We start from the raw sequence: 55110 nt of genomic DNA, 5'->3' as shown, positions 1-55110 counted from the left end.
CCAGGCGCCGGCCAGGCTGCAGAAGCCGCGCCAGGCCACAGAAGGCGGCTGCACGCCGCCCAGGGTTCGCATCGTTTCCTCGTCGGCGCAGAACGCCAGGTAGGCTTCGTAATCCTCGCGCAGCAGGGGGCGCAGGACCAGCCGCTCGGTTTCCAGGCGCAGGTCGAAGATGCTCATGCCGGCTCCATGTCGTGGGAAGGGCGACCATGATGGTCGATCCCTGACCCGACGGGATGAATTCCGGCCCGAAAAACGAAACGGGCCGGCATGGCGCCGGCCCGTTGCCTACTGCATGTTGCGCCTGGGCTTACTGGCGCGTGGCTGCGGCAGTGGCACCCGCGGCTGCGGTCTGCGTGACCAGCTGGCCATCGACCACCGGCAGGCGATCGCTGGCCGGCTTGTTGTCCATGCGCACGGTCTTCTCGGCGCCGTCATAGCGATAGGTCACGTTGTAGCCCTTGACCACATCGGTGTTGCCCATGGCAATGCGGTTACCCGGCTTGCTGGCCATGCGCATGGTACCGGTGGTGCCGTCCTCGTTGCGGTAGGTCACGTTGTAACCGGTAACGCGGCTCGACTCGGAGGTGGCAGTCTCGGTGTGGCACTGGCGCTCGGTGCGGTTGACCACGCGGCCACCCACGTGGCGCTTGTCGATCTGGTTGCCGATGAAGCCACCGGCCACCGCGCCGGCCGCGGTTGCGGCCTTCTTGCCGTTGCCGCCGCCGACCTGGTTGCCGAGCAGGCCACCAACCACCGCGCCGACCACGGTACCGCCGACGTTGCCGTCACGCTCCGGCAGGCGCTCCTGCACGGTCACGTCCTGGCAGACTTCGTGCGGGGTCTGGGTGGTGGAGGTCTCGCGCACCGGATCAGTACCGATCACGGTGGCATAGGCCTTCTGCTTCTCGGTGATCGGGTCGACCTTCAGCACGTCGGCGTACTCCAGGCCGCGCGGCGCCGACGGGTCTAGCTTGTCACCACGCGCACCGTCGTCAATGGCATTGCCATCGGCCAGGCGCGATTCGGCATTGGGGGTTCCGGCGCTGATGGAATCGGGCGACGTGTCGCCACTCTTCATGAAGGCGGCGGTGGCGATGCCACCGACCAGCAGCGCGCCCGCTGCGACCAGGACAGTTGTAGTTGTGCTTTTCATGACCTGCTCCTTGCGGACCATCCGCAACGTTCTCGGGCCAGATTGCAGCATGGGCTGCCTGAACGGAATCTCCACATTTCCTGCTCATTGCTGTAACCCATTCAGCATCGGGAAATGCTGGGCCCGTGGTAGCGTTTGCACGTTCCCCACGAGGATTCCCGCCATGGCCAACGCGATGCTGCTGCCGGTACTGCAATGGGCGCGCCGGCTGCGCTACCCCACCCTGTTCAAGCTCACGGCCGGCCTGTTCGTGCTGACCTTGTTCATTCCCGACCCGATCCCGTTCGTCGACGAGCTGGTACTGGGCTTCGGCACGCTGCTGCTGGCCAACTGGAAAAGCCGCAACGCCACCCCGCCGCCGCCGCTGGAACAGCGTTGAGTCTGCTGGTCGACAGCCACTGCCATCTGGACGCCAGCGCCTTCGACGATGACCGCGCTGCGGTGATCGATCGTGCGCAGGCCGCGGGCGTGCGCCAGCAGGTCGTGCCCGCGGTGACCGCCGCCAGCTGGCCAACGCTGCGCGAGGTCTGCCGGCAGGCGCCGGGGCTGTACCCGGCCTACGGCCTGCACCCGATGTTCCTGGCCGAGCACCAGCCCGGGCACCTGCCGCTGCTGCGCGAGTGGATCGAACGCGAACGCCCCTGCGCGATCGGCGAATGCGGCCTGGATTTCTTCGTTGAGGGGCTGGATGCCGAGGCGCAGCAGGCCTATTTCATTGGCCAGCTGGAGCTGGCCCGCGAGTTCGATCTTCCGGTGATCGTGCATGCGCGGCGCGCGGTGGACGCGGTGATCGCCGCGATCCGCCGCATCGGTGGCCTGCGCGGCGTGGTGCACAGCTTTTCCGGCAGCCCGGAACAGGCCGCGCAGCTGCACACGCAGGGTTTCCTGCTGGGCCTGGGCGGCCCGCTGACCTACGATCGCGCGCAGCGCCTGCAGCGACTAGTCCGTCAGATGCCGCTGGAGCAGCTGCTGCTGGAGACCGATGCGCCGGACCAGCCTGATGCCGGCATCCGCGGCCAGCGCAACGAACCGGCACGGCTGGCCGTCATCGCCCGCCATGTGGCGGCGTTGCGTGGAATGGAACTGGATGCGGTGGCACAGGCCACCACCGGAAATGCGCAGCGGTTGTTCGCGCTGCCGGCGATTTAACGGTGCCGGCCGCTGGCCGGCATCCGCACTGATTCAATCATTCGGGCTCTGCCGGCCAGCGGCCGGCACTACCGTCACGCGTCGGCATGGGCCTCGACCACTTCGGCCTTCACCTTCTTCGGTTCCAGCAGCATTTCCAGCGCCTTGCCGACCGCGGCGAAGGCGAACGCGCCGGTGATGTGCGTCGCGGCGCCCAGGCCTGCGCCGCAGTCCAGCTTCAGTGCCGCATCGGCGCCCAGGTTCGGGCGGATGCCGCACACGCTGCCATCGGCCTGCGGGTACTTCACGTTTTCCAATGAATACACCGCCGGCACGCCGAAGTAGCGCTTTGCATTCTTCGGGAAATTGAATTCGCTGCGCAGCTTCTTGCGGATCAGCGCCAGCATCGCATCGTGCTCGGTGCGCGAAACATCACGGATGCGCACCAGGGTCGGATCGGTGCGGCCGCCGGCAGCGCCCACCGTCAGCAGCGGCAGCTTGCGGCGGCGGCACCAGGCGATGGTTTCGACCTTGACCCGGAAGCTGTCGCAGGCGTCGATCACCAGATCGAAACCGCGATCCAGCAGTTCGGCCATGTTAAAGACGGTCAGGAAGGCCTGCACGGCATCGGCTTCGATGTCCGGATTGATCGCGCGGCAGCGCTCGGCCATCGCCTCGGCCTTGTTGCGGCCATAGTTGCCTTCCATCGCCGGCAGCTGCCGGTTGGTGTTGGACACGCAGATGTCATCGGCGTCGATCAGGGTCAGGTGGCCGACCGCCGAACGGGCCAGCGCCTCCACCACCCATGAGCCGACACCGCCCATGCCCACCACCGCCACGCGGCTGCCCTGCAGGCGCTCGAGCGCACCCACGCCATACAGCCGTTCGATGCCGGCGAAGCGTTGTTTGACCTGTTCGTTCATCGGGCTATTTTAACGTGCAGGTGCCGGCGCCTGCAGCGCGCCGGCATCGAACCCACCGTTGCACGCCCGGAGAGCCCGCCATGAACGCCAGCCCGCCCCGTCGCCTGAGCACCGCCCATCGCTACCTATTCGTACTGTGCCTGGGCCTGCTGATCGGCCTGATCGCAACGGTGATGGTCGGACGCGCCCTGCAGGCCCGCCGCGACCCGTTCCCGGACAGCCTCATGCAGGTGATGCAGCGGCAATCGCAGCTGCTGCAGCAGGCCCAGCAGCAGAACCGCTGCAGCCTGGCCGACAGCGTGCCGCGGCTGCAGGCCATTCGCCTGCTGTCCAACGACCTGGACCTGGCTTTTCCTGGGCTGAAGGACAGTGCGCAGTTCCAGCAGCACGCCAGCCGGCTGCGCGGCAACCTCAACGCCGCGCTGGCTGCGCCCCCCAGCGACTGCACTGCCCTGGCCCAGGTGGTGGATACGCTGCAGGCCGACTGCCGCGCCTGCCATCAGGATTTCCGCTGAGCGCATTCATCCTGCAGCCGGGCAATGCACGCGCGGTTGGCGCCTTGTTCACGTTCGAAAGGGGACGATTCGTCCACCCTGCTGCATGACGCAGTACCACCCAACGCACCCGCCTTCACGGCCAGGAGACGCCCCATGAAGATCCAGCTCATCGCCGCCAGCGCCATCGCTACCCTCGCCCTGGCTGGCTGTGCCACCTCGCCCGGTTACGGCGGTGGTGGTTACAACAATGGCTACAACAATGGCGGCTATGGCAACAACGGCGGCTACAACCAGGGCCGCTGCGCCGACTGCGGCATCGTCACCCGCATCAACACCGTGCAGTCCGGCCGCACCGCGCCCAGCGCCACCGGCGCGATCCTCGGCGGCATCGTCGGTGCCGTGGCCGGCCACGAAATCTCCGACCACACCGGTGGCAGCCGCGGCAACAAGAACATCGCGGCTGCCGCAGGCGCGGTGGGTGGCGCACTGGCCGGCAACCAGATCCAGAAGAACGTCACCAGCGACACCTATGACATCAGCGTGCGCATGGACGATGGCCGCACCATCGTGGTCAACCAGCGTGACCTCGGCGGCATCCGCGAGAACACCTACGTGCGCGTGGTCAACGGCAAGGTCATCCTGCGCTGACCTGCCCCGGGCCGATGGCAAGGAAAAAGGCCCGCTTGCGCGGGCCTTTTTCATGTGACGTTGTACAGCGCGATCAGGTCGGCTGCACGGCGTCGGCCTGCAGGCCCTTCTGGCCCTGCACGACGGTGAAGGTGACCTTCTGGCCTTCCTTCAGGCTCTTGAAGCCCTGGGTCTGGATGGCGCGGAAGTGCACGAACACGTCTTCGCCGTTTTCACGGCTGATGAAGCCGAAGCCCTTTGCATCGTTGAACCACTTGACGGTACCGGTCTCGCGATCAGACATCTCACTAACTCCCTGGTGACTCTCTCTTGTTGTTGGAAACGCCTGTTGGGCGGCTGACAAGCAAGGGGGAAGCGAGGTGCATCGATGCAGCGGATCGGGAAGATCTTGCTTCATCAGGCCACGATCCACGGTGACCTTGCCAAGCTCAGCGACTGCAACTTAACCCGCCCAAAACGAAAAAGCAACTGGCAAAATCTTTCACTGTCAACCCCAAATCGACCACCATACGGGACAGCATGGGACTCTCATTCATCTTATATCTGCTAGCGGTCATTTTTGTCCTTGTCGGCATCGCCGGAATCATCCTTCCAGCCCTTCCCGGCATCCCGCTGGTGTTCATCGGACTGCTGCTGGCGGCCTGGGCTGATGGCTTCGTCCATGTCGGCTGGCCGACCCTGGTGATACTGGGCGTGCTGACCCTGCTCTCGCTGCTGGTGGACGTGCTGGCCACCGTGGTCGGTGCGCAGCGGGTCGGGGCCAGCCGAAAGGCGCTCTGGGGCACTTTCGTCGGCAGCATCGTCGGCCTGTTCTTCATGCCCATCGGCCTGTTCGCCGGGCCGCTGGTCGGTGCCCTGCTTGGCGAGTACTGGCACACCCGCGAGCTGGGACGCTCGACCAGGGTCGGCCTCGCCACCTGGCTCGGCATCCTGCTCGGTCTGGCGCTGAAGCTGGCGGTGGTGATCGCCATGCTGGGCCTGTTCGCCTTCGCCTGGTTCCTGTGACGGCGCTGCCTTCACGCCCTGCGCACGCGGTGGCCGTGCATAAACCGTGGGGGCTGGCCGCGATCCGGTGCAGCCGCCACACTGTGCGATCCCCGTATTCACCGAAGGGCCTGTTGGAATGACCCTCCCCCCGCTGCTTCCCCGTCTTGCGCCGCTGGCGCTGGCCCTGGCCAGTGCACCGCTGGCGGCGCAGGAGTTCGTGCCCAGCACCGACACCTCGCCCGCTGCCTGCGCGGCCATCACCACCGATGCGGCCCGCCTGGCCTGCTACGACCGCCTGTTCGCGCACACCCCGCAGGCCACCGCGGCTGCCGATGCTGCCGCAGAGGCCGCCGCGCAGGCGCGCCGTGAAGAGCGGCAGACCGCGCGGGTGAGCCAGGGCGAGGAGAAACTGCGCGAACGCGTGAGCGACCTGTTCCGCCCGGCGGCAGCGGACAGTGCGCTGGCCAACGCCGGCCGCGGCTCGCTGCTGGACAGCCGCTGGGAGCTGGCCGAAGACTCCAAGCTCGGCCCGTTCCAGCTGCGGGCCTACAAGCCGGTGTACCTGCTGCCCGCGTTCTGGACCAGCGACCGCAACACCACGCCGCATTCGCCGAACCCGGCCAACACGGTCACCACGCCGCAGGTGCTGGACAGTGCCGAACTGAAGTTCCAGATCAGCTTCAAGACCAAGGTCGCCGAGAACCTGTTCGGCGACAACGGCGACATCTGGGCCGGCTATACCCAGAGCTCGCGCTGGCAGGCCTACAACGGCGAGGATTCGCGCCCGTTCCGCGAAACCAACTACGAACCCGAAGTGATGATGGTGTTCCGCAACGGCTATTCGATCGGTGGCTGGCGCGGGCGCATGACCGGCATCGCCCTGAACCACCAGTCCAACGGCCGCGCCGATCCGCTGTCACGCAGCTGGAACCGGGTGATGCTGAACATCGGCCTGGACCGCGAGAACTGGGCACTGGTGCTGCGCCCGTGGTACCGCATTCCCGAGACCCGCAGCGACGACAACAACCCGGACATCGAGGACTACATGGGCCGCGGCGACGCGACCCTGATCTGGAACCGCAACGGCCACGAGGTCGCGCTGATGGCGCGCCATTCGCTGCGCACCGGCAGCCGCTCGCATGGCGCGCTACAGCTGGATTACGGCTTCCCGATCAGCAACCTGTTGCGCGGTCATGTGCAGATCTTCGATGGCTACGGCGAAAGCCTGATCGACTACAACCACAAGGCCACCTATGTCGGCGTGGGCGTGTCGCTGCTGGAGTGGTTCTGATGGACGTGACGATCTGGCACAACCCGGCCTGCAGTAATTCACGCGGCGCATTGAAGCTGATCCGCGATGCCGGCTTCGACCCGGTGGTGGTCGAGTACCTGGGCAATCCGCCCGATGTGGCCGCGCTGCGCCAGGTGCTGGCCGCGTCGGGATTGACTGCACGCGAGTTGGTGCGCAGCAAGGAAGCAGCGTTCGCCGAGCTCGGCCTGGAACAAGCCGACGATGCCACCCTGCTCGCTGCAATGGCCGAGCACCCGCGGTTGATCAACCGGCCAGTCGTGCGCACGCCCAAGGGCACGCGGCTGTGCCGCCCACCGGAAACGGTGCTGCAGATCCTGTAACCGAAAAAAGGGGACGGAGGGGATTATGTCGTTTGTGCATTAGCGACTTAATCCCCTCCGTCCCCTTTTTGGGTTACAGCCAGTCGGTGATGCCTTCGCGGCGGTAGACCTCGGCGAATGCAGGGCTCGCTTTCATCGTAGACGCGTGCGCTTTGAGCGCCGGCCAGGTGTCGCTGGGCTTCGGCATGTTGCGCGACCAGCGCATCAGCATCACCAGCATGTAGTCGACCACGCAAGGCGTTGCCCCCAACAGATAGGGACCGTGCCCCTGCAGGTGCGTGGCCACCTGCTGCCAGGCCGCTTCCAGGCGCAGCCGTGCCATCTCGCGGCTGGCCTGCACATGGGCCTCGCCGGCCACTTCGTGCGGATAGAACCAGGCCCGATAGGCCGGCTGCAGCGTATTGGCGCACCAGAACATCCAGCGGTAGGCGTCGCCGCGCTGGGGCGTACCCACCGCAGGCAGCAGGCCGGCGTCCGGATGGCGGTCAGCCAGGTACAGCGCGATCGCCGCCGCCTCGGTCAGTACCAGGCCATCAATCATCAGCGTCGGCACCACACCGGCCGGATTCAGCGCCAGGTAGTCCGCCGCCTTGTGCTCGCGCGCGTCGAAATCCAGCAGCACCAGTTCGTGCTCGATGCCCAGCTCGATCAACAGCCAGTGCACGACCAGCGCGGCGGTACTGGTCGAACCATACAGCGTGGTGCCCATGCGGCGGATCCTGTGCGGTTGGATCGGCCGATTATGCGCCCCTGCGCGGGCCGTTGCTCAGCCGCAGCTGCTCATGCAGGTATCCCGCTGTTCACCACAGGACATCATCGGCGCGCGCATCGTACAGTCGTGCGCCTTCAGCTCGCAGGCACGGCGCAGTTCAGGGTTGGCGACGTCCTTGCAGCGCTTGTCCGGCGCGGGTACCACCTGCTGTTCGCAGCTGAACGCACTGTTGCCGGTCCTGTCCTGCGCCATGCAACTGCGATAGCTGGCCTGGCACTGCATGCGGCACTGCGCGGAGGCGGAGAAATCCGCACCTTCATAGGATGGCGCTGTGCTGCAGCCGGCCAGGACCAGCAGGAACACAGCCGCTACGGATCGATGCAGGCGCATGGGCACATCCAGTGCAGAGGCAGGCCGACCCTGGCAGACCACGGTTGCTCGTGCAGGCATCGATGCGCGCCCCGCTCAGTACACGGGAACACCGGTGTCGGTGCGGACTTCATTCACGGTGCCGCCACAGGAGAGCAGGCACTGGGCGTACGGAGCATTGCATGAAGGAAGTGCCGGGGAACCGCAGTAGTTGCCGGCACCGTTGCCCCCTTCGCAGTTGTGCCGCTGCTTGTCGTCGGCGATACCACTGCAACGGCTGATGACCCGGCTCTTCTCGCTTTCGCAGCTCCGCTGGTCCGACTCGGCACGGGCGCGGTTGTGGAAGTCGCACGTTGTCTTCTGGCTCTCGCAGACCGACGCGCAGATCCTCCCCGCTTCGTGGGTTGGCGGCTCGACGAAGTAACGCGGGCCACAGGCACTGCACGCCAGCGCAGCGACCAGCAACACCAAAACACGCGACCACTGCAGCACGATGGACTCCCTTCCAATGCATCAGACAGCACGTTAACAGAGCAGGCCATCCACGGGCAGGCTGCATGCAACAACGGCGCCACAAGGGCGCCGTTGTCCGGACTGGAACGGGAGGCTTACTCCACCACCACCGGAATCTTGCCGATGCGGGCCTGCCACTCGCGCGGGCCGGTCTTGTGCACCGACTCGCCGGTGGAATCGACGGCAACGGTCACCGGCATGTCCTGCACGGTGAATTCGTAGATCGCTTCCATGCCCAGGTCGGCGAAGCCGACCACCTTGGCCGCCTTGATCGCCTTGGACACCAGGTAGGCCGAACCACCGACGGCCATCAGGTAGGCCGACTTGTTGTCACGGATCGCTTCGATCGCCGCCGGGCCGCGCTCGGCCTTGCCGACCATGCCCAGCAGGCCGGTCTGTTCCAGCACCTGGCGGGTGAACTTGTCCATGCGGGTGGCGGTGGTCGGGCCGGCCGGGCCCACCACTTCGTCGCGCACCGGATCGACAGGGCCGACGTAGTAGATGAAGCGGCCCTTCAGGTCGACCGGCAGCTGCTCGCCCTTGTTGAGCATGTCGACCATGCGCTTGTGCGCGGCGTCGCGGCCGGTCAGCAGCTTGCCGTTGAGCAGCAGGGTCTGGCCCGGCTTCCAGCTGGCCACGTCTTCCGGCGTGATCGTGTCCAGGTCCACGCGGGTGCCCTTGGACGCGTCATAGGTCAGCTTCGGCCAGTCTTCCAGCGACGGCGGGTCCAGCATCACCGGGCCGCTGCCGTCCAGGGTGAAGTGCGCATGGCGGGTGGCCGCGCAGTTCGGGATCATCGCCACCGGCAGGTTGGCCGCGTGGGTCGGGTAATCGTTGATCTTGATGTCGAGCACGGTGGTCAGTCCGCCCAGGCCCTGTGCGCCGATGCCCAGCGCGTTGACCTTCTCGTACAGCTCCAGGCGCAGCTCTTCGACGCGGTTGGACGCACCCCGGGCCTGCAGCTCGGTGATGTCGATCGGTTCCATCAACGCTTCCTTGGCCAGCAGCATCGCCTTTTCAGCGGTGCCACCGATGCCGATGCCCAGCATGCCCGGCGGGCACCAGCCGGCGCCCATGGTCGGCACGGTCTTCAGCACCCAGTCGACGATGGAATCGGACGGGTTGAGCATGGCGAACTTGGTCTTGGCTTCCGAACCACCGCCCTTGGCGGCGACGATCACGTCGACCGTGTTGCCCGGCACCACCTTGACGTTGACCACGCCCGGGGTGTTGTCCTTGGTGTTGACACGCTTGCCGGCCGGATCGGCCAGCACCGAGGCGCGCAGCTTGTTGTCCGGGTGCATGTAGGCGCGGCGCACGCCTTCATTGGCCATGTCTTCCACGCCCATGGTGGCGTCGTCCCAGCGCACGTCCATGCCGATTTCCAGGAACACGGTGACGATGCCGGTGTCCTGGCAGATCGGACGGTGGCCTTCGGCGCACATCCGCGAATTGATCAGGATCTGGGCCATCGCCTCCTTCGCGGCCGGCGACTCCTCGCGCTCGTAGGCGGCGGCAAGGTTCTTGATGTAGTCGACCGGGTGGTAGTACGAGATGTACTGCAGCGCGTCGGCGATGGACTGGATGAGGTCTTCCTGCTTGATCGATGTCACGACTTGCTCGCTTGCTGGAGGCTGGCGGGGGTAATCCGCCCATTTTACCCCCTCTGCCACCGGGGGTGCCGTTGTACATTCGTGTCACGTCCCTGCCCGCCGCGGCGTCCTTGCCCATATGAACGCCGAAACCACCTTCCAGACCCACCGTCCGCGCCTGATGGCCCTGGCCTACCGCCTGCTCGGCAGCCGCGCCGACGCCGAGGACGTGGTCCAGGACGCCTGGCTGCGCTGGTCGGGCGCCGACCCGGCCAGCGTCCGCGACGCCGAGGCCTGGCTGGTCACCGCCACCACCCGGCTCGGCCTGGATCGGCTGCGCGCGGCCAAGCGCGAGCGCGTGCACTACGTCGGGCCGTGGCTGGCTGAACCGCTGGCGGTCACGCTGGAGCCGGACCCGGCGCCTGGCCCGGCCCAGCTGCATGCGTTTGCCGATGATGTTTCGGTGGCCTTCCTGACCCTGCTTGAGCAGCTCGGCCCCGAAGAGCGCGCTGCGTTCCTGCTGAAGGAGGCCTTTGATCACGATTACCGCGAGATCGCCGACCTGATCGGCCACAGCGAGGCCAACTGCCGGCAGCTGGTGCACCGCGCGCGGCAACGCCTGCAGGCCGGGCGACCGCGCTTCAATGCCGACCCCAGCCAGCACCGGCAGCTGCTGGCGCGCTTCATGGACGCCTCCCAGCGCGGCGACAGCGAGGCGATCCAGGCCCTGCTGCACGCCAACGCACTGCTGGTTTCCGACGGCGGCGGCGTGGTCACCGCAGCGGTGCGCCCGCTGCTGGGCGCCGAACGCATCGGCCGCCTGTTCTGGGCCATCGCCCGCCGCGGCGCGGCACATCCGGCACGGCTGGGCTACGTCAACGGCGAACCGGCGATCCTGCGCTTCATCGGTGACCGCCTGCATTCAGTCACCACCATCGAAGTGGTCGACGGCCGCATCGCCCAGGTGTACAGCGTGCTGAATCCGGAAAAGCTGCCACGGGTTGTCACGCACGGGGACGCCGCGGCGTCCTGGTAGTGAAAGGCGGCCATCGTGGCCGCCGTGGAGCCCACGATGTCCGACCATGCCTCTCCCCGCGTTCCCTACACCCGCCTGGCCGCCGAGGCCTTCAAGGGCCTGCTGGCCACCAGCAAGGCGGTGCATGACAGCTCGATCGATCCGACCCTGATGGAACTGCTGTTCCTGCGCGTGTCGCAGCTCAACGGCTGCGGCTACTGCATGGACATGCACGGCACCGCGCTGCGCAAGGGCGGCATCGAGCCGCGCAAGCTGGACACCCTGCCGGCATGGCACGAAAGCCGCTTCTTCGATGCCCGCGAGCGTGCCGCGCTGGGCTGGGCTGAGGCGCTGACCCGGTTGACCGATGGGGCGCCATCGCAGGCGGCGTTCGATGCGCTGGCACCGCACTTCGATGAGAAGGGCATCAGCGACCTGAGCATGGGGATTGCGGTGATCAATGCCTGGAACCGGCTGGGCGCGGGTCTGCTGCCGCCGCTGCCCTAACGGGCGGTTCCGGCCGGGCGGGTCAGGTTCCTGCAGCTGAGGGTAGGTGTCGACCTTGGTCGACACGGTAAATCCACATCATGCGTGGATGCGGAAGGGTCAGAGCCCTTTGCGCCGCAAAGGGATCTGACCCCGGCGCGGCCACACGGCTGCACTGACCCCATCTGCACGTATCAGGCGCGCACAATACGCGCATGCCTGCCACTCCCACCGCTGGCGCCGCCGCCGCGAAGAAACCCAGCCTGCGCCAGCGCTTCAAGGCGATGCGCAACCTGCCGCCGTTCCTGCGCATGGTCTGGCAGACCAGCCCCGCGCTCACCCTGGCCAGCCTCGGCCTGCGCCTGATCCGTGCGCTGCTGCCGGTGGCGATGCTGTACGTCGGCAAGCTGATCATCGACAGCGCCCTGCACCTGAGCCAGCACGATGCCGGCTTCCCACCGCTGGGCGAGGCGCTGGCCAGCGGCATGCTCAACCCACTGCTGGGCCTGCTGGCACTGGAATTCGGCCTGGCCATCGCCTCGGACCTGCTCGGCCGCCTGGTCAGCTATGCCGATGCCCTGCTGTCGGAACTGTTCGCCAACGTCACCAGCATCCGGCTGATGGAACATGCGGCGACATTGGACCTGGAGGACTTCGAGGACCCGGACCTGCAGGACAAACTGGACCGCGCGCGGCGCCAGACCATGGGCCGGATGAACCTGATGAGCCAGCTGTTCGGCCAGGTGCAGGATGCGATCACCGTGGCCAGCCTGGCCATCGGCCTGCTGGTCTACGCGCCGTGGCTGATCCTGCTGCTCGCGCTGGCACTGGTGCCGGCCTTCATCGGCGAATCGCACTTCAACGCGGCCGGCTACAGCTTGAACTTCCAATGGACGCCCGAGCGCCGCCAGCTCGACTACCTGCGCCAGCTCGGTGCCAGTGTGGAAACGGCCAAGGAAGTGAAGATCTACAACCTGCACCGCTTCCTGGTGGAACGCTACCGGCGCCTGTCGGTGGCGCTGTTCCAGGCCAACCGGGCGCTGGCCCGGCGCCGCGCGTTCTGGGGCACGCTGCTGGCCGCACTGGGCACGCTGGGCTACTACACCGCCTACGCCTACATCGCCTGGCGCACGGTGCGCGGCGACTTCTCGATCGGCGACCTGACCTTCCTCGCCGGCAGCTTCCTGCGCCTGCGCCAGCTGCTGGAAGGCCTGCTGATCGGGTTCTCGCAGGTGGCCAGCCAGGCGCTGTACCTGGATGACCTGTTCTCGTTCTTCCAGATCCAGCCGGAAATCCACTCGCGCGAGGGCGCCGTACGCGTGCCGCAGCCGATCCGTCAGGGCTTCGTGTTCGAGAACGTCGGTTTCCGCTATCCCGATGCCGAGCAGTGGGCGGTGCGCCACCTGGATTTCCAGCTTCACGCCGATGAAGTGCTGGCCCTGGTCGGCGAGAACGGTGCCGGCAAGACCACGCTGGTGAAGCTGCTGGCGCGGCTGTACGAACCGGACGAGGGCCGCATCCTGCTCGATGGCCGCGACCTGCGCGACTACGACCTGGACGACCTGCGCGCCAATCTCGGGGTGATCTTCCAGGACTTCGTGCGCTACAACCTCAGCGCCGGCGAGAACATTGGCGTCGGCCAGGTCGAGGCCATGGATGACCAGGCACGCATCGCCGACGCCGCGCGCCGCGGCATGGCCGAGGAAGTGATCGAGGAACTGCCCGGCGGCTACGACCAGCTGATCGGCCGCCGCTTCAAGCAGGGTGTGGACCTGTCCGGTGGCCAATGGCAGAAGATCGCCATTGCCCGCGCGTGGATGCGCAATGCGCAGGTGATGATCCTGGACGAGCCAACGGCAGCGCTGGACGCACGCAGCGAGTTCGAAGTGTTCCAGCGGTTCAGGGAATTGGCGGATAATCGCACTGCCGTACTGATTTCCCACCGTTTCTCCTCGGTACGCATGGCCGATCGCATCCTGGTGCTGGCCGACGGCCGGATCGAGGCCAGCGGCACCCATGAGCAGCTGATGGCACAGGGCGGCCGCTATGCCGAGCTGTTCGAGCTGCAGGCGGCCGGCTACCGCTGAGAACGCCTCTCGTTCCGCCTAATGAGAACCTGTCTCATTTGAGATAGAATCACCCCCGACGACTTTCGATAGATACGCCCATGTCCTCCGCTTTTGGCGCCGAAACGGTGCTTGAGGTCCGTCACTGGACCGATGCCTACTTCAGCTTCACCCTCACCCGCGACAGCGGATTCCGCTTCGAGAACGGCCAGTTCGTGATGATCGGCCTGGAAACCGAGGCGCGGCCGCTGCTGCGCGCGTACTCCATCGCCAGCGCCAACTGGGAAGAGCACCTGGAGTTCTTCAGCATCAAGGTGCAGGACGGCCCGCTGACCTCGCGCCTGCAGCACATCAAGCCGGGCGACAAGGTGCTGGTCGGCAAGAAGCCCACCGGCACCCTGCTGATCAGCGACCTGCACCCCGGCAAGAACCTGTACCTGCTGGGCACCGGCACCGGCATGGCGCCGTGGCTGTCGGTGATCAAGGACCCGGAGACCTACGAGCGCTTCGAGAAGGTGATCCTGTGCCATGGCGTGCGCTACGAAAAGGATCTGGCCTACCGCGATTATTTCGAGAAGGAACTGCGTGAGCACGAGTTCCTGGGCGAGATGATCGGCGACAAGCTGCTGTACTACCCGGCCGTCACCCGCGAGCCGTTCGCCAACCAGGGCCGCCTGACCTCGCTGATGGAAAGCGGTGAGATGCAGCGCACCCTCGGCCTGCCGGAACTGAGCCCGGAGAACGACCGCGCGATGATCTGCGGCAGCCCGCAGATGCTGGCCGACCTGCGCAGCGTGCTGGACGCCCGTGGCTTCCAGGTCTCGCCGCGTATCGGCCAACCGGGCCACTACGTGTTCGAACGCGCCTTCGTCGAGAAATAAGGCAGCAACGGGATTGCCGGCCAGCGGCCGGCACTACCACCACCCCTCACAGCAGTGCTTCGATTGCGCTGCGCAGCTGCTCCGGCGTGGTGGTCGGAGCATGCCGCGACACCACCCTTCCCTTGCGATCGACCAGGAACTTGCTGAAGTTCCATTTGATGCGGGCAATGCCCAGCAGGCCGCGCTTCTCGCGTGACAGCCATGCCCACAGGGGATCGGCGCCGCTGCCGTTGACCTCGATCTTCTCCGACAAGGGGAAGCTGACCGGATAGTCCAGCGAACAGAACTGGCGGATCTGCGCGGCATCACCCGGCTCCTGCGCGCCGAACTGGTTGCACGGAAAGCCGATCACCACCAGGCCGCGCTCGCGGTAGTCCTGCCACAGCTGCTCCAGCCCGGTGTACTGCGGGGTGAAACCGCAACGGCTGGCGACGTTGACCAGCAGCAGCGGACGGCCCTGGAACTGCGCCAGCGCCTGCGGCTGGCCATCGAGGTCACGGAAGCTGAAATCGTAGGTGGTGGTCATGACGGCGGGCCGTGGCGGTGATTGCATGGTACCCGCGCGCGGCCCCGGCAACATGCCTTTTGACACAAGTGCGGGCGCCGCTGGCCGGGTTACCCTCGGGCCCTTGTTTGCCTTACCGGAGTTCCTACCTTGACCACTCGCCTTGCCCTTGCCGTGGCCATGTCCCTCGGCCTTGCCCTGCCCGCCTTCTCGGCCGGCGCCGCCACCCCGGCTGCCAGCACCAATGCCCAGCAGGCCAACCCGTTCTTCGCCGATAGCCCGCTGCCGCTGCACTTCCCGCAGTTCGACAGGATCAAGGACAGCGACTTCGCCCCGGCCTTCGACGCCGGCATGGCGCAGCAGCTGAAGGAAGTGGAGGCGATCGCCAACAACAAGGCCAAGCCGACCTTCGACAACACCATCATCGCCCTGGAAAAGAGCGGTGACATCCTCGACCGCGCGACCACCGTGTTCTTCAGCCTGGTCGGTGCCGACACCAACGACACCCGCAAGAAGCTGCAGGCCGACTACTCGGCCAAGTTCGCCGCGCACAGCGATGCGATCGCGCTGAACGGCAAGCTGTTCGCGCGCATCCAGGCGCTGTATGACACCCGCAGCCAGCTGGGCCTGGACGCCGAAGGCGTGCGCCTGGTCGAGAAGTACTACGACAACTACGTGCGCGCCGGCGCCAAGCTGTCCGAGGCCGACAAGGCCACGCTGAAGGAGATGAACGCCGAGCTGGCCAACCTGGGCACCAAGTTCAGCCAGAACGTGCAGTCGGAAGTGAACGCTTCGGCGATCACCGTCGACGACGTCAAGGAGCTGGCCGGCCTGTCCAAGGAGCAGATCGCTGCCGCCGCCGAAGCCGCCAAGGCCCGTGGCCTGGAAGGCAAGTACGTGATCACCCTGCTCAACACCACCGGCCAGCCGCCGCTGACCAACCTGGCCAATCGCGCCCTGCGCCAGAAGATCTACGAAGCCTCGGTCAGCCGTGGCAGCCGCGGTGGCGAGTTCGACAACACCGCACTGGTCTCGCGCATCATGCAGCTGCGTGCCGACAAGGCCAAGCTGATGGGCTTTGCGAACTTCGCCGCCTACAACCTGACCAACCAGACCGCCAAGACCCCCGAAGCGGTCAACGCGATGCTGGGCAAGCTGGCCCCGGCTGCCGTGGCCAACGCCAAGCGCGAAGCGGCCGACCTGCAGGCGATGATCGACCAGGAACAGAAGGCCGCCGGCAAGAAGACCTTCCAGCTGGAACCGTGGGACTGGGCCTTCTACAGCGAGAAGGTGCGCCAGGCCAAGTACAACTTCGACGAATCGCAGCTGAAGCCGTACTTCGAAATGAAGAACGTGCTGGAAAACGGCGTGTTCTATGCTGCCGGCCAGGAGTTCGGCCTGACCTTCAAGCAGCGTACCGACCTGCCGGTCTACCACGATGACGTCACCGTCTACGACGTGTTCGACGCCGACGGCAGCCAGCTGGCGATCTTCATTTTCGATCCGTATGCGCGCGCCTCCAAGCGTGGCGGTGCGTGGATGAACTCGTATGTCTCGCAGTCCAAGCTGACCGGCTTCAAGCCGGTGGTGGCCAACCACCTGAACATCCCGAAGCCGCCGGCCGGCCAGCCGACCCTGCTGACCTGGGATGAGGTGAACACCACCTTCCACGAGTTCGGCCACGCGCTGCACGGCATGTTCTCCAACGTGAAGTACCCGTACTTCTCGGGCACCTCGGTACCGCGCGACTTCGTCGAGTTCCCCTCGCAGGTCAACGAGATGTGGTCGGACAACCCGGCCATCCTGAAGAACTACGCCAAGCACTACCAGAACGGTTCGGCGATGCCGCAGGCGCTGCTGGACAAGGTGCTGGCTGCGGCCAAGTTCAACCAGGGCTTTGCCACCACCGAGTACCTGGCTGCGGCGATGCTCGACCAGCGCTGGCACCAGATCGGCGCCGACCAGGTGCCGGCCGCCAAGGACGTGATGGCCTTCGAGCGCGCTGCGCTGGAGAAGGACGGCATCTACTACGCGCCGGTTCCGCCGCGCTACAAGACCCCGTACTTCAGCCACATCATGGGTGGCTACTCGGCCGGCTACTACGCCTACATCTGGTCGGAAGTGCTCGATGCCAACACCCAGAAGTGGTTCAAGGACAACGGCGGCCTCAGCCGCAAGAACGGCGACCACTTCCGCGCCACGCTGCTGTCCAAGGGCGGCAGCGTCGACGCGATGCAGCTGTTCCGCGATTTCGCCGGCCACGAGCCGCAGATCGAACCGCTGCTGGAAAAGCGTGGCCTGACCGGCGCCGGCAACTGATCGCCCGCGCGCTAGCGTGAAACGAAAGCCGCCCGGGAGACCGGGCGGTTTTTTCATGCGCCATCCACGCATGGCATGGATCTACGGGAGGGGGCCGATCGTTGGTCGGCACGATCCTTCCGGGCCATGAACCCCGGCATCGTCCATACACGCCTGGCGTGGATCTACTGGCAGTCATCGCGGCGCGACGTACCCGCCCGGCACGCCTTCCGGCGACAGCACCAGCTGCCACAGCTGCGCGTGCCGGCAGCGGAAAGTCGCCATCGACCCGGCCAGGTAGAAACGCCACATGCGCCGGAAGTGCTCGTCATAGCGCGCATCCAGTCGCGGCCAGGCCGCTTCCACGTTGCGCCGCCACGCCTGCAGGGTCAGGTCGTAATCGGTGCCGAAGTTGTGCCAGTCCTCCAGCACGAAGCGACCTTCGAATGCCTTGCTGATCTGCACCGCCGACGGCAGCATCGAGTTCGGGAAGATGTAGCGCGCGATCCATGGATCGGTACGATGCCGCGAGATGTTGGTGCCGATGGTATGCAGCAGCAGCAACCCGCGTGGCGAGAGGCAGCGCCTGGCCACCTCGAAGAAACTGGAATAGTTCTTGTCACCGACGTGCTCGAACATGCCGATCGAGAAGATCGCATCGAACGGCTCGTCCAGTTCGCGGTAGTCCTGCAGGCGGATCTCGATCGGCAGCCCGACGCACCGCTCACGGGCGAACTCGGCCTGCTCTTTCGAGATGGTCACGCCGACGCCGCTGACACCGTAGCGCTCGGCCGCGAACTTCAGTGCCTCCCCCCAACCGCAGCCGATGTCCAGCACGCGCTGGCCCGGACGCAGGCCCAGCTTGCGGCAGACCAGGTCGAGCTTGGCCTCCTGCGCGGCGTCAAGATCATCGGCAGTGCGCCAGTAGCCGCAGCTGTAGACCAGGCGCGTTCCGAGCATGGCCTGGTACAGGTCATTGCCGAGGTCGTAATGGCGACGACCGACCTCGTAGCTGCCCTGCCCGGCCTGCAGGTTGAACAGGCGCGCCTTCAGCGCATCGGCCACTTCGCGCCAGCCATGCACCCGTTCGTCCAGGTGCGCCTGCATCAGATGGACGAGGAAGTCGTCCAGGACGTTGGCATCCCACCAGCCGTCCATGTAGCTCTCGCCGAGGCCGAGCGAGCCGTGCGCCATGACCCGCGCGAAGAAGCGCGGATCATGCACGTGGATGTCCTGTGGCTGGGTGCCGCCGATGCGGACCCCGGCTTCCTGCAGCAGGCCGGCGACCCGCTCCTGCAACCCTGTATCCACGCCACCTCCTCGACTGCGGTCAACCGCGTGCGAACAGCTCCACGTAGTCCTTGGCCACGTGCGGCAACAGCACCGCCGCCGGTACATCGGCGGTCTGCGTGCCGTCCGAGTATGGACCCACCTGGTACGGCGGGAAAACAAAGCGCAGCGCGGTGATCTGCCCCTTGTCGTCGGTCAGCGGCTGGAACTGGCTGAAATTGTCGGCCTGCGGGCCGGTACCGTCGACAATCATGCGCGATGCGTTGCGCAGCGATTCCTGCAGCTGGGCCGGGTCCATGTCCTCGCCGCTGAGGCGGGTGGCCACGCGCTCGCGCAGCTGGTCGGCGACGAAATCGCTGATCGCCTTCCAGCCCTTGGCATCGGCCACCAGCTTTTCGGCGCTGAGCATCTGCTGGTGCTGCGGCAGCCACACGAAGCGGGCCACCAGTGGCTCACCGTGGGCGCCTCCGGTATAGCGACTGCCATCGGCACTGACCACCACCAGCTGCGGGGTTTCCAGCAGCTTCTCGAAGCTCAGCGACAGCTCGTAGGGCATGCTCGGCTTGTCGTTGCCGAGCCCGTCCAGTGCCTGCTGCAGGTCGCTGCGGGCGCTGGTCGCATAGTCCTGCAGCGCGCGTGCCAGGCCCGGATAACGGTCGATGCCGGCCGGGTAGCTGATGCCCACCACTTCGCGCTCGTTGTTCTCGATCACGTCGCGCAGATCCAGCGGCGCTTCCGTGGCGGGTGTCTCGCCCGCGACCGGGGCCTCGGCGGCGGGGGCCGCGTCGGTCGCCGGTGCCGGCTCGCTCTCACGCTGGCAACCGGCCAGCAACAGCACGCCCACCACGCCGGCCAGCACGCTGCCGCGCAATGGCCGGTTGTTTCCAATCTTCATCGGGATCCCCTGTTCATGTTTGTACATCATCGCCTGCCATGGCTGAAGCGTGGCCCGCCGGCATCAGCCGACGAGCAGGTCGTGATATTCCTCGTGCCGCTGCAGGAAGGCCTCGGCATACGAACACGCCGGCACCACCTTGTATTTCTGCTCGCGGGCGAAACGCAGCGCGACGCGGGTCAGCTCACCGGCAATGCCGCGGCCGGCGATCGGCTCGGGCACTTCGGTGTGGGTGATGACCATGCGCCTGCGCTTGATCTGGTAATCGAGCACCGCCAGCTGTCCTCGGACACGGGCGGTGAAGCGGTGGCTGGCCAGGTCGTGTTCGACCTCATAGGCCAGACCGGGGGGCGTGACCGAAGCCATGGAACTGTCTCCTGCGGCGACTGCGTGGATGGTGCGCAGCCGGGCGCCATGATCGCGTGAAGCCTGAACAGGGGCAAGTGCGGTCCATTCACGTCAGTTTTCGACCCTCAAGCTGGAGGGCGGGTGGCCGCTATCGCCTGTGGAGGGGTACGGCCAGGCTGGCACGGCCCTTGCGACCGTAGACCATGCGCATTACCGCGGAGGCCCCGATGCACCCCAGCGATCCCCATTCCGATACCGACCGTGCCCTGCTGGAGGGCCTGCTGCAGCTGGCAGTGGAAGGGCAGACCGAAGACCAGGATTTCCAGCGCATCGGCGAGGAAGTGTTCGCCCGCCTGCTGGACACCTACGGGCAGCAGACCACGGCCTGAACCGGCCGGGGCGGATCGCTGCCGATCCGCCCCCGTTCCCACCCTCAACCGCCGCCGAGGCGGAAGGTCGGGTTGGAGAGTTCACGCAGGAAGTGGTTGAAGATGCTCGGCTGCATGGCCAGCATGAAGATCACGCCAAACGCCGCACCGGCCAGGTGTGCGCTGTGGTTGATGCGATCACCACCGCGCTTGTCCATCCAGATGCTGTAGCCGACGTAGAACGCGGCGTAGATGATGGCCGGCGCCGGGATGAAGAACACCAGGATGATCGACCACGGCTTGATCAGGATGAAGGCGAACAGCACCGCCGACACCGCCCCGGATGCACCGAGGCTGAGGTAGTTCGGGTTCTTCTGGTTCTTCAGGTAGCTGGGCAGGATCGAGACCAGCAACGCGCCGATATAGAACGCCGGATAGGTCAGGTAGCTGCCGGTCAGCTCCACCATCACGCTCTCGATGAATCCCCCGAAGAAGAACAGGGTGATCATGTTGAAGATCAGGTGCGACCAGTCGGCGTGGATGAAGCCATAGGTCACCAGCCGGTCGTACTGGCGATGGCGGTCCACGGCGGGCGGCCACAGGATCAGGCGGTCGGCCAGCTTGCGGTTGTTGAACGCCATCCACGAAAGGATGGCGGTGATGGCGATCAACAGCAGATTGACGGGGGTCATGTCAGGCTCAGGCGCTACGGTAGTTGTCGACCATACGATAGCGTTTCGCGTACCAACCGAAGGCCAACGCCGCGATGAAGGCGAAGCCGGCGAAGAAGAACATCAGGAACGCCGCCTCGCTCAGGCCGGTCCCGGCGATCTGGTGGGTCACCGTGTCGTTGCGCACCGCGGCGTTGGACAGCAGCACCCACAGGTTGCCGATGGTGGTGGTCAGGTTCCAGAAGCTCATCACCACGCCCTTCATCGCCTGCGGCGCCTGGCTGTAGGCGAACTCCAGGCCGGTGGCCGAGACCAGTACCTCACCGAAGGTCAGCAGTGCGTATGGCAGGATCTGCCAGAAGATCGACATGGCATTGCCGCCGTCCATCACCACCTGGATGCCACCGATGACGATCCAGGCAAGGCCGCTGAAGGCGATACCGGCGGTCATGCGGCGCAGCGCGGTCGGCTCGAAGCCGAAGCGGCGCAGCGCCGGGTACAGCACCAGGTTGTTGAAGGGAATCAGGATCATCACCAGCAGCGGGTTCAATGCCTGCATCTGCGAGGCGGTGAACCAGCTCGGCATCTGCATCTGCTGGCCCTGCAGGACCCACGTCGAGGCCTTCTGGTCGAACAGCGAGAAGAACGGCGTGGTCAGCGCGAAGATCACCAGCACGCGCAGCACCGAGCGCACGCCTTCCACGGCTTCGGCCGGATGCTGGCCGCGGGCACGGTCCAGCTGCAGCCAGGTGCCGCCGCCGATGCCGGCCAGGATGGCGACCAGCGCAAGGCACAGGCAGATGACGATGCCCAACGAACCGACCAGCCCGAACGAGGCCACGGCCAGCACCAGGCCGAGCGCGGCGATCACCAGGCCCGGACGGCCCTGCCCGGCAACGCGTGCGGTCAGCGCGGTACGCACCACGTTGGCGAACGAATGCGGGTCCTTCGGCGGCAGCGGCACCAGCACGTAGCGCTTGCGGCCCAGCCAGAACACGAAGGTGGCCACGAACATCAGGATGCCCGGGATGCCGAACGCCCACTGCGGGCCCCAGTTCTTCAGCACCAGCGGGATCAGCAGCGAGGCGAACAGCGAGCCGAAGTTGATGATCCAGTAGAAGGCGTCGAAGACGAGCTTTGCCAGGTGCTTGTTGCTCTGGTCGAATTGGTCACCCATGAACGATGCCACCAGCGGCTTGATGCCGCCGGCACCGAGCGCGATCAGGCCCAGGCCAAGGAAGAAGCCCTCGCGGCTGTTCTCGAACAGCGCCAGGCACAGGTGGCCGGCGCAGTAGACCAGGCTGAACCAGAGGATGGTGTGGTACTTGCCGAAGAACCTGTCGGCCAGCCAGCCACCGAGCAGCGGGAAGAAATACACGCCGATCATGAAGCTGTGCATGATGTCCTTGGCTTCACCGGCACGGCCTTCCGCAGTGATTTCCTGCAGCAGCAGCGAGGTGATCAGGAACTGCACCAGGATGTTGCGCATCCCGTAGAAACTGAACCGTTCGCAGGCCTCATTGCCGATGATGTACGGAATCTGGCGCGGCATCCTTCCCTGGCCGGCGATGGGGGCAACTGCGTCGTGGCTCATCCTGTAAGGCATTCCTGCGAAGCGAAAGGCGCAAGGTTACCGGAACCAGGCCTTGCGAAGCACGCTGCAGGGCTGCATGACAACGGTGCCAATCCATGGCAGGCGCTCCTGGCTGTGCCGGAAGTCACGGCACCTGCACGACAAAAGCGTAAACTTATCGTTATGCGCCCCCTCGCCTACGCCCGACTCCTGCTCAGCTGCCTGCTGCTGTTGCCGGCGTTGCAGGCCCAGGCGCGACCGCAGGCGCCGGCCTCGGCCAGCAGCGAGGGCGAGCCCCGGCAACTGACCGTGGCCGCACTGGAACTGCCCAGCCGCGACGATGCGCAATGGAAGCAGCGCCGCGAGCAGGTCGCGCAGCTGCTGACCGACCTGCAACCGGACGTGATCTCGGTACAGCAGGTGCTGCAGCAGCAGGGCCGCAATCCGGCCTGCTGGCTGGCCAGCCGGCTGCGCTACAGCTGCGACTTCGTCACCGCCGATCCGCCCAGCCAGCCGCTGCGGCATGGCAATGCCATGCTGACCCGGCTGCCGGTCAGCGAGGACGGTGTCACCCTGCTGCATCCACCCGGGACGTTCAGCGCGGCCGGCATGATGCGGCTGAAGCTGGGCCAGGCGCTGGTCAACATCTACGTGGCGCGGCTGCGCCCGGAGCCGGACGAGGCCACCGCGCGCCAGCACCAGACCAACGACCTGATGACCTGGATCGGCGCCACCGCCGAGGGCATGCCCAGCCTGATCGCCGGCGACTTCTCGGCCTCCACCGTGGAACTGGTGCGCAGCACGCCCGGCTTCCAGCCGGCCCGGCGCAATCCTGGCGGCCGCCCGGAACCGCCAGCGGCCAGTGGCGGTGGAGCCACCGGCCATGGCCTGGACGTGCTGTTCCAGGTCAAGCATTTCGGCGGCATCCGCCAGCAGCCGATCCTGCTGCCGGCCGATGGCGACCTGCCCGGCCTGCGCCTGGGCGTGATGGCAACCCTGCGCCTGCAGGGCGATACGGCCACCGCCGAATAGGTAGTGCCGGCCGCTGGCCGGCTCCTCGGGTACCACACGATTGCCGGCCAGCGGCCGGCACTACCGAATGAATCCTGCAACAAAAAAGGCCGGGGTTTCCCCCGGCCTTTTCATTTCAACCCGCGACGCCGATCAGGCGATCGCTTCCTGGTAACGGCGCTCGACTTCGTTCCAGTCGATCACGTTGAAGAACGCGCCGATGTATTCCGGACGGCGGTTCTGGTACTTCAGGTAGTACGCGTGTTCCCACACGTCCAGGCCGAGGATGGGGGTGTTGCCTTCCATCAGCGGGCTGTCCTGGTTGCCGGTGCTCTCGACCACGACCTTCTTGTCCGGGGTGACGCTCAGCCATGCCCAGCCGCTGCCGAAACGGGTCAGCGCAGCCTTGGTGAAGGCATCCTTGAACTTGTCGAAGCCACCCAGGTCCTTGTCGATCGCCTTGGCCACGTCGCCCACCGGGTTGCCACCCGCGTTCGGCGCCATCACGGTCCAGAACAGCGAGTGGTTGGCATGGCCACCCCCGTTGTTGCGCACCGGGCCCTGCAGGTTCTCCGGCAGCGACTTGAGCTTCTTCACCAGCTCTTCGACCGGCAGGTCAGCGTACTCGGTGCCTTCCAGCGCCGCGTTGACGTTGTTGATGTAGGTCTGGTGATGCTTGGTGTGATGGATTTCCATCGTCGCCGCATCGATATGCGGTTCCAGCGCGTCGTAGGCGTAGGACAGCTTGGGCAGGGTGTAGGCCATGATGCATCTCCTGATTGCGAGGGCACCCGACGGTGTCGGGCAGTGCGCGGTGAATGATGGGGACAGACCGCAAGATTACCAAGGGGGATGTAAAGGAAATTGCGTCCTGCCGGTGAGCATGCCGGCAATTGTTACGCAGCGGTGACGCTGCGCGTTCCTCATGCCCCATGCAGCGCGCAGGCGTTACAGTGCGTGCCTTGCCCTCGCCTGCCCGTGCCCATGCGCAACCCCCGGCTGCTGATCACCGCCATCGCCCTGCTACTGCTCGGCCTGGTCGCCAACCACTTCATGCAGCGTGCGCCAGCGCCGCAGTTCGCGCCCGAACTGCAGGGCGCGCCTGCCGCGAAGGCCCCGGCCACGCCGGCAGCCCGCACCGATGGCGGGTTGCCCGCGTTCCTGCCCGCCGAGGCGCGCCAGACCATCGCGCTGATACAGCGCGGTGGTCCGTTCCCGCACCGCCAGGACGGCAGCACCTTCGGCAACCGCGAGCAGCAGCTGCCGCAGCGCGCGCGCGGCTACTACCGCGAGTACACCGTCGACACGCCTGGCGCACGCACCCGTGGCACGCGCCGCATCGTCACCGGTGGCGATCCGCCAGAGGCGTGGTACTACACCGACGACCACTATGAATCGTTCCGCAGCTTCACCGTACCGGCCCAGGGAGCGCAGTGATGAGCCACGATGATTTCGGCCTCGGCCTGCATGACATCAACAATGCCGGCGTCTACGCCATCGACAGCGACGACATCGACGCGCTGGCGGCGGCGATGCGCGATGCCGGCCTGAAGGTGATCCGCATCGATCTGGAAGGCGTGGCCGACAAGCGCACCCTGCTGGCACGACTGGCCGCGCAGCTGGATTTCCCGGCAGGCTTCGGCGGCAATTGGGACGCCCTGTCGGACAACCTGCGCGACCTGCAATGGCTGCCGGCCAACGGCTACGCGCTGTTCCTGGCCGACGTGGACGCCCTGCGTGCGGACGCGCAGAAGGACTTCGACACCCTGCTGGAGGTGATGGACGAAACCAGCCGCGACTGGGTTGGCCGTGACGTGCCGTTCTGGGTGTTCCTGTCGCAGAGCGCGTGAGGTCACTGCCCTGGTGGATGCCGACCTTGGTCGGCATGCGCTGATGCCCTGGTGGAGGCCGACCTTGGTCGGCGCTTCCGTGCCAACCAAGGTTGGCACCTACCAAAGCGCGTCAGCACGACCGTCACATCCCGTGATGGTTCCGGCGAGGAGCCCCCTTGTTGTTCAAGGGGGCGCGCCAACGGCGCGGGGATAAGGAAACATGCGTGGACAATGGGAGCCGCTAGCGGCTCCCATTGTCTTCCTGCAGCTCTTTCTTGAACGGGATGTCCGGCGGCGGACGCGCCACCGCGGGCTGGTCCTGCATGTTCGGGTTGGTCAGGCCACAGCCACCACCAGCCTGCAGGATCGAGATCACGCAGGAGATCTTCGTGCCGGTGCCCGGCAACGGAATCTCCATCGACTTGATGCCCTTGCGCACCCACTCGGCGAGCAGCGATTCCTGCGGCACCCAGTACTTGTCGAACGAGGTAGGCGTGTAGTCGTACGGCGGCCGCTTCAACCAGGTGCCGGACTGGGCGATACGCTCCTTGGTCCAGCCATCGTTGGCACCGCCCGGTGCGCCCCGTTCGGCGTGCCCGTCGCCCTCCTGCCCCGGCACCCGCACGCTGCCATCGGCATTGAACAGACCGCTGCCCTTGCCGGAAGTACTGGCCTGGTGTGCGCCACTGCTCGCACCGTCGCGGTTGCGGCTGGAGGCACCCCAGTCATCGCTCTTGGCAGGCGTGGCCCAATTGCCCGGGTCGGGTGCTGGGCGCGCGCCGGCCTGGGCCGGTGCGGTACTGGATGCCGACGTGCGCGCTGTCGTGCTGCTGGCCTGCGCCGCGCTGCTGCTGGCCGCAGGCGCAGCAGTGACCGCGGGGGCACTGCCACTGGAAGGTGATGGCGCCGCCGCTGGTGCCGAGGCGACTTCGCGTTCGCGCACCTGCACGTCACGGCCCGCCGGCGCATGTACGGTCGGCTCACGGCCGGCCACGGTCGCCATCCGCACCTGCGGATCGACCACGGCCTGCACCTCGCGTTCGCGCACCTGCAGTTCCTGTTGCGGAAGGCGTACCTGCACATCCGCGGTGCGCAGCGGCTGCGGCGCCACCGGGGCGTCGACCGTACTGACTTCGCGCTCCTGTACCTGGATGTCACGCAACTGCGGCGTGCGCACCGCGACGGCCGGTGCATGCAGCGGCGTCGGCGCAGCGGGCGCCTGCAGCGGCTGCACGCTGCGCTCGCGCACCGTGGGTGTGGTGTCGCGCGGCACGATGCTGACTTCGGTGCGCGGCACGCTGACCGGCGGCACCACGAAGTCGGTGCTGGCCTCGGCCACCTCGGTGGCCTGCACTGGAGACGGCGGCGGTGCCGCGACCGGCGCGGGTTCGGCTTCAGCCGGCGGCGCAGGCACGCTGGCGGTCGCTGCCGGCGTAGGCATGGGCGCAGACGCCGACGCTGCGGCGGGCCGCGGTTGCGGTGCGGTGGCGGCTCCCGCCTCGCGGCCGGCCGCCACCTGCCCGGCCGGCGCGGCGGCAGCGGCTTCGGCGCCCGGCTGGTGGCCACCGCCTTCCTGGGTAGCGCGGCCGACGAATTCCACCTGCACGCGCTCGCCTTCAGCGCCCTCTTCCTCCGGCGCCGTGGTGCGGATCACCGCCACCCACAGCAGCAGCACGAAGAACAGCAGATGCAACAGCGCGCTGACCAGAGCCGAGGTCCAGCGCATCCAGCGCTGATCAAGCGGTGCGGCATCCCAGTCCTGCCAGAACAGCCGGCGCAGCGCCTGCCACGGGGACAAACGCGGCGATTGCCCGGGCGGCCCGGGCAACGGACGCGGCAGCAGCACGTCGATGACGTCACGCGCATGCAACGGCCGCGGCAACGGGGCGAGCGAGCGCAGCCACAGCGCCCAGCCATACGGCAGGCGCGTGGTTTTCTCGAGGACGGCCCCGGGCTGCTGGCGCGCCAGCAGCAGGTCGATGAGCTGCTCGGCCCGGGTCAGAGGCACGCGTCAGCGATCAGGCGGCGTTGCCGCGAGGGATGTACGGCGCGTGGCCACTGTCGTGGTCGGTCGCATCACGTACAGCGGTCACGCCCGGCACGCGGCCCATCAGGGTCTTCTCGATGCCCTGCTTGAGGGTCACGTCGGCCATGCCGCAGCCCTGGCAGCCACCACCGAAGCGCAGCAGCACCACGCCGTCGGCCGAGACTTCCTGCACGGCCACCTTGCCGCCATGCGAGGCCAGCTGCGGATTGATTTCGTTCTCGACCACCCAATGCACGCGCTCGACCAGCGAGGCGGCATCGCCGGGCGCTTCGCCCTTGATGCGCGGCGCCTTGATAGTCAGCTGCTGGGCACCGGCGGTGCCGGCGACGATGTCGATCTCGGCGCCATCGAGCCAGCCGACGCTGCTGGCATCGACATAGAGGGTGAAACCATCGCAGTCCACCGCCCACTCGTCACCGAGCAGATCGGTCGGTTCGGCGAATTCCAGCCGGGCATCGGCGCGCGGGGTACCGGGATCGACCGCACTGAGGCGCACGCCCATGCCGGGCACGCCCTCGCGTTCGATCAACTTGCGGAAATGGGTCTGGGCAGTGTCGGAGATCTGGATCATCAGGCTATTCTAGCCAAGTAAGCGTCAGCCGCTCATTCGGTTTATACACCGTCCGGCGCATTGTTCAGTCAACACGAGGTGGAGATTCCCATGGCCGACCTGATTCCACTGGCCCAGGCCCGTTGCGTGCCGCGCAAAGGCAGCGACCACAAGCTTGGCGAAGCCCGCCTGGCCGAACTGCTGCCGCAGGTTCCCGGCTGGGAGCTGAGCGAGGGCGGCCAGGCCCTGTCGCGCACCTTCCGCTTCAAGGATTACTACGCCACCATGGCCTTCGTGAACGCGCTGGCCTGGATCGCCCACCGCGAGGACCACCATCCGGACCTGGGCGTGCACTACGACCGCGCGGTCGTGCGCTTCTCCACCCACGATGTGGGCGGCCTGAGCGAGAACGACTTCATCTGCGCGGCAAAGACTTCGGCCCTGACGGAGCAACTGCCATGAACGTACGCCTGCTGAGCCTGTCCCTGTTCGCTGCGACCGGCCTGGCCGGCTGCGGCCCGTCCGAACCGCCGGCACCGCCACCGCCGCCGCCGACCGAAGTGGCCGCGGTGAAGACGCCGCCGCCGCAGTACCCGCTGGAACTGGCCTGCATGGGCGTGGGCGGCACCAGCACCTTCAAGGTCACCATCGGTACCGACGGCAAGCCGAGCGAGGTCGCCCTGCTGACCGGCGCCGGCAACCCGCAGCTGGACGAGCTGGCCAAGGCCGCCGTGCAAGGCTGGCAGTTCAATGCCGCCACCCGCAACGGCCAGCCGGTGCCGGCCACCATCCAGGTGCCGGTCAGCTTCAACCCACCGCAGCCGAAGCCGGACCAGTGCTTCGCCATCGAAGAACGCCTGCGCCGCGGCGGTTGATCGCGCGCGCCCCGACGAGGCAAGCCGACGCCCGCCTCGCCCTCGCCGCCCCGGCCTTGCCCGGGGCGGTTGTCTGTTGACCAGGATCGCGTCGGTACATGCTGCAGATTCCCCCGGAAAACGTCTGGATCGCGCTCGCGGTCACCCTCGCGGCCGGTCTGGCCACCGCCATCGGCAGCCTGCTGGTGCTGTTCTCGCGCCGGCCCAATCCGCGCCTGCTGGCCTTCGGGCTGGCCTTCGCCGGCGGCGCCATGGTCTACGTGTCGCTGTCGGAGATCCTCAACAAGTCCATTGCATCCTTCGCGCTGGCCTATGGCGAGCGCACCGGCTTCACCTACGGCACCCTGGCGTTCCTGCTGGGCGTGATCGTAATCGTGCTGATCGACCACTTCATCCCCAACCCGCATGACAGCCTGGACAAGCAGGACCCTGCGTTCCGCGAGAACAGCCGCGAGTACCTGAAGCGGGTCGCGCTGCTGACCTCGATCGCCATCACTGCGCACAACTTCCCGGAAGGGCTGGCAACGTTCTTCGCGACCCTGGAGAGCCCGTCGGTGGGCATGCCGCTGGCCTTCGCCATCGCCATCCACAACATCCCCGAGGGCATCGCGATCGCGGTGCCGGTGTACTTCGCCACCCAGAACAAGCTCTATGCGTTCAGCGCCAGCCTGCTGTCGGGCCTCGCCGAGCCGGTGGGCGCGGCGCTGGGCTACTGGCTGCTGTCCGGATCGCTGTCGCACGCCACCTTCGGCTGGGTGTTCGGGCTGATTGCCGGCGTGATGGTGTTCCTGGCACTGGACGAGCTGCTGCCGGCGGCCAAGCGCTATGCCAAGGGCCACGAAACCGTGTACGGGCTGGTGGCGGGCATGGGCACGCTGGCAATCAGCCTGGTGCTGTTCAAGTGGTGAGGAATTCCAGGCCCGCCCCGTAGAGTCGAGCTTGCTCGACTGACATTCCTCGACCGAACAGCAGTCGAGCAAGCTCGACTCTACAAGGGGATACGGCGCGCTGCCTGTCCTGCCTACTTCAGCCGATCCAGCGCCTCGACCAGCTCATCGGCCAGCGGCGCGTTCAGCACGTACGGGCTCTTGCCGTCGTCCAGCGCGAACTCCAGCGAGGCTGCGTGCAGGAACAGGCGCTTCAGCCCGATCTGCTCACGAAGCCGCTTATTGACGACCGGATCGCCGTACTTGTCGTCACCGGCCACCGGATGCCCCAGGTGCTGGGCATGCACGCGGATCTGGTGGGTGCGGCCGGTCTCGATGCGGACCTCGCAGTACGAATGCCCTCCGCGACGCTCCAGCACGCGGAAGTGGCTGATCGATTCCTTGCCGATCGCGTTGACCTGCACATGGCGCTCGCCGCCTTGGCGCAGGCCCACGTGCAGCGGCGCATCGACCGTCATCACGCCGTCGGGCATGCGCCCGGTCAGCAGGGTCAGGTAGCGCTTGCGGATGCCGGCGCCGTGGTCTTCACGCAGCAGCGCCTGCAGCTCGCTCAGCGCCGAGCGCTTCTTGGCCACGATCAGCAGGCCCGATGTGTCGCGATCCAACCGGTGGACCAGCTCCAGGGTCTGCCCCGGGCGCAGCGCACGCAGGGTCTCGATGGCGCCGAAGCTGATGCCGCTGCCGCCGTGGCTGGCCAAGCCGGTGGGCTTGTTCAGGGCCAGCAGGCGGGCGTCCTCGAAGACGATGGCCTGTTCCAGCCGCCGCATGAACGCCTCCGGCGGACCTGCCCTGTCTCCCTCTTCGGTGAGACGAACCGGCGGCACACGCACCTCGTCTCCGGCCTCCAGCTTGCGTTCGGCCTTGGCCCGGCCGCCGTTCACCCGCACCTGTCCGCTGCGCACCAGCTTGTAGACCAGGCTGCGCGGGGCGCCTTTCAGCTGGCCGAGCAGGAAGTTGTCCAGGCGCTGGCCGGCGCGGTCGGCGGGAACGGTGATCATGCGCACGGAAGGCTTGTCGCCAGCGGGCTTGGTGGGGTCTTGGGCGGTCATCAGGCTGTTTATTCTGTTACACTCGGGGGGCGAGATAAGGGATTGATTTCGTTGGAAGTTACTCAGGGCCAGAAGCCCAGCTTCCGACGAATCCGGCACAGTGCGCGACCACCGCCCGCGGGGCGGCCATGTTAGCGGCTCACCGGCCTTCCCGGCCATCGCCGGATGCCTGACACGCAACCGTGCTGAACATGTCCCGCGTGGCGCTCCAGCCTGGCTGACAGCTGCCTGCGGCCCTGCAACACCCAAAAACCCATAAGAGTGAAGCGCTCCCGCGGCCTGCCGTGGTGTCGTAGCGCTGGAAACCCAAGCCGCCCTCCCCGCGCTTGCGCGAATGGGCGGCGAGCCGTGTCCAGAGGCGAAACCCCATGGCGTTCCGCGCGGTAGCCGCTTGCGAGGAACGCAACAATGAAGCGAATGCTGATCAACGCCACGCAGGCTGAAGAGCTGCGTGTTGCCATCGTGGATGGCCAGTCGTTGTATGACATCGACATCGAACAGCCGTCGAAGGAACAGAAGAAGTCCAACATCTACAAGGGCCGGATCTTCCGCATCGAGCCCTCGCTGGAAGCGGCCTTCGTCGAATACGGTGGTGGCCGCCATGGCTTCCTGCCGCTGAAGGAAATCTCCCGCGACTACTTCCAGGCCGGTGTCGACCACAACAAGGCCGGCATCCGCGAGCTGCTGCGGGAAGGCCAGGAAATCGTCGTCCAGGTGGACAAGGAAGAGCGCGGCAACAAGGGCGCCGCCCTGACCACGTTCATCTCGCTGGCCGGTCGCTACATGGTGCTGATGCCGAACTCGCCGAGCGCGGGCGGTGTCTCCCGTCGCATCGAAGGCGAAGACCGGGCCGCACTGAAGGACGCCCTGGACAAGCTGAACATCCCCGACGACATGGGCGTGATCATCCGCACCGCCGGCGTCGGCCGCGATGCCGAAGAGCTGCAGTGGGATCTGGACTACCTGCTCAACGTCTGGCGTGCCATCGCCGAGGCCGCGCTGAGCAAGCCGGCCCCGTTCCTGATCTACCAGGAATCGCGCCTGATCGTGCGCGCCCTGCGTGACTACCTGCGCGCCGACATCGGCGAGATCCTGGTCGACACCGAGGAGATGTACGAGCACGCCCGCGAGTTCATGCAGCAGGTGATGCCGCAGACCCTGCGCAAGCTCAAGCACTACAAGGACGACATCCCGCTGTTCAACCGCTTCCAGATCGAGTCGCAGATCGAAGGCGCCTACGAGCGCAACGTGCGCCTGCCGTCGGGTGGCTCGATCGTGGTCGACCAGACCGAAGCGCTGACCGCGGTCGACGTTAACTCCTCTCGCGCCACCAAGGGCAGCGACATCGAGGACACCGCGTTCCAGACCAACCTGGAAGCGGCCGAGGAAGTGGCCCGCCAGCTGCGCCTGCGCGACCTCGGCGGCCTGGTGGTGATCGATTTCATCGACATGGCCTCCAACAAGCACCAGCGCGAGGTCGAGAACCGCCTGGCCAACGCGCTGAAGTACGACCGCGCCCGCGTGCAGGTCGGCCGCATCTCGCGCTTCGGCCTGCTGGAAATGAGTCGCCAGCGCCTGCGTCCGAGCCTGGGCGAGTCCAGCCAGATCGTCTGCCCGCGTTGCGACGGCCACGGCCGCATGCGCAGCGTCGAGTCGCTGTCGCTGTCGATCATCCGCGTCGCCGAAGAGCATGCGATGAAGGAGAACACCGGGCAGGTGCTGGTCCAGGCCCCGGTGGAGATCGCCAATTACCTGCTGAACGAGAAGCGCAGCGCCCTGCGCGAGATCGAGCAGCGCCACGAAGCGCCGATCGTGATCGTCGCCGACGAGCAGCTGCACACCCCGCACTACACCGTCACCCGCCTGCGCGAGAACGAGCTGGGTGAAGAGAGCAACAAGCCCAGCTACCAGCGTGGCACCCCGCGCAAGCTGCCGGTGCACGCCCTGACCAAGGGCCAGCTGAACATCCCGCCGCCGGCGGTGACCCAGGTCAAGCACACCTCCCCCGCCCCGGTGCGCGAGGAAGTGGAACCAGCGGCAGTTGCTCCGGCCCCGGTCGTGGCCGCGCCGGTGGCGCAGGCTCCGAGCGGTGGCGTGATCGGTTGGCTCAAGCGCGTGTTCGGTGGCGAACCCGCCCCCGCCCCCGCACCGGCACCGGCGGCGCCGGCGGCCCGCCAGCAGCAGGACGGCGGCCGCAAGGACCGCAACAAGGATCGCAACAAGGACCGCAAGGACCGCCGCGACGACAACCGTGGCAATGGCGGCAACGGCAACGCGCAGCAGCAGAAGGACGGCGGTAACCGCAAGGACCGCGGTGAGCAGCGCAAGGACGGCCGCAACGGTAACAACGGCAATGCCCAGCAGCAGCCGCAGCAGGGCAAGCAGAAGGAGCCACAGCAGAAGGATGGCCAGCAGCCGCAGCAGCAGAACAAGCCGCGCAACGAGCAGCAGGGCCAGAACCCGCAGCAGCCGAAGCTGAAGCAGCCGAAGCAGCCGCGCCCGCAGCAGGATGGCGACAAGCCGGCCGAGAAGCCGCAGCGCAACGCCGCCGAGGTCCCGGCCGAAACCGTGACTGCGGCTGCAGCCGTGGCCGCCACGGCGGTCGCCGCCAACGTGGTGACTGCGCAGGAAGCGACTGCACCGGTGGCGCCGGTGGTCCCGGCCGCTTCCGCTCCGGCTGAAGCCGCCGCACCGGTCGACGCCACCAGCAGCACCGGCAACGAGGCCGAAGTGGTTGCCGTGACCGCCGATGAGGCTGCAACCGACGCCAACGGTGACCAGGCCGGCGAAGGCGCGACCCGCCGTCGTCGCGGCCGTCGCGGTGGCCGTCGCCGTCGTCGCGGTGGCGCCGAGAACGCTGCCGGCAGCGACGTCCTGGGCGATGACCAGGACGACGGTGACGACGGCGATGATGCCGATGGCGCCGAGCCGAACGTCGACAGCGCTGCCGGCATTGCGCCGGCCGCCACTGCGCAGCCGGTCCGTTCGCAGCCGGAATTCGATTTCGATGATGAAGTCGAGCCCGCCGCTGCCGACGCCGCAAAGCCGGCTCGCGCCGCTGCTGCCATTGTCGCCGCGCCGGTCGCGGTGGTGAGCAGCGCCGTGGTCGAAGCCGCTGCGCCGGTCGTGGCCGAAGCGAAGGCTCCGGTCGAAGCTACGGTCAAGGCCGAACCGGCACCGTCGCCGGTACAGACCAGCATGCTCGATGCCATCGACGCTGCGACGCCGGTGCAGCCGGCGGCCGTTGCGACCCCGGTGACGGAAGCAACGCAGGCGGTGGTCGAGGCTGCCCCGGTCGTTGAAGCTGCCCCGGCTGTTGAGACGAAGCCGGTCGTGGCCGAGGCTGCGCCGGTGGTGGAATCGAAGCCGGTGGCTGTTGACGCTACCCCGGTGGCGGAAGCCCAGCCGGTGGCCGTTGAGGCTGCTCCGGTGGTGGAGACCGCTCCGGCGGTGGACGCCGCTGTGGCGATTGAAGCCACGCCGGTCGTCGAGACCGCGTCGGTCGCCGAACAGCCGGTCGCCCCGGTGGCGGTCGAGGCCGCTCCGGTGGAAGCCGCTGCCCCGGTCGCCGAGGCAGTGGTGGCACCGTCGATTGACCCGGTTGCCGATGGTCACACCGACGCTGCGGCCCAAGCCGCCGAAGCCAAGGCCCACGAAGAAGACGAAGAAGCCGCCAAGCGCACGCCGCCGGCGCACTGATCGCGTCCTGATCGTGTGAATCGAAACGGCGGGGATCGATGATCCCCGCCGTTTTTGTTTGTGTGATTGGCGCTGGCTTCGCCTTGGTAGAGGCCAACCTTGGTTGGCGCCGTTGATTGAATGTACGCGGACACGCCGGTGCCAACCAATGTTGACACCCACCAGGGCACCACCTGCGCACGGTCACTGCCCTGGTAGAGGCCAACCTGGGTTGGCGCCGTTGATTGAATGCACGCGGACACGCCCGTGCCAACCAAGGTTGGCACCTACCGGGACATCAGCGCGCCGGAGCGAACTGCAACCGGGTCCACACGCCGTAGTGGTCCGAGGCCCAGCGCCCGCTGTCGTCGGGCTGGTCAAACAGCAGCTTCGCCTCGCGCGCCACCATCTCGTCCTGCTGGAAGAAGATGTGGTCGATCCGCGAGGGCGCCTGGTAGTAGTGCCGGTTCAAGGTGCTGACGCCAGCCAGGTCGGTGTTCACGTGCACGCTGCCGTAGCTGTCGCCGTAATGGCTGCGCAGCGCACTCAGGTCGCCGGCATCCACCAGTGCATTGAAATCGCCCGCGATCACCACGGGCGCACCGGCCGACGTCGTGGTGATGTAGCGCAGCAGGTCCTCCACCTGGCTGCGACGGATGCCCTGGCCACGCTCGTCGTTGCGCTCGTTGAGATGCGTGGCGTAGACATTCACTGGCGTTCCATCGACGTCGATGCGCAGATGGGCGACGGTACGGTAATCGTCCAGCGGCTGCAGCAGGTGATCGCCGCGAGCCAGGATCGGACGGCGGGTCAGCAACGCGTTGCCGTAGCGCTTGGGGGCCCCGACCGGATCGGTGGACACGAACACATACCGGTAGCCGAGCTGGCTGGCCAGCCACTGGGCCTGGTTTCGCACGTTGCGGCGCTGGATCACCTCCTGCAGGGCAACCGCATCCGGCTGCAGGCGCTTGAGCTCGGCCAGGATGGTGCGGCGCCGACTCGGCCAGTCTTCGCGGTCGTGATGCAGGTTGAAGGTGACCATGCTCATGCCAGGCGCATTGGTCACCTCAGCCGACGCGGCGGTGGCCGCGGGCTCGATCGCCATCACCACACCCGGCAGCGCCATTGCAATCGCCAGCCCCAGGGCACGCACCGACGTGCGCACCCTTACCTCCTGCTGCTTCATCGTTACTGTCCCTTGCGTTCGGCGCGGCGCACCGCGCTCGGCACGTCGATCTCGACCCGCGCCGGCAGCTGGTGCAAGTGCAGTTCCTTGTTGATCCACTCGACCGCTTCACCGTTGACGGTGGCATCGCCCGGATCACCGCTGTACGGCCAGGGCAGCACCACGCCGCCCACCGGCGGCACCAGGCCCGGCTGCAGCTCCAGCACCAGTTGCTTGTCACTACGCTGCAGGCGGTAGTTCAGCTGGCCCTGCGGCGTGCGCAGGCCCTGCACGGCGATGCCCTCGCCCTGCAGCCACGCGGCGGGCACGCCGGCGGCCAGCACCAGTGCGTCGTCCATGTCGCGGCTGTAGGCGAACATGTCCAGCGCCGAGCGCACGAAGTCCGAGGCGACCCAGGCGTGCGGCAGGTCACCGACGAAGAACGGCTTGCGCGGCGTGCGTGACACCACTTCCGCCCATTGGTTCCAGGCCTGCGGCGCACGGTCATTGAAGAAGAACCCGGTGGCCTGCCAGGCACGGTCGCGCCAGCCCAGGCGCACGAACGCGGCCACGTTGCGCCACTCGTACGGGGTGTAGTCCTTCCACTCCCGCTTGCCATCGCGGCGGGCCACGAATTCCTTCCAGTAGCGCTCGAAGGTTGCTTCCAGTGCCTGCTGCGGCAGGCGGCCCTGCTCACCGCCAGGGGCCAGCGCGATGGTGGTCGAGGTCGCATCGAAATCGCCCAGCTCGGCCGAACCCGGCAGGTAATCGATGTTGTGCTGCTGCATCGCCGACAGCAGCGAGGCCTGCAGGTCATCGCGGAACTGGTCGCGCGATTCGGCGATCTGCATCGCCTCGACCTTGCCCAGCTGGGTCGCCAGCAGCGCAGCGTCCTTGTAACCGCGCAGTGCCCAGAAGTTGTCCCAGTACGAATGCATCGGCTTGGCCGAATAGCCTTCGTGGCTGATCGAGGCCGGCATCATGCCGTAGAAGGCCGGGTTGCGCGCCCGGTTTTCCTCGGTGCGCTCGCTGGCGCGCAGTTGTTCCATGTAGGTATAGGCGCCCTGAACGTGCGGCCACATCAGTTCGACGAAGGTACTGTCGCCGGTATAGCGCCCGTATTCGGCAATGCTGTAGATCAGCTCGCCGTGGCTGTCGTTCTCCGGTACCGGGTCGCTGCCACGCGCGTCGACGCAGCACGGCACCTTGCCGTTCTCGAACTGGTACGGCGCATACCAGTTGATGTAGTCACGCACGGCGTCGCTGCGGCCCATGCGCAGCAGGCCTTCGGAAATCATCGCGCCATCGCGGATCCAGCTGCGCGCGTAGGAACGCGTACCCGGCTGCAGGCGCGGCCCAACGCGCGAGATCAGCATGTGCGCCACCGCGGTACGCAGGGTGTCGACCAGCGCCTGGCCGGCCGCCGGCACCTGCAGCGAGACCACGCCCAGCTTCTGTCGCCACTGCTCGGCCACCTGTGCCTGGGCCTTGGCCACATCCAGCGCCCTGGGCGCCCAGCCGCCGGTCTGCGGCAGTACCACCGCCACTTCGCGGCTCTGGCCGGGCTCCAGCTTGATCGTATACATCAGCGCGCCCGACGCCATGCCGGTGCTGTCCTTCACCGCCGTGGTGGCCGGGTACTTGCCGCTGGCCAGATGCATCGCATCGAGCTTGCCGTCGAACGTGCTGGCGAAGCGCGCGTCCGGCACCTGCAGCGGGTAGATGCGCGGCTCACCATTGATCCGCACCAGCTGTTCGCCGACATCCAGCGCATCGATGCGGCTGAAGCCGCCGACGGTGTTGAGGAACTGGGTCGGCGGGTTGACCTGCCACGGGCGGATCGCCAGTGCCAGGGTGTACTCGTGCGCGACCTTGTCCGGATTGCTCAGCCGGTAGCGGCCGATCAGCTGCGCGCGCTCCGGCGTGCCCTGCACGAAGCTGGTCACCGCCAGACCGACCTTCTCGTGTACCCAGTCGACGTTGGCGATCGGCAGATAGTGGTCCTGCAGCGACTGGGTGATGGCCACTTTCGACCAGTCCAGCAGCTTGCCATCGAGCCGGATGAACGGTTCGATGCTGAAGCTGCCCTTGGCCGGCTCCAGTGCGCCGTCCTCACTGATCAGCGCCTGCTCCTGGCCGCCATCGAGGCCCAGCAGGGTCCAGTACGGCTGTTCACCGACATAGGCGCGCGGCAGTGCACCACGCGGCAGGTCGGCGGCCACCGACGACAGGAACGCATTCGGAGTGGCAGCGAAGGCCAGCGGCTTGAGCGCGATGTCACGGATGCCGTAGCGCCAGTTCGGGCCATCCTGCAGGTCGAAGCGCACGTAGCGTGCGTCGGTATCCGGCAGCGCCAGCCAGTCGCGGCCACCGGCACCGCTGGTCACTTCGCGTACGGTGCGCCAGTCGCGGCCATCCTCCGAGGTACGCACGGTATAGCGGCGCGCTTCCAGATCCGGCAGCCAGTCGATCACCGCACCGCCGATCTCGCGGCTCTTGTGCAGGTCCAGGCTGATGGTCTGCTGCTTGACGCCCCCGCTGATCCAGAACGTATCGCTCTTGCCGTCGATCATGCGGTCCTGCAGCGCGGTGGCGGTATCGGCGATCACCGATGGCACCAGCGCTGAATCATCCTGCGGCGGCAGGCCCTGCAGGGTCAGCTTGTCGAAGCACACCGTGCCCCGGCCGCCGACCTTGCTGTAGATCGTGAACTCGACGGCGGCACTGCGCGCCATCTCCTTCTCGGGCGACGGCCCCCATGCCTTGTCGATCTGCCGGCGGCGGTATTCGACCGGCGTCCACGCCTTGGGGAAGCTGTAGCCGGGACGGTTGACCCACCACACGTTGTCGCCGCTGGCGTCGATCAGCTTGAACTGCAGGTCATTGCCCGGCGAATCACCGCGCAGCTGGAAGCCGAAGCGATAGTTGACCGGGTACTCGATGTTGAGCCCGCGACGGATGCCGACGTAGCCGGAAACCTTGTGGAAATCGTAGTCCAGGCACAGCGCGCGGCCACCACCGGCACCACTGACCGGGCGCAACGAACCACTGACCTGGTCGGACAGCACCAGTTTCCAGGCGCCGATATCGTCAAAATCGTCCAGCACTTTCGGAGCCGGCAGCGCAGGCGGCGCGGCGATCGCCAGGGAGGTCCACAACAGGCCCGATCCAACGGCGATCACTCGCTTCATCCTTTGACGCTCCCCAGCAACAGACCTTGGATGTAGTACCGCTGCAGCACCAGGAACAGCGCCAGCACCGGGACCACGGTGACCACCGCGCCGGCCATCATCATTTCCACGTCCATGATGTGTTCGCGCGAGAGGGTGGCCAGTGCCACCGGCAAAGTGTAGTGCTCCTGGTCGGTCAACACGATCAACGGCCACATGAAATCGTTCCACGCGCCCATGAAAGTGAAGATCGCCAGGGTCACCAGCACCGGCTTGAGCATCGGCAGAACGATCTGGAAGAAGATGCGCAGCTCCCCTGCCCCGTCGATGCGCGCCGCTTCCAGCAGCTCGTCCGGGATCGAACGCGCGTACTGGCGGACCAGGAAGATACCGAACACGCTGGCCAGCGCCGGCACGATCACGCCGCCGAAACTGTTGACCAGGCCCAGCTGCTTCATCAGCAGGAACAGCGGCAGCATCGCCACCTGCGCCGGGATCACCAGCGCGGCCATCAGCACCTGGAACAGACGCTCGCGGCCGACGAAGTTCAGCTTGGCGAAGGCATAGCCGGCCATGGTGTTGAGCAGCAGCGAACCGATGGTGATGCCCAGCGACACCAGCAGGCTGTTGGCGAAGTTGCCGCCCATGCCGGTGCGCGCGAACAGCTCATGGTAGTTGTGCGTGGTGATGCTCGAAGGCAGCAGCGGCGGCGGAAAATGGCTGGCCTCGCCCTGCGGCATGAACGAGACCGACACCATCCACAGCAGCGGCGCCAGGCTGACCAGGGCCAGCACCAGCAACGCACCATTGATCATCCACGGGTACCAGCGCGACTGGCCGATTTCACGACTCATACCAACTGCCTCTTGCGGCCGAAACGCAGCATCACGGTGGTCACCGCCAGGATGATCAGGAACAGCAGGAACGCCACCGCGGAGGCGCGTCCCAGGTTCCACCACTTGAAGCCTTCCTCGAACATGAAATACAGCACGCTGACGGTGCTCTGCAGCGGGTCGCCACGGGTCATCACGTAAGGCTCTGCGAACAGCTGGAAGTAGCCGGACACGGTAATGACCCCGACCACCAGCAGCACCGGGCCGAGCATCGGCAGGGTGATGTGCAGGAACTGCTTCCAGCGCGAGGCGCCGTCGATGCGCGCGGCCTCGTACAGGTCATGCGGGATCGCCTGCAGGCCGGCCAGGAAGATCACCATGTTGTAGCCGAAGTTCTTCCACACCGCGAACAGCATGATGGTCGGCATCGCCCAGTTGGGATCGCCCAGCCAGTCGATCGGGCTGATGCCCAGATGGCCCAGTCCGTAGTTCACCAGCCCGTAGCTGGTATGGAACAGGTAGCGCCAGATCACTGCCACCGCCACCAGGGTGGTCACCACCGGGGCGAACAGCGCGGTGCGGAACAGCGCCTTGAAGCGCGCTGCCGGTGCATTGAGCAGCATCGCCGCGCCCAGCGACACGCCGATCGACAACGGCACGCCGATCAGCACGAAGTAGGTGGTGTTCCACAACGACTTCCAGAACATCGGTGTCTGCAGCAGATCGATGTAGTTGCCCAGGCCGACGAAGCGCAGGTTGCTGCTGTCAGCCAGCGCGTAGAGGTCGAAGTCGGTCACGCTCAGCGCCAGCGCCGAGGCCACCGGCAGGCCGAAGAACACGCCCAGCACGATCAGCGAAGGGCCGGCGAAGATCCAGCCGGCAAGTGAAGTACGTTTCATTGCGCGCTCCCGGCGGCCACGGCACTGCTCGATTGCGGCGACGGCGCACGCTGCTGCAGGCGTTGTTGTTCATGCATCCAGCGGCGCTTGGCCAGCACCTTGTCCACGCGCTGGTCCAGCTCTTCCACCGCCTTGTCCTGCGGCAGGCCACCACGCACCACCTTCTCGGTGACGATGCGCATTTCCTGCACGATGCGCTCCCACTCGAGCACCTTCGGCGTCGGCTTGACCCGCTCCAGCTGGTCACGGAACGCAACCGCCAGCGGATCGTTGGCCAGCGACGGCGCATTCCAGGTACTGCGGCGCGGCGGCAGGTCACCGATGATCGAGTGGAAGCGCGCCTGGATTTCCGGCCGCGACAGGAACTCGATCAGCTTCCACGAGGCTTCCTTCTGCTGCGACTTGCGGAAGATCACCAGGCTGGTGCCACCGGCGATGCCGGCCCCGGGGCCGTCCGGGCCCGGCAATGCGGCGGTGCCCCACTGCCCTTCCAGCTCCTTCGGCTGCAGCTTCTTGAACTCGCGGATGTTCCAGGGTCCGGAGATGTAGAACACGTTGAAGCCCCGGAAGAACTCGTCCCAGACGTTGGAAATCTGCGTCTCGGACATCTTCGGCGCCCAGCCCTGCTCGAACATGTTGGCGTAGAAGGCCAGCGTGCGGCGGAACCCCGGGCTGGCGAAATTGCCGCGGGTGTCATCGTCGCGCAGCAGCGGATCGGGCTGCTGCAGCGCCAGCGACAGCTGCTGCTCGAACTCGTTGATCGGCATCAGCACCGCGTAACGGTTCGGCCCCTGCATCTTCTTGATCGCGGCCATCTGCTTGTCCCACTCCTGCCAGGTGCGCGGCGGATGGTCGTAGCCGGCCTTGGCCAGCAGGTCCTTGCGGTAGTAGATCAGGCGGGTATCGACATACCACGGCACGCCGACCAGCTCGCCATGGATCACGTTGGTATCCCAGATGCCCTGGAAGTAGTCCTTCGGGTCCACCACGGACGAACGCTGCACGAACGGCTGCAGCGGCGTCAGCGCGTCGAGTTCGGCGAACTCGGGCACCCAGGTGTTGCCGAGCTGGCACACGTCCGGCAGGCCGTCGGCGGCGAACGCCGTCAGCAGTTTCTCGTGCGCGGCGGTCCAGGGAATGTTCTGCACATCCACCTTGATACCGGGGTTCTCCGCTTCGAATTCGTGAATCAGCTCGCTGACTACTTCGGCCTCGCGGCCCATCGCCCAGAAGCGCACGGTGGTGGTGCCCGGCTCGGTGCGGGCGCAGCCGGCCACGGCCAGTGCGGCCAGGGCAGGCAGCGCCCAGCGGCGCAGGCGGTCGATCCAGTTCGGCATCGGGTTACTTGCCCTGGCCTGTGGTGCGGTTGGCATTGTTCTTCTGTTCCTGCGCGGCAGCCGCGCGTGATTCGGCGATACCCACCGCGCGTGCCGCCGCGGCCTTTTCGTCCTTCTGCAGTTCAAGCGGCTGGAACGAGCCTTCCGGCGCCAGCCAGCCACCACTGAACCCGGCCCGCTCCAGTCCCTTGCGGATGTACGGGTTCTTCTTCATCACTTCCCAGACGAAATCATTCCGGTAGTTGGCGATCATGGTCAGGATCGGACCCTGGTCGATGGCGATGTAGTCGCTGGCGACCCAGCCACGATCCGGCACCAGGCGACCGGTCTTGATTGGAATGTCGTAGTTGAAGCTGGGATTGAACGAATCCAGGAAACCGTAGCTGGAATAGATGTAGTCGCCATAGCGCTTATGCATCTCCAGCGTGGCCGGGATCACCTGCTCGGGCGCGAACACCACCGACGCGATCGCGGCGGTCGGGGCGATGGTGCCATCATCGAAGTTCTCGCGCAGGCCGGCGCCGCGCGAAGAGTAATGGCGGAACTGGCGCTGCTCGCCGCGGTATTCCTGGGTGGTGTTCTGCGGGCCGTCGCTGGCGGTCAGGCCCCACACGTTCTCGCCATAGTCCTTCCACTGCATCGGGTTGGCGATGGCGTACTCGCGCTGGGCCAGCGCGGCCGAACGGCTGTTGAGGAAATAGGTGCTGCCGCGCTCGCGCATGTACGCGTCCTGGATGTCGCGGAAGTCGATCCAGACGTGGCTGTACTGGTGGCCGAACAGCGGGCCGAAGGACAGGTATTCCTGGCCCTGGTAGACACCCCAGTCGTTGTCGTAGGTCCGCGTCCATACCGTCCAGGCATCCGGGCTGACCGGGTGCGTCGGCGAGCCCAGGGCAAGGATGTAGACCATCATCGCCTCGTTGTAGCCCATCCAGTCGTGGTCGATGAAGCCGCTCTCGGGGAACCAGCCCATCGAGATCAGCGGTGCACGCTGCTGCAGCCACGGCCAGTCGATCTTCCTGTACAGCGTGTCGGCGATCTGGCGGATTTCCTTCTCGCGCGGATCGTCGCCATCGTAGTACGACTGCGCGAACAGCACGCCCATCATCAGCAACGCGGTATCCACCGACGAAAGCTCGACCCAGCTGTCGTAGCGACGGCCTTCCTGCATGTCCAGGAAGTGGTAGTAGAAGCCCTTGTAGCCGGCCTTGCCGGTGCGCTGCGGGCCCATCGGCACGTCGCGGAAGAACTTCAGCGTGGTCAGGGTGCGGTCGATCGCCTGGTTGCGGCTGACCCAGCCGTTCTCGATGCCGATCGGATAGGCGGTCAGCGCGAAGCCGACCGAGGCGATGCTGGCGAACGGCCGCGACGGATAGCGGTCCGGGGTCAGGCCGTTGATCTCGTTGGTGGTGTCCCAGAAGAACTGGAAGGTGCGGCGCTCGATGTCGTCGAACAGCGGCGGCAGCTCCGGCTTCATCGGCCGCGGCGGTGCATCGGCCTCGATCAGGATCACCGGCGGCCGCGGCTTGGCAGGCTCCTGCTGGGCCGGCTGGCAGGCGGCCACGGCCAGGCTCAACGCTGCGGCGGACAACAGATGGCGTGCCTGCATGGCGCGGTTCCTCCGGTGGTCTGATCGATGGGAAAGCATAACGTCCAATGATCTGAAATCGTTTACAAGGTGCAGGCTGAAAAAACCACGAAAAACGTGGTTTGACACCGCGATCATTGCCCACGCCGCTGCCCCCTGGCCGGCAGCGGCGTGGGCAATGGACCGGCACGCGGCCGGCCATTGCCGTTGTTCATCCTGCCGATGCCGCCGGCGGACCGGCGGCATCGGAGTACTGCTGCAGGCTGGACCTCTTAGAAGCGGAAGCCCACTTCAGCCTTCACCTGGCGCGGCGTACCGACGATGTCGCCGGTCTCGTTGTAGCTCGCGGTCAGCTTGCCGTTCTTGTAGTAGTTGTAGTTCGAGAAGTTGTCGAAGTTGAACACGTTGATGATGTCGATACGCGCATACAGCTCGGTATCGCCCGGCATCTTGAACGTCTTGGTGGCCTGCAGGTCGACCGAACGGTAGCCGAAGATCTTGCCACCCAGCAGGAACCGGCCATTGCCACCCGGAACCGCCGCCATCGGGGTCGGCAGGTCGAAGCCGTTGGCCTGCGGCACGCCGTACCAGTCGTTGATCGCGGTCGGGGTGGCCAGGGTCAGCTTGCCACCGAAGGTGATGCCCCAGAAGCCCGCGTACGATCCGGTCACCACCAGGCGGTGGCGCGGCGCACCGTTGGAGCGGATGGTCGGGTAGTCACCGATCACGCCGCGGTCGAACGCGTAGTGCTCGTTGATGTCACGGTTGTGGCGGGCGGTGGTCCAGGTGTAGGCGATCGAGGTGCCCCAACCGCTTTCCTGGGTGAACGGCTTCTGCGCCGACAGCAGGATCTGGGTGGCGCGGGTCTTGATGCCCTGCTGGCCGATGATCAGGCTGCCGAAGCCCGGCACGTTGCAGCTCCAGGCCTGGCCCAGGCCGGCCTGGGTACCGCCGCACAGGCGCGGGTCATCGAAGAAGTTGCCGGTCGGATAGCGGTTGCCCAGGGTGAAGGCGAAGCCGTCGTAGGTCAGCGTGCGCGAGATGGTGGCGTCGGTCAGCCACTCGCCGATCTGGTTGCTCATGCCCAGGCTGAACTGGTCGGCGTAAGGCACCTTCAGGTTGTTGTTCAGCAGGTCCACTTCCAGGCCGGCATTGCTGGTCGAACCGACCAGGCTCTGCAGGTTGCCGATGCCATTGAGCAGGTTCGGGTTCCAGTCATAGCAGGCGGCGTTGCCCTGGAAGCACTGGCCGGTGGCCGGGTTGCGGAAGTAGATGGTCGGCTGCGGCAGCGCCAGCTTGGTGGTTTCCAGCTGCAGGTAGTCGAACAGGTCGCGGTCGTAGGAACGGCCGGCACCACCGTGGATCACGTGCTGCTCGTCGGCATTGATGTCATACGAGAAGCCCAGGCGCGGCTGCCAGGCATCCTTGAACGCCTTGCGGTTGTGGCCGTTGCTGATGTAGTCGTTGATGTTCAGGCCGCTCAGCGCCAGCGTATCGGCGTAGCTCTGGCCAGCCGCAGCACGCGGGTCCTGCGCGAACAGCGCATTGACCACTTCCGGCGGGGTCACGAAGTCCAGGTAGGACGGGTTCTTCTCGTAGTCCCAGCGCAGGCCGAGGTTCAGCTGCAGGTGGTCGTTGACCTGCCAGTCGTCTTGGATGAACAGGCCGATCTGCTTGACCTTCGAGCGCACTTCGCCGGACACGCCGGACACGCCGGTCACCGGCTTCACGAACTGCGCCTTGTACGGAATGCTGTCCGGGAAGGTCGGATTGTCGATGGTGTAGTAGAACTGCGGATTGATCTGCGCCGCATCAGAGGCGTACAGGTCGATCTGCTTGTACTTGGCACCCATCTTGATGGTGTGGTCACCGGCCCACTGGATGCCATCCAGGGTCAGGTTGTCTTCGATCGACCAGCCCTTCTGGCCCTTCACCTGCGACGACATCGCCGACGAGCCGCCGATCGAGACGATCGGGCGCTCTTCGTTGGCGCCGTCCGGAGCAGTGTAGTTGAAGCCGTTGCCCATGCTCAGCGGCTTGGGATTGTTGAACGAATCCTCGTGGGTGACCATCAGCTCGTTGTAGTAACGCTCACCGCTGTGGTTCCAGCGCAACGCGTAACGACGGTCGGTGTTCTTGGTTTCCTTGCCGTGCATCGGCGCGGTCTGGTCCGAGAACTGCTGCTGGGTTTCGTCACGGTCCTGGAAGGTCAGTTCCAGGCGGTCGTTGTCGGTCGGCTCGAAGTCGATCTTGCCGAAGATCAGGTCCTGCTGGAACGGCTGGCTGGCCGGGCCCAGGCCCGCCTGTGCGTCGGCCGGCACGCGGTCGGCCTTGCTGGTCACCGCGCCGTGCGGCGCGATGGTCACCGGCAGGTCGAAGCGCTTGGCTTCATAGGTGACGAAGAAGTGGGCCTTGTCCTGGATGATCGGGCCGCCCAGGGCGAAGCCGTATTCCTTCTCGGCCGAGACCATCTTCGACTTGTTCGGCTGGCGCTCGGCCGGGGTCATCGCACGCATGTCTTCATCGGTGTAGCGGTAGAACGCCTCACCCTTGAACTCGTTGGTGCCCGACTTGGTCGCCGCGGTGACGGCGGCACTGGAGACCTGGCCATACTCGGCCTTGTAGTTGCCGGTGATGACCTTGTACTCGCCGATGGCCAGCTGCGGGAACGGGTTGCCCGCGCTGCCGGACTGGCCGGCGACGCCGCCGCCCTTCACGTAACTCTTCTGGCCCACGCCATCGATGTAGACATTGGTGCCATCGGCATTGGTGGCACCGCCGCGCAGCGAGGTGTTGCCCTTGGCATCACGGGTGAAGATCATGCCCGGGACCGCGTCGGCGAACTCCAGGAAGTTGCGCGAGACCTGCGGGGTGGTCTGGATCTGCTGCAGGCTGACGGTCTTGCCGACTTCGGAGGTGCGCACTTCCTGCAGCAGGGTCGGCGCGACGACATTGACGGTGTCGAGGTTGGTCGCTGCGGTCGAACCCGGGGTGCTGCTGGCCGCACCGGCGAAGTTCAGGGTAGCGGTCGAGGCCACGGTGACGGTGACCTTCTGCGACTGGCCATTGGCGACCACGTCATAGGTACCCGGGTCCAGGCCCATCAGCGAGTAGCTGCCATCGGCACGGATGGTGCCGCGGCGGACGATGCCGGTGGCCACGTTGGTGGCGGTGACTTCGGTGCCTGCCTGGGCGCCGGCCACCTGGCCACGAAGGCTGGCATTGGCCGACTGCGCCATGACGTTCGGAGCGGCGGCCAGCATCAGGCAGCTGACCAGTGCGGTGCTCAGCAGCCGGCGTGCCGGCGTGCGGAAGGTGGTGTGCATCATCAACTCAATCTCCGGGTGGCGGTGACCGCTTGCGCGGTCCCTGCGATCAATCAAAAAAGAAGGAACGCCTCTGGCTTCAACGGCCGGATGGCGGAGTGGTGGAATCGCGAACTATCAAGCGGGGAACCAGGGTCTGCTTGTCCCCTGTCCCGTCCGTGGAGGTGCCGTCCATCAACTGCATCAGGCGCGTCATGGCCCGATCGCCAAGCTCGGCGATGCTGACCTGCATGGTGGTCAGCGACGGGTGGACGAAACGCGCCAGTGGAATGTCATCGAAACCCGCCAGGGCGACATCGGACGGCACATGGACCCCTGCCTGGGTGAACGCATACAGGCAACCCAGGGCCATCATGTCGTTGGCGGCGAACACGGCATCGGGCAGCGCTCCGGCTGCCAGCAACTCCTGACCGGCGCGATGGCCGGAAGCTTCGTCGAAATCACCGGGCAGCTCGATGCCCTCGGCGCCACTGCCGAATGCGGCCAGCGCGTCACGGAAGCCGCGCAGGCGCTCGCGCGCGTCGAAGTTGAGGTCCGGGCCAGAAATGAACGCAATGCGGCGGTGGCCGGCATCCAGCAGGTGGCGGGTCATCGCCATCGCGCCGGCATGGTCGTCGATGCTCAGCACCGGGTGGTCCTGCCCGGGCAGATAGGTGTTGATCAACACCGTCGGCAGCGACTGCGGCAGGTTGTCGGTCAGGAAGCCCGGGCTCTCGGCATAGGGCGACAGCACCAGCAGGCCGTCGACGCGGCCGCGCATGGCACGCAGGGCCGCGCCCTGCTGCTCCTGGTCACCGTGGTAGCTGGACACCAGCAGGTGCTGGCGGCGGTTGCGGGCAACGTTGTCGATGCCGCGCATCAGCTCGGAGAAGAATTCGCCGTACAGGTCCGGAAGCACCACGCCCACCGTATTGGTGCGGCGGCTGCTCAGGCTGCGGGCGGCGGCGTGCGGGGTGTAACGCAGCCGTGCGGCCACCTCCAGCACAAGCTGGCGGACCGGTTCGGCGACATTTTCATGCCCGTTGAGCGCGCGGGAAACCGTGGCCACGGAGACCCGGGCTTCGCGAGCGACGTCTTTGATTGTGATAGCTGCCTTGTTCACGAAGCCGCCCTCCACGGCTTGGACCTACCAGCATTGGCGCGGAATGTAAGCGTTTCCATCTGGGCTTGTAAACAGTCCGTTAGGCGAATGTCCTGAAATGGACATGGAAATCTGTCCATGGCGGGGCCCGGCAGGGACCGGCCAGGACAGTGCGGGACAAGGGCTCAGCCCTGTTCTGACGGGGTCTGTGCGCGGATGGACAAGGCGTGGATATCGGTGTCCATCATCGACCCCAGCGCGGCGTAGACCGCGCGATGCCGGGCCAGCGGGCCCAGTCCGGCGAAGCGTTCACTCACCACATGCACGTTGAAATGGCCGCGCCCGTCGCGCGCGCCGGCATGCCCGGCATGGCGATGGCTGTCGTCCTCGATCTCGAGCACGCTCGGCGCCAGTGCCTGTTGCAGCGCATCACGCATCCGTTCGATCCGTTCCGCGTTCACGGCAGTACCTTGCGGAACGGACGCACCTGCACGCGGGTGTAGACGCCTGCGGCCACGTACGGATCGGCATCGGCCCAGGCCTGGGCCTGTACCAGCGATTCGAACTGCGCGATCACCACCGAACCACTGAAACCGGCCGGGCCGGGGTCTTCGCTGTCCACCGCCGGGCACGGCCCGGCCAGCAGCAGGCGCCCCTCGTCACGCAGCACGTGCAGCCGCGCCAGGTGTTCCGGCCGCGCCTGCAGCCGTTGCGCCAGCACGTCCTGGCCGTCATACCCTTCGATCACATACCACACCGGCATTTCCTCGCTTGCGTTGTCGGGTGCGCAGATTCTAGCCAATGCGCCCGCTGCCCCGGCCCGGCTGGACACTGGCGCGACAAAGGCTTACCCTAGGCTCCATTGCACGTGGCTGGATGCAGCAGCCCGTCGGTTTTTGCGGCCAACGCAGCCCCCGACGACCGTCCCGCTGCTTCAAAACCGGACCATCCGGCCGGGCCACGTAGACGACCTCCCCGTAGTTCTGTCGCTGCCGTTCCCTGCGGCGCGTCCTGCTGTTTGATATGTGTGGAATCGCGCCGATCCCGGCGTGTCTGGTGCCCTGGGGCTCCGTGGCGCAGGCCCGGCGATCCCGGTGCCGCGACTGGTCCGTTGCAATCCTGATGTCCATTAGATGACTTCCGAACTCGCGCTCGACGCGAACCCGCCAACCCGGCCGCCCGCCCCCCAGCAGCAGGAAATGCCGCTGGCCGTGGTGCATGGGCAACCGGTCCTGCAGATTCCGCAGGACCTGTACATTCCGCCGGACGCGCTGGAAGTCATCCTGGATGCCTTCGAAGGCCCGCTGGACCTGCTGCTGTACCTGATCCGCCGGCAGAACCTGGACGTGCTGGACATCCCCGTGGCCGAGATCACCCGGCAGTACGTGGAATACATCACCGTGATGCGCGAGCTGCGCTTCGAGCTTGCTGCCGAGTACCTGGTGATGGCCGCGATCCTGGCCGAGGTGAAGTCGCGCATGCTGCTGCCGCGCCCGGTCAGCGAGGAAGGCGACGAAGCCGACCCGCGCGCCGAACTGGTGCGCCGCCTGCAGGAGTACGAACGTTTCAAGCAGGCCGCCGAGGACATCGACGCCCTGCCCCGCCAGGACCGCGACACCAGCCTGGCACACGCCTTCATGCCCGAACGCGCTACGGTGAAGCTGCCGCCGCCGGTGGACCTGAAGGAAATGCTGCTGGCGCTGCACGACGTGCTCAAGCGCGCCGAGCTGTTCAGCGGCCACGCCATCAAGCGCGAGGCACTGAGCGTGCGGCAACGCATGGGCGAAGTGCTCGGCCGGCTTGAAGATGGCAAGTTCTATCGTTTTGAAGGGCTGTTCACTGCTGAAGAAGGCAAGCTGGGCGTGCTGGTCACGTTCCTGGCGGTGCTGGAACTGGCCAAGGAACAGCTGCTGGACATCGTCCAGGAAGAACCGCTGGCGCCGATCTACGTGAAGTCGCTGGCGGCCGGCAACACCAATGCCCCGCTGCAGTTCAGCAGCGAGTTCGACGACAACGACGCCGCCAATGCGGACGAGTGAGCGCTGACTGCCGATGGATCAATCGCTGATCGACCGCATTGTCGAGGGTGCCCTGCTGGCCTCCAGCCAGCCGCTCACTCTGGCCCAGCTGAAGGACCTGTTCCCGGAAGAGGAACCGGCACCGCCGGGCAGCATCGAACGTGCGCTGGAACGCCTGCGGGAAGCCTGCGCAGGCCGCGGCGTGGAACTGGTCGAGGTCGCCTCCGGCTTCCGCTACCAGGTCACCGGCGAAGTGCATGGCTGGATCAGCCGGTTGTGGACCGAACGCAAGACCCGCTACACCCGCGCCACCCTGGAAACCCTGGCGCTGATCGCCTACCGGCAGCCGATCACCCGCGGCGAGATCGAGCAGGTGCGTGGCGTGGCGGTCAGCAGCAACATCATCCAGGCGCTGGAAGAACGCGAGTGGATCCGCGTGGTCGGCCACCGCGACGTACCCGGCAAGCCGGCCCTGTTCGGTACCACCAAGGGCTTCCTGGACTACTTCGGCCTGAAGCGCCTGGACGAACTGCCGCCGTTGTCGGAACTGAAGGACCTGGGCGAGCTGGACCCCCAGCTGGCCCTGGACCGCGACGTACCGGCCGCCGCCGGTGCTGACGGTCCGGACATCTCGGCCGGCGCCGATGGCGCTGCCGCAAACGATGATGCCGGCAGTTCCGGCAGTGACACCCCCGATTCCGCCGATGCAGCCCCTGCCTCGGCCTCCGATGAGCAAGCACCTTCGCCCTTCGATGATGGGCATCCCGATTCCGCGCCGGGCGAGCGCGCGGTGCCAGTGAACGAACGCGAAGACAACGCCGTCGCGATGACGACCGTGGCTGTTGACCAAGCCGATTCCGAACCAGAGGCCGACCTCGAAACCGTCGGCCGGAGCAAAACTGATGAGTGACACCCCCCGTAACAAGCTCTCGCTGAAGCGCGAAGCCACCTCCGAACAGTTCAAGCTGGAAGAGCGCCTGCACAAGGTGCTGGCCCAGGCCGGCCTCGGCTCGCGCCGCGCGCTGGAACAGCGCATCGCCGAAGGCCTGGTCAAGGTCAACGGTGAAGTCGCGCAGACCGGCATGTCGGTCAAGAGCGGCGACAAGATCGAGCTGGACGGCCGCGGCTTCGTCGCCACCGCCCTGGCCGAGCCGTCGCGCGTGCTGGTCTACAACAAGCCGGAAGGCGAAGTGACCACCCGCGAAGACCCCGAAGGCCGCCCGACCGTGTTCGAATCGCTGCCGCCGCTGAAGGGCGCGCGCTGGATCGCGATCGGCCGCCTCGACATCAACACCACCGGCCTGCTGCTGGCCACCACCGACGGTGAGCTGGCCAACGCCATGATGCACCCGTCGTTCGAGGTCGAGCGCGAGTACGTGGTGCGCGTGCGCGCCCCGGAAGGCGAGGAAAAGGTCTCCGACGCCATCGTCGACCGCCTCTCCCGCGGCGTTGCACTGGAAGACGGCCCGGCCAAGTTCGACGAGATCGAGCGCATCGGCGGCACGGATTCGCACGACTGGTTCCGCGTCGTGGTGAAGGAAGGCCGCAACCGCGAAGTGCGCCGCCTGTGGGAATCGCAGGGCTGCCAGGTCAGCCGCCTGAAGCGCACCCGCTACGGCAAGGTCAGCCTGCCGCGCGAACTGGCCCGCGGCCATTCGGTGGAACTGGGTACCGCCCAGGTGGAAGCCCTGCGCGCGCAGCTGAAGCTGGAAGAAGGCGCGCCGTCGGCACTGACGCTGCAGCCGGTGATCGGCCAGCGCCGCGCCGCCAAGACCACCGTGCGCGTGCGCGAGGGTGGCCGTGGCAATGCCTACGTCAACGGCCACAACACCGCTGATGAAGGCCGCGAGCTGCGTCGCTTCGACAACGTGCGCGAAGATCGCGGCCGTGGTCGCGGTGGCAAGGGCGGCGGTTTCAAGGGCGGCCTGACTGTCAGCGGTGAAGCCGCGGCCAAGCAGTCGCAGAAGCCGTTCAAGCAGCGCGCACAGAAGAACGACCGTTCGCTGCCGGAAGGCAATCCGGCGGCATTCCGCACCTGGTACGTGCCGGATGGCGTAAGCACCGGCCCGAGCGGCCATCGCAACGCCGGTCCGGGCGCACGTGGCCCGGGTGCCCGTGGTCCGGGTGCAGGCGGCCAGGGCCGTCCGTACGGCAAGCCGAAGGGGCCGGGCGCAGGCGCCGGTGGCGGCCAGGGCCGTGGCGGTTTCGGTGGTGAAGGCCGTGGCGGCGCAGGCGGCCAGGGTCGTCCGGCCGGCGCGGGCAACCGCTCGCAGGGCCAGGGCAACAAGCACCCGTACGGCCATCCGGGCAATGCCCCCAGCTTCCCGTCCGATCACGCGACCCCGGGCTTCAACCCGTACGGCAGCCCGAAGCCGGCACACGGCGCCCGTCCGGGCGGCCGTGGTCCGGGCGGCGGCAACCGTGGCCCGGGCGGTAACCGTGGTCCCGGTGGTCCGGGTGGCAACCGTGGCCCGGGTGGCCCCGGCGGCAACCGCGGTCCGGGCGGCCCGCGCCGCAGCGGCCCGCGCGGCGGCTGATCGCCGATACGCTTGAAATGAGAAACCCCGGCTCCGGCCGGGGTTTTTCGTTGCGCAAGAAAAAGGGGACGGAGGGAATTAAGTCGTTTTTGCCACAGTGCGCGCCGAACGGCAAAAACGACTTAATTCCCTCCGTCCCCTTTTCGCGGGTTCAGCGGCGCCGGATCACGAACGAGGAGCCGTCCACACCCAGGTCCCAGCCACGGCCGCTACCGGCCAGCGCCAGCGACACGTCGCCCTTGGTCATCGCCACGGCACCACCGGAGCGGATCGCGCCGGCGTGCGCCCCCAGCGCCACGTACTTGCCGAGCAGGTCGTCCAGCGAATAGGCGCCGGTGAAGCGGCCCTTGCCGTCGACGATCTTCGATTTGCCAACGGTCAGGCCACCGCCGGTGACCTTGATGCGCACCGGAATGCGCGCGCCGTTGGTGCACTGGATGGTGCCGGTACCCGAGGCGGTCTTGTAGAACAGCGACCAGCCGGACAGGTTGTAGCGCAGGTCGCAGTCGATGTTGCCGGCCGCCTGCGCCGCAGGAGCGGTCAGCGCGGTGGCGAGCAGGCCCAGGGCCAGCAGCAGGGAGAATTTCATGGTGTCATCCGGTGGGAAGGCAGCACTCAGGCGCGCTCGTCCAGGTGGAAGGCATCGGCATCGAGCATCGCAGGGAAGCGTGCGCGGTGCGCGGCCAGCGCCTCGGCAGAGATCGTGGTGGTCACCACCTGCTCGCGCTCGCGGATCTCCACCTGCGGCTGGCCAAGGAAATCAATCACGGCACTGTCGCCAGCGTAATGCAGCTGGTTGCCGTCCACGCCGATGCGGTTGACCGCCGCCACGAAGCACAGGTTCTCGATGGCCCGCGCACGCAGCAGCGTCTTCCACGCGTAGGCACGCGCCGACGGCCAGTTGGCGACGAAGATCTGCAGGTCGAAGTCCAGCTGCCCGGGGCGCTCGACGTTGTAGCGGTTGCGGCAGAACACCGGGAAGCGCAGGTCGTAGCAGACCTGCGGATTGATCCGCCAGCCCTTCCACTCCACGCTCAGGCGCTCGCGGCCGGCGGCATAGCGCTCGTGTTCGCCGCCATAGCGGAACAGGTGACGCTTGTCGTAGTACTGCAGTGCACCGTCCGGCGTGGCGAACAGCAGGCGGTTGTAGACGCCCTCGCCCTCACGCAGCTGCACGCTGCCGATCACTGCCGCGTTCAACGCCTTGGCCTGCTCACGCACCCAGGCCACGGTCGGGCCGTCCATGCCTTCGGCCTGGGCGATGGCTTCGTTGGAGAAGCCACTGGTGAAGGTCTCCGGCAGGATCACCAGGTCGGTGGTGCCGGCCAGCGGCGCCAGCAACGCACCGTAATAGGCACGGTTGGCGGCCGGGTCGTGCCAGCGGGTGTCGCCCTGGACGAGGGAAATGCGCAGGTCCTGCATGTTCAGCGCCCCACTCACAGCAAACGCAGGCGTTCGATCGCCGCGTCCATGGTCGCTTCGTTCTTGGCGAAGCACAGCCGCACCAGGCGCTGGCCGGCCGGCGGGTTCTCGTAGAACGGCGACAGCGGAATGGCGGTGACGCCCTTCTCGATGGTCAGCCACTTCACGAACTCATGGTCCGGCAGATCGCTGATGGCCGAGTAATCGACCAGCTGGAAATAGCCGCCCGGCACCGGCAGCGCCTTCAGCCGGGTGCCGGCCAGTTGCTCGCGGAAGCGATCGCGCTTGGCCTGGTAGAACGCGCCCAGCTCCAGGTGATGCTCGGGCTCGTCACGGATCATCGCGGCGAAACCGTACTGTGCCGGGCCGAAGCTGGTGAAGGTGTTGTACTGGTGCACCTTGCGGAACTCAGCGGTCAGCGCCGGCGGCGCGATCGCATAGCCAATCTTCCAGCCGGTGCAGTGGTAGGTCTTGCCGAAGCTGGAGATCACGAACGCACGCTCGCGCAGTTCCGGGTAGCGCAGCGCCGACTCGTGGCGGCGGCCGTCATAGATGATGTGCTCGTACACCTCATCGGAGATCAGGTAGATCTGCGTGCCGCGCAACAGCTCGGCCAGCGCCTGCATGTCCTGCGCCGACAGCATCGCGCCGGAGGGGTTGTGCGGGGTGTTGACGATCAGCATGCGGGTGCGCGGGGTGATCGCCGCACGCACGCGATCCCAGTCGACGGCGAAGGTCTGCGGGTCCAGCGACACATGCACGGCCTTGGCGCCGGCCAGGTCGATCGCCGGCTCGTAGCAGTCGTAGGCCGGGTCGAGCACGATCACTTCCTCGCCGGCACGCACCACGGCGTGGATGGCGTTGAAGATGGCCTCGGTGCCGCCGCTGGTGACGGTGATCTCGCTGTCGGCATCCACCTGCGCGCCGTAGCAGTCCAGCGCCTTCTGCGCGATGGCCTGGCGCAGCGGCGCCACGCCGGTCATCGGCGGGTACTGGTTCAGCCCGGTGGCCATCGCCCTGGCGGTTTCATCGATCAGGCGCTGCGGCGCGGAAAAGTCCGGGAAGCCCTGGCCGAGGTTGACCGCGCCGTGTTCGGCGGCGAGCTGGGACATCACGGTGAAGATCGTGGTACCGACCTTGGGCAGCTTGGTGTTCGGTTGCATCGGCCTGGGGAATGGGAGGAGAGAGATTCCGG

54 protein-coding genes (1 of these 54 only partly in view) are annotated in these 55110 nt (G+C 66.7%); 23 read left to right on the top strand and 31 right to left on the bottom strand.

Annotation, left to right across the window (positions count from 1 at the left end; translation table 11 throughout):
- A protein-coding gene (locus tag N7590_RS08560; RefSeq protein WP_053450257.1) for a GNAT family N-acetyltransferase crosses the window boundary here: on the bottom strand, positions 1–177 show its beginning. The gene continues 366 nt to the left of window position 1, outside the view; the window shows 177 of its 543 coding nt (coding positions 1–177); the start codon lies at positions 175–177; the stop codon falls past the left edge of the window.
- Between the two features lie 130 nt (positions 178–307).
- Positions 308–1153 (bottom strand): glycine zipper 2TM domain-containing protein, encoded by an 846-nt coding sequence (locus tag N7590_RS08555; protein ID WP_053451351.1) that lies wholly within the window; start codon positions 1151–1153, stop codon positions 308–310.
- 163 nt (positions 1154–1316) lie between these two features.
- On the opposite strand from N7590_RS08555, the gene N7590_RS08550 reads away from it, so the two are divergent.
- Together N7590_RS08550 and N7590_RS08545 are read left to right on the top strand one after the other, a co-directional pair.
- Positions 1317–1532: a DUF6116 family protein gene (locus N7590_RS08550; RefSeq protein WP_040007412.1), complete on the top strand. Its 216-nt coding sequence runs from the start codon at positions 1317–1319 to the stop codon at positions 1530–1532.
- Positions 1529–2302, top strand: coding sequence for a TatD family hydrolase (locus N7590_RS08545; RefSeq protein WP_164241208.1), 774 nt, complete (start codon positions 1529–1531; stop codon positions 2300–2302). Before N7590_RS08550 ends, N7590_RS08545 begins: the two co-directional genes overlap by 4 nt.
- 74 nt (positions 2303–2376) lie before the next feature.
- On the opposite strand, the gene N7590_RS08540 is transcribed toward N7590_RS08545, so the two are convergent.
- Positions 2377–3204 (bottom strand): tRNA threonylcarbamoyladenosine dehydratase, encoded by an 828-nt coding sequence (locus tag N7590_RS08540; RefSeq protein WP_164241209.1) that lies wholly within the window; start codon positions 3202–3204, stop codon positions 2377–2379.
- Between the two features lie 80 nt (positions 3205–3284).
- On the opposite strand from N7590_RS08540, the gene N7590_RS08535 reads away from it, so the two are divergent.
- Together N7590_RS08535 and N7590_RS08530 are read left to right on the top strand one after the other, a co-directional pair.
- Positions 3285–3719: a hypothetical protein gene (locus N7590_RS08535; RefSeq protein WP_164241210.1), complete on the top strand. Its 435-nt coding sequence runs from the start codon at positions 3285–3287 to the stop codon at positions 3717–3719.
- Positions 3720–3854: 135 nt separating this feature from the next.
- The gene (locus N7590_RS08530; RefSeq protein ID WP_010486804.1) at positions 3855–4349 is read left to right on the top strand and encodes a glycine zipper 2TM domain-containing protein; all 495 of its coding nucleotides are present in this window, start codon (positions 3855–3857) and stop codon (positions 4347–4349) included.
- Positions 4350–4422: 73 nt separating this feature from the next.
- Here the strand turns inward: N7590_RS08530 and N7590_RS08525 are convergent, their stop codons facing one another.
- Positions 4423–4632, bottom strand: a complete 210-nt coding sequence (locus tag N7590_RS08525; protein WP_005410290.1) for a cold-shock protein — start codon at positions 4630–4632, stop codon at positions 4423–4425.
- 236 nt (positions 4633–4868) lie between these two features.
- On the opposite strand from N7590_RS08525, the gene N7590_RS08520 reads away from it, so the two are divergent.
- From N7590_RS08520 to arsC, 3 genes are all read left to right on the top strand, one after another.
- Entirely contained in the window at positions 4869–5354 is a 486-nt protein-coding gene (locus N7590_RS08520; RefSeq protein WP_164241211.1) for a DUF456 domain-containing protein, read from the top strand.
- A gap of 118 nt (positions 5355–5472) precedes the next feature.
- Positions 5473–6627, top strand: a complete 1155-nt coding sequence (locus tag N7590_RS08515; protein ID WP_053450262.1) for a phospholipase A — start codon at positions 5473–5475, stop codon at positions 6625–6627.
- Positions 6627–6968, top strand: coding sequence for an arsenate reductase (glutaredoxin) (arsC, locus tag N7590_RS08510; protein WP_053509644.1), 342 nt, complete (start codon positions 6627–6629; stop codon positions 6966–6968). The genes N7590_RS08515 and arsC overlap by 1 nt, the downstream gene beginning before the upstream one ends.
- Positions 6969–7041: 73 nt before the next feature.
- On the opposite strand, the gene N7590_RS08505 is transcribed toward arsC, so the two are convergent.
- From N7590_RS08505 to N7590_RS08490, 4 genes are all read right to left on the bottom strand, one after another.
- Entirely contained in the window at positions 7042–7677 is a 636-nt protein-coding gene (locus N7590_RS08505; protein WP_053509643.1) for a glutathione S-transferase family protein, read from the bottom strand.
- Between the two features lie 57 nt (positions 7678–7734).
- Positions 7735–8070, bottom strand: coding sequence for a hypothetical protein (locus N7590_RS08500; protein WP_053450265.1), 336 nt, complete (start codon positions 8068–8070; stop codon positions 7735–7737).
- Positions 8071–8145: 75 nt separating this feature from the next.
- The gene (locus N7590_RS08495) at positions 8146–8541 is read right to left on the bottom strand and encodes a hypothetical protein (RefSeq protein WP_080375964.1); all 396 of its coding nucleotides are present in this window, start codon (positions 8539–8541) and stop codon (positions 8146–8148) included.
- A gap of 116 nt (positions 8542–8657) precedes the next feature.
- Positions 8658–10175, bottom strand: a complete 1518-nt coding sequence (locus N7590_RS08490) for a fumarate hydratase (RefSeq protein ID WP_164241212.1) — start codon at positions 10173–10175, stop codon at positions 8658–8660.
- A gap of 118 nt (positions 10176–10293) precedes the next feature.
- Between N7590_RS08490 and N7590_RS08485 the strand changes: the two genes are divergently transcribed.
- From N7590_RS08485 to N7590_RS08470, 4 genes are all read left to right on the top strand, one after another.
- Positions 10294–11190: an RNA polymerase sigma-70 factor gene (locus N7590_RS08485; RefSeq protein ID WP_164241213.1), complete on the top strand. Its 897-nt coding sequence runs from the start codon at positions 10294–10296 to the stop codon at positions 11188–11190.
- Between the two features lie 36 nt (positions 11191–11226).
- Entirely contained in the window at positions 11227–11676 is a 450-nt protein-coding gene (locus tag N7590_RS08480; protein WP_053509636.1) for a carboxymuconolactone decarboxylase family protein, read from the top strand.
- 194 nt (positions 11677–11870) lie between these two features.
- Positions 11871–13742 (top strand): ABC transporter ATP-binding protein, encoded by a 1872-nt coding sequence (locus N7590_RS08475; RefSeq protein WP_279935322.1) that lies wholly within the window; start codon positions 11871–11873, stop codon positions 13740–13742.
- Positions 13743–13822: 80 nt separating this feature from the next.
- Positions 13823–14602 (top strand): ferredoxin--NADP reductase, encoded by a 780-nt coding sequence (locus tag N7590_RS08470; RefSeq protein WP_006455701.1) that lies wholly within the window; start codon positions 13823–13825, stop codon positions 14600–14602.
- A 46-nt stretch (positions 14603–14648) separates the two neighbouring features.
- On the opposite strand, the gene N7590_RS08465 is transcribed toward N7590_RS08470, so the two are convergent.
- Positions 14649–15128 (bottom strand): glutathione peroxidase, encoded by a 480-nt coding sequence (locus N7590_RS08465; RefSeq protein ID WP_053450270.1) that lies wholly within the window; start codon positions 15126–15128, stop codon positions 14649–14651.
- Positions 15129–15257: 129 nt separating this feature from the next.
- On the opposite strand from N7590_RS08465, the gene N7590_RS08460 reads away from it, so the two are divergent.
- Positions 15258–17426: a M3 family metallopeptidase gene (locus N7590_RS08460; RefSeq protein ID WP_279935320.1), complete on the top strand. Its 2169-nt coding sequence runs from the start codon at positions 15258–15260 to the stop codon at positions 17424–17426.
- A 174-nt stretch (positions 17427–17600) separates the two neighbouring features.
- On the opposite strand, the gene cfa is transcribed toward N7590_RS08460, so the two are convergent.
- The 3 genes from cfa to N7590_RS08445 are packed head-to-tail and all read right to left on the bottom strand — an operon-like array spanning position 17601 to position 19956.
- Complete coding sequence (cfa, locus tag N7590_RS08455) at positions 17601–18716, bottom strand: cyclopropane fatty acyl phospholipid synthase (RefSeq protein WP_164241216.1); 1116 nt, start codon at positions 18714–18716, stop codon at positions 17601–17603.
- 19 nt (positions 18717–18735) lie between these two features.
- A complete protein-coding gene (locus N7590_RS08450; RefSeq protein WP_053509668.1) occupies positions 18736–19617 on the bottom strand; it encodes a DUF3298 and DUF4163 domain-containing protein in 882 nt (293 codons plus the stop codon).
- Between the two features lie 36 nt (positions 19618–19653).
- A complete protein-coding gene (locus N7590_RS08445; RefSeq protein WP_006377679.1) occupies positions 19654–19956 on the bottom strand; it encodes a GNAT family N-acetyltransferase in 303 nt (100 codons plus the stop codon).
- A gap of 209 nt (positions 19957–20165) precedes the next feature.
- Here N7590_RS08445 and N7590_RS08440 point away from each other — a divergent pair, with 209 nt between their 5' ends.
- Positions 20166–20327 (top strand): hypothetical protein, encoded by a 162-nt coding sequence (locus tag N7590_RS08440; RefSeq protein WP_166671555.1) that lies wholly within the window; start codon positions 20166–20168, stop codon positions 20325–20327.
- Positions 20328–20371: 44 nt separating this feature from the next.
- On the opposite strand, the gene N7590_RS08435 is transcribed toward N7590_RS08440, so the two are convergent.
- Together N7590_RS08435 and N7590_RS08430 are read right to left on the bottom strand one after the other, a co-directional pair.
- The gene (locus N7590_RS08435) at positions 20372–20998 is read right to left on the bottom strand and encodes a rhomboid family intramembrane serine protease (protein WP_049458513.1); all 627 of its coding nucleotides are present in this window, start codon (positions 20996–20998) and stop codon (positions 20372–20374) included.
- A 7-nt stretch (positions 20999–21005) separates the two neighbouring features.
- Positions 21006–22571, bottom strand: coding sequence for an oligopeptide:H+ symporter (locus N7590_RS08430; RefSeq protein ID WP_008267858.1), 1566 nt, complete (start codon positions 22569–22571; stop codon positions 21006–21008).
- Positions 22572–22733: 162 nt separating this feature from the next.
- Between N7590_RS08430 and N7590_RS08425 the strand changes: the two genes are divergently transcribed.
- Positions 22734–23582: an endonuclease/exonuclease/phosphatase family protein gene (locus N7590_RS08425; RefSeq protein ID WP_053450274.1), complete on the top strand. Its 849-nt coding sequence runs from the start codon at positions 22734–22736 to the stop codon at positions 23580–23582.
- Positions 23583–23714: 132 nt separating this feature from the next.
- Here N7590_RS08425 and N7590_RS08420 read toward each other — a convergent pair whose 3' ends face one another.
- A complete protein-coding gene (locus N7590_RS08420) occupies positions 23715–24326 on the bottom strand; it encodes a superoxide dismutase (protein ID WP_005410310.1) in 612 nt (203 codons plus the stop codon).
- A gap of 219 nt (positions 24327–24545) precedes the next feature.
- Between N7590_RS08420 and N7590_RS08415 the strand changes: the two genes are divergently transcribed.
- Positions 24546–24998, top strand: coding sequence for a ribonuclease domain-containing protein (locus N7590_RS08415; RefSeq protein ID WP_164241217.1), 453 nt, complete (start codon positions 24546–24548; stop codon positions 24996–24998).
- Positions 24998–25411 (top strand): barstar family protein, encoded by a 414-nt coding sequence (locus tag N7590_RS08410; RefSeq protein ID WP_053512079.1) that lies wholly within the window; start codon positions 24998–25000, stop codon positions 25409–25411. Before N7590_RS08415 ends, N7590_RS08410 begins: the two co-directional genes overlap by 1 nt.
- A 223-nt stretch (positions 25412–25634) precedes the next feature.
- On the opposite strand, the gene N7590_RS08405 is transcribed toward N7590_RS08410, so the two are convergent.
- Positions 25635–27401 (bottom strand): hypothetical protein, encoded by a 1767-nt coding sequence (locus N7590_RS08405; RefSeq protein ID WP_164241218.1) that lies wholly within the window; start codon positions 27399–27401, stop codon positions 25635–25637.
- Between the two features lie 10 nt (positions 27402–27411).
- The gene (locus N7590_RS08400) at positions 27412–28011 is read right to left on the bottom strand and encodes an NfuA family Fe-S biogenesis protein (protein WP_006456023.1); all 600 of its coding nucleotides are present in this window, start codon (positions 28009–28011) and stop codon (positions 27412–27414) included.
- A 90-nt stretch (positions 28012–28101) separates the two neighbouring features.
- Here N7590_RS08400 and N7590_RS08395 point away from each other — a divergent pair, with 90 nt between their 5' ends.
- From N7590_RS08395 to zupT, 3 genes are all read left to right on the top strand, one after another.
- Positions 28102–28452, top strand: a complete 351-nt coding sequence (locus N7590_RS08395) for a 4a-hydroxytetrahydrobiopterin dehydratase (RefSeq protein WP_049466833.1) — start codon at positions 28102–28104, stop codon at positions 28450–28452.
- The gene (locus N7590_RS08390; RefSeq protein ID WP_164241219.1) at positions 28449–28865 is read left to right on the top strand and encodes an energy transducer TonB; all 417 of its coding nucleotides are present in this window, start codon (positions 28449–28451) and stop codon (positions 28863–28865) included. Before N7590_RS08395 ends, N7590_RS08390 begins: the two co-directional genes overlap by 4 nt.
- Before the next feature lie 98 nt (positions 28866–28963).
- On the top strand, positions 28964–29773 hold the full coding sequence (gene zupT, locus N7590_RS08385) for a zinc transporter ZupT (RefSeq protein ID WP_049399991.1): 810 nt from the start codon (positions 28964–28966) through the stop codon (positions 29771–29773).
- Positions 29774–29886: 113 nt separating this feature from the next.
- Here zupT and N7590_RS08380 read toward each other — a convergent pair whose 3' ends face one another.
- Positions 29887–30861: an RluA family pseudouridine synthase gene (locus N7590_RS08380; RefSeq protein WP_164241220.1), complete on the bottom strand. Its 975-nt coding sequence runs from the start codon at positions 30859–30861 to the stop codon at positions 29887–29889.
- A 408-nt stretch (positions 30862–31269) separates the two neighbouring features.
- Here N7590_RS08380 and N7590_RS08375 point away from each other — a divergent pair, with 408 nt between their 5' ends.
- Entirely contained in the window at positions 31270–34560 is a 3291-nt protein-coding gene (locus tag N7590_RS08375; RefSeq protein ID WP_164241221.1) for an Rne/Rng family ribonuclease, read from the top strand.
- A 277-nt stretch (positions 34561–34837) separates the two neighbouring features.
- Here N7590_RS08375 and N7590_RS08370 read toward each other — a convergent pair whose 3' ends face one another.
- The 10 genes from N7590_RS08370 to N7590_RS08325 form a co-directional block, all read right to left on the bottom strand.
- Positions 34838–35725 carry an endonuclease/exonuclease/phosphatase family protein gene (locus N7590_RS08370; RefSeq protein WP_164241222.1) on the bottom strand — a complete coding sequence of 296 codons (888 nt, stop codon included), beginning with the start codon at positions 35723–35725 and terminating at the stop codon, positions 34838–34840.
- Between the two features lie 2 nt (positions 35726–35727).
- Positions 35728–38895: a discoidin domain-containing protein gene (locus N7590_RS08365; protein ID WP_164241223.1), complete on the bottom strand. Its 3168-nt coding sequence runs from the start codon at positions 38893–38895 to the stop codon at positions 35728–35730.
- Positions 38892–39728, bottom strand: coding sequence for a carbohydrate ABC transporter permease (locus N7590_RS08360; RefSeq protein WP_006456347.1), 837 nt, complete (start codon positions 39726–39728; stop codon positions 38892–38894). Before N7590_RS08360 ends, N7590_RS08365 begins: the two co-directional genes overlap by 4 nt.
- Positions 39725–40606 carry a sugar ABC transporter permease gene (locus N7590_RS08355; RefSeq protein WP_005410323.1) on the bottom strand — a complete coding sequence of 294 codons (882 nt, stop codon included), beginning with the start codon at positions 40604–40606 and terminating at the stop codon, positions 39725–39727. The genes N7590_RS08360 and N7590_RS08355 overlap by 4 nt, the downstream gene beginning before the upstream one ends.
- On the bottom strand, positions 40603–41943 hold the full coding sequence (locus N7590_RS08350; protein ID WP_164241224.1) for a sugar ABC transporter substrate-binding protein: 1341 nt from the start codon (positions 41941–41943) through the stop codon (positions 40603–40605). Before N7590_RS08350 ends, N7590_RS08355 begins: the two co-directional genes overlap by 4 nt.
- A gap of 4 nt (positions 41944–41947) precedes the next feature.
- Positions 41948–43552 carry a glucoamylase family protein gene (locus N7590_RS08345; RefSeq protein ID WP_053450284.1) on the bottom strand — a complete coding sequence of 535 codons (1605 nt, stop codon included), beginning with the start codon at positions 43550–43552 and terminating at the stop codon, positions 41948–41950.
- A 251-nt stretch (positions 43553–43803) separates the two neighbouring features.
- Positions 43804–46860, bottom strand: a complete 3057-nt coding sequence (locus N7590_RS08340) for a TonB-dependent receptor (RefSeq protein ID WP_053510485.1) — start codon at positions 46858–46860, stop codon at positions 43804–43806.
- Positions 46861–46936: 76 nt separating this feature from the next.
- Entirely contained in the window at positions 46937–47974 is a 1038-nt protein-coding gene (locus N7590_RS08335) for a LacI family DNA-binding transcriptional regulator (protein ID WP_006456453.1), read from the bottom strand.
- Positions 47975–48123: 149 nt separating this feature from the next.
- Positions 48124–48375: a BolA family protein gene (locus N7590_RS08330; RefSeq protein ID WP_040007399.1), complete on the bottom strand. Its 252-nt coding sequence runs from the start codon at positions 48373–48375 to the stop codon at positions 48124–48126.
- A 20-nt stretch (positions 48376–48395) separates the two neighbouring features.
- The gene (locus N7590_RS08325) at positions 48396–48695 is read right to left on the bottom strand and encodes a YciI family protein (protein WP_053510492.1); all 300 of its coding nucleotides are present in this window, start codon (positions 48693–48695) and stop codon (positions 48396–48398) included.
- A 376-nt stretch (positions 48696–49071) separates the two neighbouring features.
- On the opposite strand from N7590_RS08325, the gene N7590_RS08320 reads away from it, so the two are divergent.
- Genes N7590_RS08320 through N7590_RS08310 form a run of 3 tightly spaced genes read left to right on the top strand, consistent with a single transcriptional unit; the run spans position 49072 to position 52493 of the window.
- A complete protein-coding gene (locus tag N7590_RS08320; RefSeq protein WP_006456456.1) occupies positions 49072–49977 on the top strand; it encodes a ScpA family protein in 906 nt (301 codons plus the stop codon).
- A gap of 13 nt (positions 49978–49990) precedes the next feature.
- Entirely contained in the window at positions 49991–50866 is an 876-nt protein-coding gene (scpB, locus tag N7590_RS08315) for an SMC-Scp complex subunit ScpB (protein WP_053450287.1), read from the top strand.
- A complete protein-coding gene (locus N7590_RS08310) occupies positions 50859–52493 on the top strand; it encodes a pseudouridine synthase (protein ID WP_164241226.1) in 1635 nt (544 codons plus the stop codon). Before scpB ends, N7590_RS08310 begins: the two co-directional genes overlap by 8 nt.
- 151 nt (positions 52494–52644) lie before the next feature.
- Here N7590_RS08310 and N7590_RS08305 read toward each other — a convergent pair whose 3' ends face one another.
- The 3 genes from N7590_RS08305 to N7590_RS08295 are packed head-to-tail and all read right to left on the bottom strand — an operon-like array spanning position 52645 to position 55078.
- Positions 52645–53082: a hypothetical protein gene (locus N7590_RS08305; protein WP_053450289.1), complete on the bottom strand. Its 438-nt coding sequence runs from the start codon at positions 53080–53082 to the stop codon at positions 52645–52647.
- A gap of 26 nt (positions 53083–53108) precedes the next feature.
- A complete protein-coding gene (locus N7590_RS08300) occupies positions 53109–53915 on the bottom strand; it encodes an amidohydrolase (RefSeq protein ID WP_164241227.1) in 807 nt (268 codons plus the stop codon).
- 14 nt (positions 53916–53929) lie between these two features.
- Positions 53930–55078 (bottom strand): pyridoxal phosphate-dependent aminotransferase, encoded by a 1149-nt coding sequence (locus tag N7590_RS08295; protein WP_164241228.1) that lies wholly within the window; start codon positions 55076–55078, stop codon positions 53930–53932.
- Positions 55079–55110: the final 32 nt, after the last annotated feature.

This window comes from Stenotrophomonas sp. GD04024 (assembly GCF_029837545.1).
Taxonomy (GTDB): domain Bacteria; phylum Pseudomonadota; class Gammaproteobacteria; order Xanthomonadales; family Xanthomonadaceae; genus Stenotrophomonas; species Stenotrophomonas forensis.
This window is presented reverse-complemented; position numbering and strand designations above follow the sequence as displayed.

What these genes read in the sequence shown, in the direction of transcription:
- N7590_RS08555 (WP_053451351.1), bottom strand. Translation starts at nt 1,153, where the DNA reads ATGAAAAGCACAACTACAACTGTCCTGGTCGCAGCGGGCGCGCTGCTG.
- N7590_RS08550 (WP_040007412.1), top strand. Translation starts at nt 1,317, where the DNA reads ATGGCCAACGCGATGCTGCTGCCGGTACTGCAATGGGCGCGCCGGCTG.
- N7590_RS08540 (WP_164241209.1), bottom strand. Translation starts at nt 3,204, where the DNA reads ATGAACGAACAGGTCAAACAACGCTTCGCCGGCATCGAACGGCTGTAT.
- N7590_RS08535 (WP_164241210.1), top strand. Translation starts at nt 3,285, where the DNA reads ATGAACGCCAGCCCGCCCCGTCGCCTGAGCACCGCCCATCGCTACCTA.
- N7590_RS08530 (WP_010486804.1), top strand. Translation starts at nt 3,855, where the DNA reads ATGAAGATCCAGCTCATCGCCGCCAGCGCCATCGCTACCCTCGCCCTG.
- N7590_RS08525 (WP_005410290.1), bottom strand. Translation starts at nt 4,632, where the DNA reads ATGTCTGATCGCGAGACCGGTACCGTCAAGTGGTTCAACGATGCAAAG.
- N7590_RS08520 (WP_164241211.1), top strand. Translation starts at nt 4,869, where the DNA reads ATGGGACTCTCATTCATCTTATATCTGCTAGCGGTCATTTTTGTCCTT.
- N7590_RS08515 (WP_053450262.1), top strand. Translation starts at nt 5,473, where the DNA reads ATGACCCTCCCCCCGCTGCTTCCCCGTCTTGCGCCGCTGGCGCTGGCC.
- arsC (WP_053509644.1), top strand. Translation starts at nt 6,627, where the DNA reads ATGGACGTGACGATCTGGCACAACCCGGCCTGCAGTAATTCACGCGGC.
- N7590_RS08505 (WP_053509643.1), bottom strand. Translation starts at nt 7,677, where the DNA reads ATGGGCACCACGCTGTATGGTTCGACCAGTACCGCCGCGCTGGTCGTG.
- N7590_RS08500 (WP_053450265.1), bottom strand. Translation starts at nt 8,070, where the DNA reads ATGCGCCTGCATCGATCCGTAGCGGCTGTGTTCCTGCTGGTCCTGGCC.
- N7590_RS08485 (WP_164241213.1), top strand. Translation starts at nt 10,294, where the DNA reads ATGAACGCCGAAACCACCTTCCAGACCCACCGTCCGCGCCTGATGGCC.
- N7590_RS08480 (WP_053509636.1), top strand. Translation starts at nt 11,227, where the DNA reads ATGTCCGACCATGCCTCTCCCCGCGTTCCCTACACCCGCCTGGCCGCC.
- N7590_RS08475 (WP_279935322.1), top strand. Translation starts at nt 11,871, where the DNA reads ATGCCTGCCACTCCCACCGCTGGCGCCGCCGCCGCGAAGAAACCCAGC.
- N7590_RS08470 (WP_006455701.1), top strand. Translation starts at nt 13,823, where the DNA reads ATGTCCTCCGCTTTTGGCGCCGAAACGGTGCTTGAGGTCCGTCACTGG.
- N7590_RS08465 (WP_053450270.1), bottom strand. Translation starts at nt 15,128, where the DNA reads ATGACCACCACCTACGATTTCAGCTTCCGTGACCTCGATGGCCAGCCG.
- N7590_RS08450 (WP_053509668.1), bottom strand. Translation starts at nt 19,617, where the DNA reads ATGTACAAACATGAACAGGGGATCCCGATGAAGATTGGAAACAACCGG.
- N7590_RS08445 (WP_006377679.1), bottom strand. Translation starts at nt 19,956, where the DNA reads ATGGCTTCGGTCACGCCCCCCGGTCTGGCCTATGAGGTCGAACACGAC.
- N7590_RS08440 (WP_166671555.1), top strand. Translation starts at nt 20,166, where the DNA reads ATGCACCCCAGCGATCCCCATTCCGATACCGACCGTGCCCTGCTGGAG.
- N7590_RS08435 (WP_049458513.1), bottom strand. Translation starts at nt 20,998, where the DNA reads ATGACCCCCGTCAATCTGCTGTTGATCGCCATCACCGCCATCCTTTCG.
- N7590_RS08430 (WP_008267858.1), bottom strand. Translation starts at nt 22,571, where the DNA reads ATGAGCCACGACGCAGTTGCCCCCATCGCCGGCCAGGGAAGGATGCCG.
- N7590_RS08425 (WP_053450274.1), top strand. Translation starts at nt 22,734, where the DNA reads ATGCGCCCCCTCGCCTACGCCCGACTCCTGCTCAGCTGCCTGCTGCTG.
- N7590_RS08420 (WP_005410310.1), bottom strand. Translation starts at nt 24,326, where the DNA reads ATGGCCTACACCCTGCCCAAGCTGTCCTACGCCTACGACGCGCTGGAA.
- N7590_RS08415 (WP_164241217.1), top strand. Translation starts at nt 24,546, where the DNA reads ATGCGCAACCCCCGGCTGCTGATCACCGCCATCGCCCTGCTACTGCTC.
- N7590_RS08410 (WP_053512079.1), top strand. Translation starts at nt 24,998, where the DNA reads ATGAGCCACGATGATTTCGGCCTCGGCCTGCATGACATCAACAATGCC.
- N7590_RS08400 (WP_006456023.1), bottom strand. Translation starts at nt 28,011, where the DNA reads ATGATCCAGATCTCCGACACTGCCCAGACCCATTTCCGCAAGTTGATC.
- N7590_RS08395 (WP_049466833.1), top strand. Translation starts at nt 28,102, where the DNA reads ATGGCCGACCTGATTCCACTGGCCCAGGCCCGTTGCGTGCCGCGCAAA.
- N7590_RS08390 (WP_164241219.1), top strand. Translation starts at nt 28,449, where the DNA reads ATGAACGTACGCCTGCTGAGCCTGTCCCTGTTCGCTGCGACCGGCCTG.
- zupT (WP_049399991.1), top strand. Translation starts at nt 28,964, where the DNA reads ATGCTGCAGATTCCCCCGGAAAACGTCTGGATCGCGCTCGCGGTCACC.
- N7590_RS08380 (WP_164241220.1), bottom strand. Translation starts at nt 30,861, where the DNA reads ATGACCGCCCAAGACCCCACCAAGCCCGCTGGCGACAAGCCTTCCGTG.
- N7590_RS08375 (WP_164241221.1), top strand. Translation starts at nt 31,270, where the DNA reads ATGAAGCGAATGCTGATCAACGCCACGCAGGCTGAAGAGCTGCGTGTT.
- N7590_RS08370 (WP_164241222.1), bottom strand. Translation starts at nt 35,725, where the DNA reads ATGAAGCAGCAGGAGGTAAGGGTGCGCACGTCGGTGCGTGCCCTGGGG.
- N7590_RS08365 (WP_164241223.1), bottom strand. Translation starts at nt 38,895, where the DNA reads ATGAAGCGAGTGATCGCCGTTGGATCGGGCCTGTTGTGGACCTCCCTG.
- N7590_RS08360 (WP_006456347.1), bottom strand. Translation starts at nt 39,728, where the DNA reads ATGAGTCGTGAAATCGGCCAGTCGCGCTGGTACCCGTGGATGATCAAT.
- N7590_RS08355 (WP_005410323.1), bottom strand. Translation starts at nt 40,606, where the DNA reads ATGAAACGTACTTCACTTGCCGGCTGGATCTTCGCCGGCCCTTCGCTG.
- N7590_RS08350 (WP_164241224.1), bottom strand. Translation starts at nt 41,943, where the DNA reads ATGCCGAACTGGATCGACCGCCTGCGCCGCTGGGCGCTGCCTGCCCTG.
- N7590_RS08345 (WP_053450284.1), bottom strand. Translation starts at nt 43,552, where the DNA reads ATGCAGGCACGCCATCTGTTGTCCGCCGCAGCGTTGAGCCTGGCCGTG.
- N7590_RS08340 (WP_053510485.1), bottom strand. Translation starts at nt 46,860, where the DNA reads ATGATGCACACCACCTTCCGCACGCCGGCACGCCGGCTGCTGAGCACC.
- N7590_RS08330 (WP_040007399.1), bottom strand. Translation starts at nt 48,375, where the DNA reads ATGCGTGATGCGCTGCAACAGGCACTGGCGCCGAGCGTGCTCGAGATC.
- N7590_RS08320 (WP_006456456.1), top strand. Translation starts at nt 49,072, where the DNA reads ATGACTTCCGAACTCGCGCTCGACGCGAACCCGCCAACCCGGCCGCCC.
- scpB (WP_053450287.1), top strand. Translation starts at nt 49,991, where the DNA reads ATGGATCAATCGCTGATCGACCGCATTGTCGAGGGTGCCCTGCTGGCC.
- N7590_RS08310 (WP_164241226.1), top strand. Translation starts at nt 50,859, where the DNA reads ATGAGTGACACCCCCCGTAACAAGCTCTCGCTGAAGCGCGAAGCCACC.
- N7590_RS08305 (WP_053450289.1), bottom strand. Translation starts at nt 53,082, where the DNA reads ATGAAATTCTCCCTGCTGCTGGCCCTGGGCCTGCTCGCCACCGCGCTG.
- N7590_RS08300 (WP_164241227.1), bottom strand. Translation starts at nt 53,915, where the DNA reads ATGCAGGACCTGCGCATTTCCCTCGTCCAGGGCGACACCCGCTGGCAC.
- N7590_RS08295 (WP_164241228.1), bottom strand. Translation starts at nt 55,078, where the DNA reads ATGCAACCGAACACCAAGCTGCCCAAGGTCGGTACCACGATCTTCACC.